The following is a 56195-nucleotide window of genomic DNA, read 5'->3' as shown; positions in this document are numbered from 1 at the left end:
CTCGCCCCGCCTCGCCGGCCGCCGGCCGGACCTGGTCAGGCCGGCGCCCCGGCCTGCCCTGGTGCCGACGCCCGGGATACGCCGACCCACCGGTCGGCCGGTCGCGGTCGGCACGGGGCACGGAGCACGGAGCACGGAGCACGGAGCACGGAGCACGGAGCACGGGCTGATCGGACGGAACCGGTCATCCTGCCACGCGACGTGAAAGCTTTCCGCAGGGACCCCCGATTAGTACGTGCATTCGCGGCACCTATCGGGGACTATTGGCGCACGGACGCCGGTGATCGGCCGGCGTCGGCCGCGATTCCGGCGGCCTGCCGGTCGATGCTGGCCGGAAACGGGCACCGGAGCGGGGTCGGCACCGCCGGGCGACAGGGAGTGGACGGGAACACAACCGAGAGGGTGAGCGCGATGCCTGACATACGACCCATGGTGGGCTCCGGAGCGTTGGTGCTCAATGCCACCTACGAGCCGCTGTGTGTCGTTTCAGTGCGTCGGGCCGCGATCCTGGTCCTCTCCGCCAAAGCCGTCTGTGTGGCCGACGGGGAGGGGATGCTGCACAGCGCCCGGAATGCCCTTCCCGTGCCTTCGGTGGTGCGACTCACCCGGTTCGTCCGGGTGCCCTACCGGACCCATGTCGGTCTCTCCCGGCGGGCCATCTTCGCCCGGGACAACTGGCGCTGCGTCTACTGCCGGGGCCCGGCCGAAACCATCGACCACGTGTTCCCGCGCAGCCGGGGCGGCCGGCACGCCTGGGAGAACGTGGTGGCGGCCTGCGCCAAGTGCAACCACACCAAGGGCGACAAGACCCCCGCCGAGCTGGGTTGGCGGCTGCACACCCTGCCCACCGCCCCGAAGGGGATGGCCTGGCGGGTGCTCGGGCACCGGGCGCCCGACCCGCGTTGGGCGGACTGGCTGGACCTGCGCGAGGCCGAGGCCGCCTGACCGGCGGCTGCTTCCGGCACGACGGCGGACGCCGGTTCACGGTCGGCGGGCGGAGACCAGGGACGCGAAGACGATGACGTTGTCGGCGTACCCGGTGGACCCGCCCACCCACCGACCGCCGCAGGTGATCAGGCGCAGCGCCGGGCGGCTGAAGTCGCCGTAGACCCGGTCCACCGGCAGTTGCGACTTGTCGAACCGCCTGACCGAGTTGACCTCGAAGATCGCCACCGACTGGTCCTCCCGGGCAATCTCGATCTTCGTACCCGGTCGTAGTCCGCTCAGGCCGTGGAAGACCGCCGGTCCGGTGGCGGTGTCGACGTGCCCGACGATCACCGAGGGTCCGTACTGGCCCGGCGTGGGGCTCTGGTCGTACCAGCCGGCCTCGTCCCGACGGTCCGACGCGGGCACCTCGATCGTGCCGTCCCTCGCCACCCCCACCGGATGCACCGGCGCGTCCAGGCCCAGCGCCCGGATGCCGATCTCCACCGGTGGGCTCGATTCGAGTACGGGGAACTTTCGCGGCGGCGCCTGGGCACCGAAGATCAACCCGCTCGGCAGCAGGGTGATGCCGGTGACGTGCTGGACGCCGAACGCGGTGACGAGGAGGCCGATCAACAGCATGACGATCGGCACCGGGCCGGGCCGGCGTCGTCCTCGCCCGACCGGTACGCCCCGGCGGGGCCGACCGGCCGGCACCACGTCCAGGGTGCCGGGCGGAACACGGTCCTGCGGATCCGGGCTGGTGACGCTCGCCGCGGTGGCCTGGCGGGCGGTGTGGGCCACGACCCGGCCCACCCGACGCCGCCACCGGGCGGCCCGGCCCCGCCACGTGCCGTCGGCCGTGGAAGAGCGGGTCATCTTCGCTCCGAGTCAGTCAGCTGCTCCGGGTCGACGCCGGGCTCCGGAGTCGGTCGTCCGGTCCCGGGTCGACGCTGGGTTCCAGGGGCGGATTGCCCGGTCCCGGTCAGCCACCCAGTTCGGTACGCCGACGCTGCCGGCCGAGCAGGCCGAATCCCACCCCGAGCGCGACGATGCCGAGCCCACCCGCGAGGATCATCGGACCGGCCATGCCGCCGGCCGTGCCGCCGCCACCGGTGGCCGGACCCTGGCTGCCCTGACTCATGTTGACCACGTTGAGCGTGGTGGTCGCCCGGTCGTTGTTCGGGCAGTGCAGGTTCACCGCGTACGGGCCGGGTGCCTTGTTGCCCGGAATCGTCACCGAACCGGTGAGAAAGCCGTTGTCGGGCCGGACGATGACCCGGCCGAAGGCGTCCGACTGGACGGTCGCCTGCTGGTTGTTGGCGTTGTCGCAACTCGCCCGGATGTTGACCCGGCTGCCCACCTGGGCGGTGTTCGGCGTGACCTCCACGAAGGTGTTCGGTCCGGCCCAGGCCGGCGCGGCGTTCCCGCCGATCGGCCCCGGCAGCAGAGCGGTGGCGAACACGCCGGCGGCGATCGTGCGGCCGACGATCCTGGCAGCGTTCATGACTCCCCCTTCCGGCCCTCCCGGCGGGCCGTGCCGCCGGTGCCCGCCGCACGCCGTCTGCGGCGGGTCGGCGGCAGCCGTCCGTCCTGACCGGTGTTCCCAGCCGTCCCGAGGACACACGCCGCCGGGCCCGCCGAGCGGGAACGGCATGCCCGGAAAGGGCGGACGCGGGCGGGAGAGGTGGTGACGGCCCTGGTGGGCGGTTCTCAGGGCGTGCCGGCCGGGGCCGGTGGCGCGGCGTCGACCGGGGCCGGGCCGTCGGCGGCCGGCACGGCGGGCGGGTCGGGGCGGATCGGCACCACCGGATCCCAGGCGAGCGGGCTGGAGAGCACCATCGTGCTGGAGGGCTGCCCGTACGGGGCGAGTCGGTCGATGACCCGCTCGAACGCCTCGATCGAGCTGGCCGCGACCTTCAGCAGGCTGCACGCGTCACCGGTGATCCGGTGGACCTCCAGGATCTCCGGCCAACCGGGCAGACCCGGATCACGGAGGATGCACCGGGGTCCGTAACAGGACATCCGGATCATCGCGACCACCTTGCGTCCGGCCCGGGCCAGGTCGACGTGCGCGTGGTAGCCGGTGATCACGCCGGACTCCTCGAGCCGACGTACCCGTTCGGCGACCGCCGGCGGGGAGAGGTGGACCCGCCGGGAGAGTTCGCTGTACGAGAGCCGGGCATCGGCCTGCAACTCCCTGAGCAGGGACCAATCCATGTCGTCCACGATCTGACCACCCTCCGTACCGCCGGCTCACGGTCCACCGGGCCACCTTATGAACGTTAAGTGATCCGGCGGAATGACCGAACGACCCGTAACCCCGGCGCGTCAATCGCCGTTGGTCCGGCATTCCGTTCACCGGCCCGACGGAGAGATCATGACCTTGTCCGGGCCGGGTCACCCCAGGCCCGGGGTGAGCGAGGGAGGCGAGGGCGATGAAAACGACGCCGCGACAACGGCTGGTCGAGCGGTCCCGGATCCGGCCGACGAGCGCCGAGCAACGCCTCGCCCGTGCGGTGGCCAACCACGGCGAGCCGACCCTCGAGTTCGCCGAACTGCTCCCGTACGACGCCTACGTGCACGCCAGTACTTTGCACAGCCTGCAGCAGACCCTGAGCCGGGATCCCGGCGAGATGTCGTTCCTGATGGTCAGCCAGATCATGGAACTCTACTTCGGACTGACCTGCTTCGAACTGCGCGAGGCGCGGGAGCGGCTGCGTACCGACGACGTCCGGGGGGCCCTCGCGCCGCTGCGCCGGGCCGGGCTGCACCTGGAAGGACTCAACGCGGCCTGGCGGGGACTGCGCTGGATGACCCCGGCCGACTTCAACAAATTCCGCAACCTGCTCGGCGAGGGCTCCGGGTTCCAGTCCGCGATGTACCGCCACCTGGAGTTCCTGCTCGGCCTCAAGTCCGAGTCGCTGGTCCGGCCGTTCCGCCGTCAGCCGCAGGTCCACGCCGAGCTGGTCGAGGCGCTGCGCGCGCCGAGCCTGTGGGACGAGGTGACCGCCCTGCTGGCCCGGCTCGGCCGGGACATCCCGGCCGAACTGCTCGACCGGGACTTCGCCGCCGAGGTGGAGCCGTGCCCCGAGGTGACCTCGGCCTGGGTGGAGATCTACGCCGACGCCGGCCCGGACAACCACCTCCGCCTGCTGGGCGAGGCGTTGACCGAGATCGCCGACCGGTTCGACGACTGGCGTCACCAGCATCTCAAGGCGGTACGCCGGACGATGGGCGCCAAGGTCGGTACGGGAGGCTCGGCCGGCGCGGCCTGGCTGCGGCGCAGCATGGACCGGGAGGTCTTCCCGGAGTTGTGGGCGGCACGTACCGAGATGTGACCGGGGCCGGCCGTGGGAGACCGGCGCTGGCCGGACGAGGGAGAAAGGGGAGCGAGGACAGCATGACCATTCCGGGTGAGGAGACCGCCCGTCGGCTCGACGAGGACGACAGTGGCCACCGGGACCTGTTCCACGTACCGCCGGCCGAGGGGGGCCGGTACGCCGAGGCGGCGTACCTGGTCGGGAACTCCCTCGGGCTGCAGCCCCGGGGCGCCCGGGCGGACCTGCTGGCCGAACTGGACGCCTGGGCCACCCGGGCGGTGACCGGCCACTTCTCCGGACCCCGGCCGTGGGTGCCGTACTACCGGCTGCTCACCGCGCCGAGCGCGAGGCTGGTCGGGGCGCTACCCGTCGAGACCGTGGTGATGAACTCGCTCACCGTCAACCTGCACCTGCTGATGGTCTCGTTCTACCGCCCGACCCCGGGGCGGGACCGGATCCTGATCGAGGACGGCGCCTTCCCCTCGGACAGTTACGCCGTGCGCAGCCAGGCCCGGCACCACGGCCTCGACCCCGACGAGGTGGTGGTACGACTGCGTCCGCGCCCGGGCGAGGAGACGCTGCGTACCGAGGACGTGGTCGACCACCTGGCGCGGGAGGGTCACCGGGTGGCCCTGGTCCTGCTCGGCGGGGTCAACTACCTCACCGGTGAGCTGCTGGACATTCCGGCGATCACCGAGGCCGGCCACCGGGCCGGCGCGCTGGTCGGGTGGGATCTCGCGCACGCGGTCGGGAACGTGCCGCTCGCCCTGCACGACTGGGACGTCGACTTCGCGGCCTGGTGCACGTACAAGTACCTCAACTCCGGGCCGGGTTCGCTGGCCGGCGCGTTCGTCCACGAGCGACACCTCGGTGACCCGGCGGTGAGCCGGTTCGAGGGCTGGTGGGGCACTGACGAGGCGACCCGGTTCGAGATGGCCCCGGTCTCCCGGCCGCCGGCCACCGCCGACGCCTGGGTGATCTCCAATCCGCCGGTCCTGGCGATGGCGCCGATGCGTACCTCGTTGGCGATCTTCGACGAGGTCGGGATGTCCGCACTGCGGGCGCGCAGCCTCCGGCTGACCAGCTATCTCGAACAGCTGCTCGACACGATCACCCCGACCCGGCCGATCAGCGTGATCACACCCCGGGACCCGGCACGGCGCGGCTGCCAGCTCTCCGTCCGGGTCGGCCGGGGAGGTGCGGCGGAGCTGACGAAACGGCTCGCCCACGAGTACGGCGTACTGGTCGACGACCGGGAGCCGGACATCATCCGGTTGGCGCCGGTGCCGCTGTACTCGTCCTACCACGACTGCTGGCGGGCGGCCGACGCGTTGGCGCACCTCGTGGAGGGGACCACCGCGGCCTGAGGTGAGCCCATCCCGGGTGTGACCTGGGCTCGGGACTCGCCGAAGAAATCGACGTGTATCCGACGCAACCTTCACTGGCTACAGACTGTCCTCTATATGTTCCGGAAACGCCAAAACCCGGCACAGGAGGACAGATGACAGCAAGATCGACAAGGTGGGGTGGCGGTCTCGTGATCGCCGCCCTCGTCGTATCGATGGGTGGGGTGGCCGGACCGGCGAGCGCCGTACCCGGGGCCGGTGTCGACGACCCGACCCGTGGCACACCGTCCCGGCAGGCCGCCGAGGCACCCCGCTCGGTCACCCTGATCACCGGTGACCGGATCAGCGTGGGCCGGGACGGCAACCCCGCGGTACTGCCCGGCCCCGGCCGGACCGGCATCCCGATGCAGGCGTACCGGCGGGACGGACACCTGCACGTGGTCCCGGCGGACGCCGCGCCGCTGGTACGGGCCGGTCGGGTCGACGCCCGACTCTTCGACGTCACCACCCTGCTCGATTTCGGCTACGACGACCGCCGTGCCGACCTGCCACTGATCCTCACCGGCGGAGCCGGCGGAGCAGCCCGGGGTGCGGAGCTGGCCCGGCGACAGGGCGCCGAGGTGGTGCGGGAGTTGCCGGCCGTCAACGGGACCGCGGTCCGGGCCGCCAAGCCGAGGCTGTCCGACCTCTGGCGGGACATCGCCGGCGGGGCGGAGGGCGCCGGTCTGCGCGGAGGACTCTCCACCGTCTGGCTCGACGGGCTGCGCAAGCCCAACCTGGAACACAGCGTGCCGCAGATCGGCGCACCCGCCGCATGGGAGGCCGGACTGGACGGCACCGGGGTCACCGTCGCCGTACTGGACAGCGGGATCGACGCCGACCACCCGGACCTCGCCGGTCAGGTGGTCGGGCAGGCGAACTTCACCGAGGGCGAGGAGACCGACCCGGACCGGGTCGGGCACGGCACGCACGTGGCCTCGACCATCGCCGGCACCGGCGCCGCCTCCGAGGGACGGAACCGGGGCGTGGCCCCCGGCGCGAAACTGCTGGACGCCAAGGTCTGCGCCGAGTTCGGCTGTGCCGACTCGTGGATCCTCGCCGGCATGCAGTGGGCCGCCGAGCAGGGGGCCTCGGTGGTCAACCTGAGCCTGGGCGGCCAGGACGGCCCCGAGGTGGACCCGATCGAGGAGGCCGTCAACACCCTCACCGCCGAATACGGCACCCTCTTCGTGATCAGCGCCGGGAACGCCGGCGCCGAGGGCACCGTCGGCTCCCCGGCCAGCGCGGACGCCGCGCTCGCGGTCGGCGCCGTCGACCGTGAGGACAACCTCGCCGGCTTCTCCAGCCAGGGGCCCCGGGTCGGCGACGGCGGGCTCAAGCCGGAGATCACGGCCCCGGGGGTGGAGATCGTCGCCGCCCGGAGCTCGGACGCCTTCCCCGGCGAGGAACCGGAGTCGTACATCGCCGGCTCCGGCACCTCGATGTCCGCCCCGCACGTCGCCGGCGCGGCGGCGATCGTGGCGCAGCGGTACCCGCAGTTGCGGGGGCCGGCGCTGAAGGCGACCCTGATGGCCGCCGCCGTGCCCAATCCCGAACTGAGTGCGTACGCGCAGGGCGCCGGACGGGTGGACGTGGCCCGGGCGGTCAACCAGACCGTGGTCACCGATCCGCCGAGTGTCGGCTTCGACCGGCAACTCTGGCCGCACGGCGATGACACCCCGGCGGTCGAGACCGTCACGTACACCAACAACGGGACCGCCCCGAGGACCCTCGACCTCGCCGTCACGGCGACCGGGCCGCAGGGCGCACCGGCTCCGGCCGGGATGTTCACGGTGAGCCCGTCGACGGTGACCGTGCCGGCCGGCGGCACCGCCGAGGTGACGGTCACCGCCGACACCCGGGTCGCCGGCCCCGACGGCCACTACACCGGCCGGCTGGTCGGCAGTGCCGACGGCGCCGCCGTCGTGCAGACGCCGTTCGCCATCGACCGCGAGGTGGAGAGTTACGACGTCACGCTGACGCACCGCAACCGGGCCGGCGCCGAGACGGCCAACTTCCGGACCGCGCTCTTCGCCGACGCCGACCTGCGGGCGTACGACGTCTTCTCCGACGAGGGCACGACGACCGTACGGCTGCCGAAGGGCCGCTACACACTGCTCAGCTTCGTCGGCGAGGACGAGCCGGAGAACCCGGACCCGGAACGTCCCAGCTACCACACCAGCCTGCTGTCCCAACCCGTCCTGGAGGTGACCGGGCCGACGACCGTGGCGGTCGACGCGGCCAAGGCCGGCGAGATCTCGGTGACCGTGCCCCGGGCGGACGCCGAGCGGTACTTCGCCGAGGTCAGCGCCGAGGTGCTGCGTTCCGACGCGCTCGTCGGCTTCAGCCTGCTCGGCTTCCCCGGCGACGTGTTGTACAGCGGGCAGCTCGGCGACGCCGGCCCGGTGGAGGGTTTCGCCAGCCGGGTCTCCGGCGTCTGGGCGCAGGTGGACGAGGAGGGTTTGGCCGCCGGGAGCCCGTACCTCTACCAGCTGGCCTGGTTCCGGGACGGCGGACTGTTCACCGGCCTCACCCGGACGGTCCGGGAGTCGGACCTCGCCACCGTGAAGTCGCGGTACGCCCAGCACGTCAAGGTGCCCGGCAGCGGGGCCTCGACCGGAGACCTGGCGACCCTGCCGGGTGTCGTGGACGGCGGCTGGTCGGCGCTGATGCCGTTCACCACGCCGTTCGAACGGACCGAGTACTTCAACACCGAGGACGGCATCCAGTGGGACCGCACGTTCGAGGAGTGGGTCCCCGGCGAGGACGACTGGGAGGAGACGCTCACGTTCCAGGAGGAGAGCGGGCGACGCTACCAAGCCGGTACGGTCACCCGTGCCCAGTGGAACCAGGGGGTCTTCGGACCGTCCGTGGCCGAACCGCGCTGGCCGGAGTACTGGGCCACCCGGACAGGTGACGAGATGTTGCTGGCGTTGCCGATGTTCGGCGACGGTGCCGGCCACCCCGGCGGCTCCCGGGTCGACTCGGCGACGTTCAACCTGTACCGCGACGGGGTCAAGATCGGCGAGTCCGCCGAACTCGGCGGCATCTTCGAGGTCCCGGCCGCCGAGGCCGACTACCGGGTCGAGGTCGTGGCGACCCGGGGTGCCCCGTTCACCCACTCCACCCGGGTCGAGGCGGCCTGGACCTTCCGGTCCGGGCACGTGTCCGGGGACGAGCCGGCGCGCCTGCCGCTCTCCAGCGTGCGGCTCAGCCCGCCACTCGACCAGGTGAGCGCCGCCCCGGCCGGCCGGTGGTTCGCCATTCCGGTCTCCGTCGTGCGCCAGCCGGGATCCGAGGCCGCCCGCACCCGGTCACTGACGGTGGACGTCTCGTACGACGATGGCCGTACCTGGCGCAAGGCCACCGTGTTGGCGATCGGCGGCAGTGGGGTCGCCCTGGTCCAGCACCCGGACCGGGCCGGCTTCGTCTCGCTCCGGGCGGCCGCGACCGACCGGGCGGGCAACACCGTGCGGCAGACCGTGATCCGGGCGTACGCGCTCACACCGTGACCGGATGACCCGGTTCGCTCCGCGGGACCGGTGGGGCCGGCGTGCTGGGCACGTCGGTCCCACCGGGCGGTTCGTCCCTGACCCGGCGGGGTCGGGACGGTCGGCCGTGGTCCCCGGACGGGTGATCCGGCCCCCCGAGATCTGGCGGGCGTCGCTTTCCGATACCGTGAACGACGACTGGACCGGGCGGGATTGACATGGTCGTCGGCTCTGCCGGCCGGTCACGATGATCCCGTTGTCGCCTGGGGGCGTTGAGGTTGTCTGTTTCCGAGACGTTGCTGATCTTCGTCGCCATCCCGCTCGCCGCCGTACTGGTCATCACGGTGCTGTCGCGGATCGGTCGCACCGGTGGCACCGGCTCCAAGCGGTACCGGCCGGGACGACCGTTCGATTTCACCCCGGTCTGGTTCCTCTCCTCGCCCGAGCACCTGACCGAGTCCGCCCGGACGGCGCTGCCGGAGGGTGCGGAGGCCCGGGAGCTCACCAGTGGCGAGATCGAGACCATCAGCGCGCCGGCGCGCGCTGGCGTGACAGGGGGCGCAAGTGACCGCTGGTAAGAGCGTGGCGACGACCGACCTGCCGGAGTCGCGGACCGCGCACCCGGCGGCCCGTCCCGACGTACTCAACGGTCCGTTCACCACTCGTCAACTGCTGCGCATCGACGACGCACTGCGGGTCGCCGACCAGTCGACCGGTCTGATCTTCACGGTGTACGTCGGTCCGCTGGACGAGCCGATCCGCGAGCACGCCCAGCGGCTGCACGCCGGGCTGGTCGACCCGGCCCGTGCCGTACTGATCGCACTGTCGCCGAACCAACGGGTGCTGGAGGTGGTCACCGGCTCGGAGGCGCGCAAGCGGATCCCGGACCGGGACGCCAAGCTCGCCGCGCTCTCCATGGTGGCCGCCTTCGGCGGCGGCGACCTGGCCGGCGGCATTGTCACCGGTCTCGACCAGCTCGCCACCCGGGCCGGCCGGGCCGCCTGACCTCGTACCTGAAACAGCCGGGCGACGGAAGTCGCCCGGCTGTTCGGTGTCGGTGACCGCGCCCTGTCCAGGTTCGCCACCCGGAGGACGGCGCACCCGCTCGCACGTCGTCGCGGGAACTCGCTCGGCGGTCAGGCGGACCAGTCGGTGGGGGCGACCCGGACCGGGAAGGGCAGCTCCACCGTCTCGGCCGATCCGGCCGGGACCGAGTGCCGCAGCTCGTAGTGCCCGGCCTCGGCGAGCTGATAGAGGTGGGCGACCGCACCGGACTTGGCCCGCTCGATTCGCCAGTACCAGTCGATCTCCGCCTCGGCGTACAGGCTGAGCTTGGTGAACCGGTCGTGCCGGCGGCTGCTCGGCGACTCCACCTCGACCACCAGGAGCACGTCCGCCGGTTCGGCCCACATCGCGTCGCCCGGGGCGGTGGGTCGGAGCACGGTGAGGTCCGGAATGGCGTTGCCGCCCGGTACCCGGACCCCGATCTCCCGGATCACCCGCCAACGGGGGGGAAGCTGCGACCGGAGCGCGGCTCGGATCTCGTCGGCCAGTTCGTGGTGCTTGAAGTCGGCCGGAGGGGTCACGTGCAGGCTCCCGTCGACGATCTCGTAACGGTGGCCGTCCGCAGGGAGGCTCAGCAGGTCCTTTTCGGTCCAGCCCTGCTCGGGCGGGCGCCACTCGTAGCGCGGTTGGGCCATCGGATCCACCTCCGTCGAGAAGCCTACCGGCCGGAAGTCACCCGGCAGCGCCGGTGCGTGACACGCCTCGGGGCCGGCGGGTCGGGTCTGTCCCCGACCGGCCGGCCCCGACGTACGACGTGCCGGTCAGACGGTGGCCGCGGCGGCGTCCCGGGCCCGGGCCTTCAGCGCCCGCAGCACCCCGTCCCGGCCCTCGGCGACCAGCCGGCGCAGCGGTGCCGGGTGTCCCGACTCCGCCAGCCACACGTCGGTGGCCTGGATGATCTCCTCGCTGATCTGGTACGCCGGGTAGGCGAGGATGACGAACTCCTGGGCCGGCTCGCTGTCCCGGCTGGCCCAGACGCGGCCGGCCTCGGCGAAGAACCGCTCGGCGTACGGGGCGGTCAGCTCGATCTGGGCCGGGTGCTGGAAGCCCTGCAGCAGGGCCCGGTGCCGCCAGTTCGGGAGCGGCTCGTCCCCGGTCAGGGTGGCCCACACCTCAGCCTTGTTCTCGGCGGTCGGCACCAGCGCGTGGGCCAGCGCCGCCTCCCGTTCACCGCTCGACGTCCGGTCGGAGGCCAGCTCGGCGTCGATCTCCTCCCGGGTCGCCGCACCACCGGCGACCAGGGCCCGGAGCACCGTCCAGCGCAGCTCGGTGTCGATGGTCAGCCCGGCCGGCACCTCGCCGCCGTCCAGCCAGCCACGGAGCACGGCCAGTTCGTCGTCGGAGCGGGCCGCCGAGGCGTACGTCCGGGCCCAGGCGAGCTGCAGGCCGCTGCCCGGCTCGGCGGTGGCCACCGCGTCCCGGGCGGTACGCGCCAGCCCGGCCCAGCCGGTCGGCGCCCAGGCCGGGTCGGCGTACGAGACGAGGGTCGCGGTGACCTGCCGCAGCGTCGCGGTGACCAGGTTGATGTCGGTCTCGGCGGGCAACCCGGCCAGGGCCAGCGCCACGTAGTCCCGGGCCGCCAGCTCGGCGTCCCGGACCATGTCCCAGGCGGCCGCCCAGCACAGACCACGGGCCAGCGACGACTCGAAACCGGCGATGTGCTGCACCACGGTCGCCATCGAGCGCTCGTCCAGCCGCAGCTTGGCGTAGGTCAGGTCGTCGTCGTTGAGCAGCAGTACGTCGGCCGCGGCCACCCCGGCGAGCTGCGGAAGTGCGGTCCGCTCCCCGGTGACGTCGACCTCGATCCGGTCCCGCCGCACCAGCCGGCCGTCGGTCAGGTCGTAGAGGCCCACCCCGATCCGGTGCGTACGCAGCGTCGGGTGCTCGCTCGGCGCCTCCTGGCGCACCACCACCGACTGGTAGCTGCCGTCCGGGCCGATCTCCACCTCCGGGCGCAGCGTGTTGACCTGCGCGGTCTCCAGCCACTCCGCGGCGAACTTGCGCAGTTCCCGGCCGGAGGCCGCCTCCAGCTCGGTGAGCAGGTCGTCGAAGGTGGCGTTGCCCCACGCGTGCTTGCCGAAGTAGCTGCGCAGCCCCTCGACGAACGGCTCCTCGCCGACGTACGCGACGAGCTGCTTGAGCACACTGGCGCCCTTGGCGTACGTGATGCCGTCGAAGTTGACCTCGACTGCCTCCAGGTCCGGCATCTCGCAGTAGACCGGGTGGGTGGAGGAGAGCTGGTCCTGCCGGTAGCCCCAGTTCTTCCGGACCGAGAGGAAGGTGGTCCAGGCGTCGGTGAACCGGGTGGCGTTGGTGTTGGCCCAGTGGCTGGCCCACTCGGCGAACGACTCGTTCAGCCAGAGGTCGTTCCACCAGCGCATCGTGACCAGGTCGCCGAACCACATGTGGGCCAGCTCGTGCAGGATCGTGTTGGCCCGCTGCTCGTACTCGAAGTCGGTGACCTGGGAGCGGAACAGGTAGTGGGCCTCGGCGTGGGTGACGCAGCCGAAGTTCTCCATCGCGCCGGCGTTGAAGTCGGGGACCCAGACCTGGTCGTACTTGGGCAGCGGGTAGCGGACGCCGAACCGCTCCTGGAAGAAGTCGAAGCCCTGCCGGGTGATCAGGTGCAGGTCGTCGGCGTCGAGGTACGGCGTCATGCTCGCCCGGCAGAAGTAGCCCATGTCGATGCCGTCGTGGGTGTGCCGGACCTCGTGGTACGGACCGGCGCAGAGCGCCGTGATGTAGGTGCTCATCCGCATCGACTCGACGAAGTGGACCGTCTTGGTGTCCTCACCGGCCGGCTCCTCGGCGCGTACCGGCATGTTGGAGATCACCCGCCAGTGCGCCGGCACGGTGGCGTGCCAGGTGTAGACGCTCTTCAGGTCGGGCTGGTCGAAGCAGGCGAAGACCCGCTGCGCGTCGGCGGTCTCGAACTGGCTGTAGAGATAGGTCTCGCCGTCCACCGGGTCGACGCTGCGGTGCAGGCCCTGACCGCTGGAGGAGTAGAGGAAGTCGGCATCCACCACCAGGACGTTCTCGGCGGCCAGGCCGGTCAGGGTCAGGCCCGCCTCGGCCGACCAGCCGCTCAGGTCGACCGGCTCCCCGTTCAGGGTGGCCGTCCGGACGCTGTCGGCGGCCACCTCGATGAAGGTGCCGGCGCCGGGCTCGGCACAGCGGAACCGGACCTCGGTGACCGAGCGGAAGGTGCGGTTCGCCGCGGCCTGTCCGGCGGACGAGAGGTCCAGGCGGATGTCGTACCCGGTGACGTCGAGCAGCCGCCCCCGCTCCGTCGCCTCGACCTGGGTCAGGTTGCGCACTCCTGGCACGTCAATCTCCATCCGAATCTCACCGCTGCTGTCCTCGTTGACAGCATTCGAGCCCATCCCCACGGCCCACCGATGAGTCTGTCATGACCCGGCGGTGCTCCGGGTGCCGCAGGTCACGCTCTCATCCCGATGTCGGCGGCGCCATCGGGGGGTGAAGATTCATAACCGGGTCGCCGACTCCGGCGGCTGAGGAGGAAGGAGAGCCACGGTGTCCGAGCGCGCGGCTGTTGACATGTTCTTCGACCCGGCCTGTCCGTGGGCGTGGATCACCTCCCGCTGGCTGCTGGAGGTGGAGCGGGTCCGCCCGGTTGATGTCCGGTTCCGGGTGATGAGTCTGTCGGTGCTCAATGAGGGACGGGACGAGCTGCCCGAGGAGTACCGGACGTTCCTCAGTACGGCCTGGGGCCCGGTACGGATCTGTATCGCCGTCGAGCAGCAGCACGGCCGGCAGGCGGTGCGCGACCTCTACACCGCCCTGGGCAACCGGATCCACCTGGCCGGCGAGGAGCGTGGCCCGGAGCTGTACCGGGCGGCACTCGCCGAGGTCGGCCTGGACCCGGAGCTGGCCGAGGTCGCCGACTCCACCGAGTACGACGAGGCGCTGCGGACCAGCCACAACGCGGGGATGAAGCCGGTCGGCCAGGACGTCGGCACACCGGTGATCCACGCCCCGGGACCGGTGCCCGGCGAGACGGTGGCGTTCTTCGGTCCGGTCGTCACGCCGGCGCCGAAGGGCGAGGCGGCCGGTCGGCTCTGGGACGGCGTGCTCCTGGTCGCCGGCACGCCCGGCTTCTACGAGCTGAAGCGGACCCGTACCGAACGGCCCCGCTTCGACTGAGCCGGGGTGGGTGTCCACCGGGTGACGCGGCGGTGCCGGGCGGCGGATGATCGCCCGGCACCGCTCGCCGGTACCCGCCGCCCAGGGCCGCCGACGGGCTCAGCCGCCGACGGCCCCGGTGCCGACGATCACGCCCGCTGACGATCACGCCCGCCGCCCGGGCCCGTCCGGGGCGCTGTCCGGCCGGGGGCGCTCGCCAGGGGGTTCCGGCTGCCCACGGGGTGGACACCGGTGGGGTGTGCGCGCGGGGGACCGGGCCCGCCGGTAGCGTCACCGGACATGACGGTCGTACATCCGATCAGCCGGGCCTGGATCACCACTGGCGGCACCGGCGCGCAGAACTACGACGAGTTCGCCGACGACGCCGAGATCACGGAGATCATCCGGGCGAACCCGCACAGTGCCTTGGCGATCGAGATGCCACACCGGGCGCCGGAGAGTCTGGGACGGTCCTTCACGGACTCCCTGCCCGACGCGGTCACCCGGCTCACCGAGGCGAAGGCCGACGGCAGCTACACCCCGGCCGAACAGGTGGTGGTGCTCTACCGGATCACCTCGCCGCTCGACGAGCCCGGCTACGGCCTCTTCGCGACGGTCGACACCGACCAGATCTCCACCAGCGCCGACGAGCCGGGCCTCGTGATCCGCAACGAGGAGGTCTTCATCGCGAAGGTGCGGGAGCGGGTCGCACTGGCCGAGGCGACCGGTCACCTGCTCTCCCCGGTGCTGCTGCTGCAGACCGGCAACCGGGCTCCGGACGGCGAGAACCCGGCCGAGGCGCTGCACCGGGCACTCGCCGAGGCCACCGAGGCGGCCGGGGCACCCGCCGCCACCGACGTCGACCAGGCCGGCCGTACCCACGCGATCTGGCTGGTCGGGCCGGGCGAACGGCAGGACGAACTGCTGCGGCTCGCCGGTGCCGGGGAACTGGTCGTCGCCGACGGCAACCACCGCAGCCTCGCCGCGCAGATCGGTGAGCTGCCGCGTTTCCTCGCGGTGATCACCACACCCGCCTCGGTCGCGATCCAGCCGTACAACCGCCTGGTGAGCGAGCTGACCAGCACCCCCGAGGAACTGCTGGGCCGGCTGCGGGCGGTCGGGGCGCGGGTCGAGCCGCTGACCGGGTCACCGGCCGTCCCCGACAGCGGCGGCAGCGTCGTGCTGTATCTCGCCGGGCAGGGCTACACGGTCACCCTGCCGACCGGCGACGGCGGTGCGGTCGAGAACCTCGACCACACGCTGGTCGAGCGGATCCTGCTGCGCGACGCGCTCGGGCTCGACCCGGGCGACAAGCGCGTCACGTACGTCGGTGGGGACTACCCGGCGGGTTGGCTGGTGGGCGAGGTCGACGCGGGCCGGGCCGAGCTGGCGATCCTGATCGCCCCGGTGACCGTGGACGACTTCGTCGCGGTCAACCTCGCGCGACAGAAGATGCCCCGCAAGAGCACCTGGTTCACTCCGAAGGCCCGGGGTGGCCTGGTCCTGGCCGAGCTGGGACGCGACGGCACGGACTCCTGACCAGGTCGGGGCCGGCGCGCTGATCCGGCGCGCCGGCCCCGACCTGTGATCTGTCCGGCTGTCGCCGTGCCTGCCGACGGGACCGCGCGCCGGGCTGACAGACTGCGCGGTATGCGCGTCTATCTGGGATCCGACCATGCCGGTTACGAACTCAAGGTGCACCTGGCCAACCACCTGGCGAAGCAGGGCTACGAGCTGGTGGACGTCGGGCCGGCGGTGTTCGACCCGGACGACGACTATCCGGCCTTCTGCCTGCACACCGGCGCCCGGGTGGTCGCCGACCACGGCAGCCTCGGCGTGGTGATCGGGGGCTCCGGCAACGGCGAGCAGATCGCCGCCAACAAGGTCGCCGGGGTCCGGGCGGCGCTCGCCTGGAACCTCGAGACCGCCCAGCTGGCCCGCGAGCACAACGACGCGAACGTGGTGGCGATCGGCGCCCGGCAGCACACCCTGGACGAGGCGAGCGCGATCGTGGAGGTGTTCCTCACCACGCCGTTCTCCGGCAACGAGCGGCACGCGCGGCGGATCGCGCAGGTCGCCGACTACGAGCGCGGCGGCGAACTGCCCCCGCTGCCGACCAACTCCTGATCCAGCCCCCGGGGCCGCCGCACCCCGGCGCTGCCGTCCCGGCTCCGCCGGGCCCGGCGAGGGTCGCCCGGGGTGCGGTCAGCGGGTGTTGCGGGGCAATTCCTCGCGGGGCACCCAGTTGCGTCGGACCAGGACCAGTCGTTCGGCGGCCTCGGCCAGGTCGGCCTCGGTGGGCCGGGCCGCGTCCCGGGCCCGCATCGCGGCCGTCACGCTGACCTGGGAGGCGCCCGAGCCGATCAGGCCGCGCAGGCCGCGTTCGGTGTCCCGGTCGTCGGCGGCGGCAGCGGGGCCGGGGGCGGGCTCCGCCCCCCGTCGGCTCTCGCCTCCGCTCGCCTCCGCCGGATCGTGTCGCAGCCGCCGACGTCGACGCTCGGAGTCGGTCATGCCGCGACCCTACCGCCCGCCGCCGGCCCGTGCCCGGCGTCGACCGCCCCGTCGGCCGCCGTCGGACCGGGTCCCGGTGCCGACCGGCGGCCTCCGTCGCCGGACCGACCGGGCCCGTGCCGGCGGTGCGGCGGGTCAGAAGATGCCCATCCCGGTCGGCGCGCGGTGCCAGCCGAACGCGGTGGAGGCCCGGGCCAGGGTGCCGGTGCGGACCTCCCGGACCCGGCCGGCCGCCGCCAACGCGGCCAGCGCCGGCCCGCCGAGGTAGGCGGCACCGAGATCGCGTACGTCGCAGGCGAGGTCGGCGGGGGCGTCGGTCCGTACGCACACGGCCGGCCCGGCCGCGTCGGCGGTCAACCGCCACCGGCCCGCGTTCTCCGGCAACAGCGCGTCGGTGACCTCGATCACCACGTCGACGTCGGCGGCGTACCGTCGACCGGTCAGCGCCCCGGCCACGTCGACGATCCGTACCCAGAGTCCGTGGCCCAGCTGGGCACCGAGCTGACGCGGTTCGTCGACAAGGTGCTGCAGCGGCTCGTCTGTCGACGCGTTCAGGTAACTGACGGTCCGGGTCAGGTCGATGGAGAGCAGGAACCGCCACAGTGCGTACGAGGTGCCGGGGTCGGCCGCGACCAACTCCTCGACGAGTACGGTGCCCTGCGGCCCGCGCTCGTCCCAGTGGCTGCGGCCGCGCCAGAGGGCGTACCCGGAGATCCCGGCCGAGGTCTCGGCGACGGCGAGCCGGCGTTCGGTGCCGCCGGACCGGCGGTTGGGGGAGTCGGCCAGCAGGTAACGCCACCAGGTCTCGGTCCGGTCGGACCAGCCGGGCCGTTCGGCACGGAGCCGGTCGTGCAGCGGTGCCAGCTCGGCATGCCGCGCCACCAGGTCGTCGGTGTGCAGTCGGATCGCCGGCGTGGCGGCCGGCGCGGGTGCGGTCAGTCGCAGCCCGGGCGTCCGGATCTCCAGGTGCAGCTGCCGGGTCGCCTGTCCGTAGCCGAAACGCGGGTAGATCGGACCCTCGCTGGCCCAGAGCACCGCGAGCGGCTCCCGTCCGGCGGCCCGGATCTGGCGCAGTTGCCGGTGCATGAGCCGGGTCAGCAGGCCCTGCCTGCGGTGCGTCGGCGCCACCCCGACCAGGGTGACGTGGGCCGCCGGCAGCACCGCGCCGGGCACCGTCAGGTCCCGGGTGTACGCCCCGGCGTGCGCCACCACGGCCGGACCGGACCGGGCGACCAACGACCGGTCCGGTTCGAAGACGCTCTGCTCGGCTTCGGCCAGCGTCTCGTCCGGGGGAAGGTTGTGGAAGAGGGTGTTCAGCAAGCCGTAGATGGCGGCCCAGTCGGCTGGCGTCGCGGGCTCGATCGGTAGCTCCGGGTACGACATCGTCCATGTCTAGTCGACCGGATGCTGCCTCGGCGACCGTTTTACCGCGTGGCTACCCTCGGAGACGGGGACGGGTCGGTGCCCGGGCCGATCCTCGGTGACCCGGGGCCGATCGCCGACCGATGGGGAGGACCAGATGTCAGACCAGACGCAGCCGTGGGCGGAGCGGACCGTCGAGATGCCGCCGGAGGCGCCGGGTTTCCGACGTGGGGTGGCGCCGGTGGGCGTGCCGGGGCCGCGTACCGGGTCGGGGTCGGGGACGCCGCACGAGCCGACCGGCACCGGGTGGCCGCAGATCGAGGACGACCGGCCGCAGTTGCCCCCGGGCTACCACTGGCGGCAGTTGCGCCTCGGCGCGCACTGGAGTCTGATCGGCGGTCTCTTCGCCTTCGTCTGCTGGGGGATCTGGGCCATCTCGGGGCGGGGCGACCTGACCAGCCCGGTGGTCACGTTCGTGCTCACCCTCTTCATCGCGGTCGGGCTCTTCGCGCTCGCCCGACTGATCGGCCGGGTCGTGCTGGAGCGTCAGCTCGGCCGGGTCCGGCGTACGGCCCGGGGCGCGCACCTGGTGACCGGTGCCTTCCTGGTCGCGGTGGGAGTGGCGTACCTGGGGCAGACCGGCTGGGTGGTGGATGTGTGGAACTGGGTCGCCGGCCGGTGAGCCGTCGCCGTCACCGGGACGGGTGATGATCCAAGGGACAAATCACAATTTGGTCACTCGATAGTTACTGTCCGCCTGCCGTCTGATCACGCGACGCTACGATTCGGTCTCCGTCCTCCTTCGGAGGTTGTCGGTCCTCCGCTGGAGGTTGTCGACGGTGACCCTGCTCAGCGTGATCGTTCCGGTCCATCAGGTGAAGGACTACCTGGCGGAGTGTCTGGACTCGATCCTCGACCCGCCCTTCCCCGACCTCGAACTGGTGGCGGTGGACGACGCCTCCTCCGACGGATGCGCGGAGATCCTGGCCGGGTACGCCGCCCGCGATCCCCGGGTCGTGGTGCTGACCTTCCCGGTCAACCGGGGGCTCGGCGCGGCCCGCAACGCCGGGCTGGCCCACGCGACCGGCGAGTACGTGTGGTTCGTGGACAGCGACGACTGGCTGCCGGAGGGTGCGCTGACCGCGGTCGCCGACCGGCTCACCCGGACCCGGCCGGACCTGCTGGTCACCGCGTACACCCGGTACTTCCCCGGCGGCGGCCGGCGCACCTGTCCACTGGTCCGGCTCAACGGTGACCGGCCGGTGCCGGAGGTCTTCACCCTCCGCGAGGTCCCCGGGCTGCTCTCGGTACTCCACATCACCTGCAACAAGGTGATCCGCCGACGGTTCCTCACCGAACTCGGGCTGACCTTCGGGCCCGGCTGGTACGAGGACGTGTCGTTCAGTTTCCCGCTGATGCTGGCCGCGCCCCGGATCAGCCTGCTGGACCGGTGCTGCTACGCGTACCGGCAGCGACCCGGCGGGGCGATCACCTCGACCGTCAGCGACCGGCACTTCGAGGTTTTCGCGCACTGGGACCGGGTGCTGGCGGCTCTGGAGCGTCCCGACCCGGGAACCGCGGAGCGCGACCCGAGCGCCGAGGTGCCGGCCGAGCTGCGTCAGCTGATCTTCCAGCGGATGATCTGGCACCTGCTGCAGGTCCTCGGCCACCCCCGGCGGGTACCGCCGCACCGGCGCCGGGAGTTCTTCGCCGAGATCGTCCTCCGGTACCGCCGACACCTGCCGGACCCCGGATACCGGCCACCTGGCGGCCTGCTCGGGCTCAAGCACCGGCTGATCGGCCGGGGGGCGTACGGCCTCTTCTCGGCGTTACGGGTCGCCCGCCGGGCACACCTCGGGGTGGTCGCCCGGGTCCGGCGCCCACTGTCGCCCGCCACGGTGCGCGGCGGGGTACCGACCGGTACGCCCGCGACGGTTGTCGAGGCGGTCGCCGCGTCGGCGGCCGCCGAGGCCACCTCCGCCCTGGCCGCGACCGAACCGGGACCCGTGCCAACCGGGACCGATCCGGAGCAGGCGGCAGGCGTCCGGAAGGGGCCCTTCCTCGACAGGAAGCGGTGACCGGGCCCTGCCGCGCGCCGCGTCAGCGGTGTTCGGCGAGGGGGCCGACCCGCCAGCCCTGGCGCAGGCACTCGTCGAGCAGGTGGGGCAGTGCGCCGAGGCTGGCCCGCCAGGCCCCGGGCGCGGAGGTGCAGTCGGAGTCGTGCAGCAGCACGGTACCGCCGCCGGACAGGCCGGTCCGCAGGGTGCGCAGGACCGAGGAGTGGGTCGCCGACCGGGTCCAGTCCCGGCCCCAGCAGGTCCAGAGCACCGGGGTCAGGTCCAGCCGGCGGGCGGCCATCAGCGCGGCGGTGCTGAACACCCCGTACGGGGGACGGAAGTAGCGGGGTGACCGGCCGGTCACCGCCCGGATCAGTTCACGGGTCCGGGTCAGGTCCCGGTACGTGGCGTGCGGACCGCGGAGCAGCAGGTTCTGGTGGGACCAGCCGTGCACCGCCACCTCGTGACCGGCGGCGGTGAGGTCGAGGCCGAGTTCCGGGGCCCGGGCCAGCATCGAACCGAGCAGGAAGAAGGTCGCCCGGGTGCGGTACGCGGCCAGCGTCTCGAGGAAGTACGGGGTGGACGCCGGGTCCGGCCCGTCGTCGAACGTCAACGCCACGTGGCCGGGTGCGCCCCGGCCGCTCAGCCGGGGAAAGAACCGCAGTCGTACGCCGGGCAGCACGGTCACCGCCGGGACAGCCTGCGCGGCCAGCGCGGCACCGAGGGTTGTCGCCGGTACCGCGCGTGCCCGCACTCGTTCCTCCACCTGCCACCGCATCGCCGACGCGGTTACCCGGTCCGTCCCCGTTCATCCTCACCCGGACGGGTGGCGTGTCGACTCGCCCCGACTGGGCGGATCACCGGGCGGGGTGCCCGGAGGCGGAACCGTCCGATGCCGACGTTTGGCGGTCCGCCGACCGGGTAGCCGGCGGCCCGGACAGCGGAACCTCGCCAGTTGACAGCGGAACTTCGCCAGTTGGGGTCGGGACGCGGTGGCCGGAATCCGATGGCCGGGACGCGGTGGTCGGGACCTGGTGGTCGGGACCTGGTGGTCGGGACCTGGTGGTCGGGACGCGGTGGCGCCGGGACAGCGGGCCCTCCAGCCGGTGCCCGGTGCCGGTGCGTTGATCGCGAGGCCCCGGCTGAGGCGCTGGGCGACCGGCGTGGACCGAAGGAGCGCCAGATGCGGGGCCGACCTGCGCCACGGGTGGCGGTGATCACCGGGGCGAGTGCCGGGGTGGGCCGGGCGACGGCCCGCCTACTGGCCCGCCGGGGGATGCGGATCGCGCTGCTGGCCCGGGGCGGGACCGGGCTGCGGGGTGCCGCCGAGGACGTACGGGCCGCCGGGGGCGTGCCGCTGCCGATGGAGACGGATGTGTCGGATCACCGTCAGGTCGACGCGGCGGCGGACCGGACCGGTGCCGAACTGGGCCCGATCGACCTGTGGGTGAATGCCGCGTTCAGTTCGGTGTTCGCGCCGTTCACCGAGATCGGGCCGGACGAGTTCCGGCGGGTGACGGAGGTGACCTATCTCGGTTACGTGTACGGCACCAGAGCGGCCCTGGACCGGATGCTGCCGCGTGGGTCCGGAACCATCGTGCAGGTGGGCTCGGCACTGGCGTACCGTTCGGTGCCCCTGCAGTCCGCGTACTGCGGCGCTAAGCACGCGATCGCCGGATTCACCGAGTCGCTCCGTTGTGAACTGCTGCACGACCGCAGCGGCGTACGGGTCACCATGGTGCACCTGCCGGCGTTGAACACGCCGCAGTTCGACTGGGTGCTGTCCCGGTTGCGCAACCGTCCCCAACCGGTGCCCCCGATCTACCAGCCTGAGGTGGCCGCCCGGGCCGTGGTGTACGCGGCCGACCGGCCGGGTCGGCGGGAGTACTGGGTCGGCGGTTCCACCGTCGGCACCATCCTCGGCAACCGGCTCTTTCCCGGCCTGCTCGACCGGTATCTGGCCCGGTCCGGCTACGGTGCCCAGCAGACCGACGAGCCGGCCGATCCGGATCGGCCGGTCAACCTGTGGCGGCCGGTCGACGACGGCGGCGGACTGGACCCGGGCGCGCACGGTGCGTTCGACGACCGGTCCCGGGCACACAGCGCACAACTCTGGCTGTCCCGACACCGGGAACTGCTGGCCACCGGGCTTGTCGCGGCCGGGGCGACGGTGCTGGCCCGGCGGCTCGTCGCCCGTCGCCAGCGGTGACCGAGCGTGATGGTCGTGGCGGCTCCGCCCCCCGTCGCCGGTGTGACCGAGCGTGTTGGCCATCGGACGTGCCCGGGCGATCGCGGTCGACCCTGGCGGACAGTCGGGACGAACTTCTCCCGTCGTCCCTACGCTGGTGCTGAGCGGTTGGTGAATATCTGACAGCGGATCGTGAATGGCGCGTGCGTGAGGGATATCTGTCGATGCTCGTCATGCGCCGTGATTACTGATAGTTGTTACGCGGCAACACTTTTCGGGGCAATCGGGTATTGCCATCACGGAAGTGAAACCGGGTATGCTGTCTGCCGTTCATCACCGCCGGGTACCAATTGGTGCCGGCGCTGATCGCCGCCTAATCGCCACCCGGCGAGCCGGGGACCCAGGTACCCGGGGTGAATCCGCGACAGCGGTAGGGACCTCTTCCATCCCGAACCCGTCAGCTAACCCGGTCGGCGGCCGACGGAAGGGATACATGTGAGGGCACCCCTACGCCGAAGGTTGGCGCTTGCCCTGGCACTGCTCACCGCAGCATCGCTGATCGTGGCTCCGTCCGTGGCGTCGGCGGCACCCAAGCCGGCCCCCGACGGGGAGGTCGAGACACCGCTGCTCGGTGACGTACTCGCCACGACGGGGAAGCGGTACGCCGAGGCCAACGCCGCGCTCAAGAAGTCCCAGAAGCGGCAGAAGGAACTCACCAAGCAGCTCGAGGAGGCGCAGGACAGGCTGGACGCGCTCGCGCCGGAGGCGAGCCAGATCGCGGCGGAGTCCTACCGGGCGGGCAAACTCAGTGCCGTGTCGATGATGCTGAACAGCTCGTCGTCGGAGTCCTTCCTGGACCGGGCCGCGGCCCTGAACGAGTTGAACCTGCTCAACAACCAGAAGCTGCGGCGGTTGAACGAGGCGCGCGAGCAGGTCAACGCCGCCAAGGACGCGGTCGACGCCGAGGTTGAGAAGCAGAAGGACGCCCGGAAGGTCATCGACAAGCAGAAGACCGAGGCGGAGAAGGCGCTCGCCCTGGTCGGCGGCATCACCCGGCCGAACAAGGGCCTGGTCGACGCCGAGTCGAAGGTCGCCCGGCCCGGGCCCGGGATGGACGACGGCTTCCCGCCGCTGTCCTGCAACCAGGACGACCCGACCACGGGTGGCTGCATCACGGCCCGTACGTTGCACATGTACAAGGAGGTCAAGCGGGCCGGCTTCAACCGGTTCGTCGGCTGTTACCGTCCCGGTGGGCCGTACGAGCACCCGAAGGGGCGGGCCTGCGACTGGTCGCTGCTCAACCGTGGCTTCAGCCCGGCGGCGAACAACGACCAGATGAAGTACGGCAACAACCTGGCCGCCTTCCTGGTCCGCAACGCCGATCGGCTCGGCATCCTGTACGTGATCTGGTACCGGGAGATCTGGTCTCCGGCCGTCGGCTGGCGGTCCTACAGCGGTGCGAGTGACCACACGGACCATGTGCACGTGTCGATGTTGTAACGACCGTCACACGATATTCGCGCGGTAGCGACCGCCCCGCCATCCGATCGTTGGATGGCGGGGCGGTCGGCGTTTTGACACCCACTTCCAACTTGCATATATAGCGATGTCCGCATACGTTGGCGGTGGCAGGGGCGGACGTACGCCGGAGGTGGGCAATGGGCGCCGGGCACGACCACGCGAACCCGCTGAGCTGGGCCGGGCAGCGGCATCGCCGGCCGCTCTGGCTGGCCTTCGGGCTGCTGGCCCTCTACATGGTGGTCCAGGCGGTCGCCGCCTGGCTGACCGGCTCGCTCGCCCTGCTCTCCGACGCCGGGCACATGTTCACCGACGTACTCGGCATCGGGATGGCGCTGGCGGCGATCACCGCCGCCAGCCGTGCGTCCAAGGACCCCCAGCGCACCTTCGGCCTCTACCGGCTGGAGGTGCTCGCCGCGCTGGCGAACGCGGTGCTCCTCTCCGGCGTCGCGCTCTACGTCCTGGTCGAGTCGGTCCGTCGGATCGGTGATCCGCCCGAGGTCGCGGCCGGCCCGATGCTGGTGGTCGCGCTCGGCGGCCTGGCCGTGAACGTGGTCGCCTTCCTGCTGCTCCGCAGCGGCGCCAAGGAGAGCCTCAACCTGCGGGGCGCCTACCTGGAGGTGCTCGGCGACCTGTTCGGCTCGGTGGGTGTCATCGTCGCCGCCCTGGTCATCGCGACGACCGGCTGGCGGTACGCCGACCCGCTGGTCGCCGTCGCGGTCGGCCTGCTCATCCTGCCCCGCACCTGGCGACTGGCGGTGGCCGCCGGCCGGGTGCTGGTCCAGGCGGCACCGCCGCACGTCGACGTCGCGCGGGTCAGGGAGACCCTGGCCGGGCTCGACGGGGTGACCGCCGTGCACGACCTGCACGTCTGGACGCTCACCTCCGGCATGGACGTCGCCTCCGCGCACCTCAACGTGACCGAGGCGGTGGACGTGGCGGACGTACTGGTGACAGCCCGGCGACGGCTGCACGACGAGTTCGGGATCGACCACACCACCCTGCAGATCGAACCGCCCACCCGCGAGCGGCTCTGCCACGGTGGTCCGTCCTGCGCGTGGAGCCCGGCCGGCGATGCGGCGGGAGGCGGCGCGACCGGGTCGACGGCGGTCGAGCCGACCGCCGCGCCCAGCGGCTCGACGGCTGGCATCATCAGCGGATGACCGTGATCGAAGTGGTATCGGGTGACATCACCCGGGAGCGGGTCGACGCGATCGTGACCGCCGCCAACGAGTCACTGCTGGGCGGCGGCGGGGTGGACGGCGCCATCCACCGGGCCGCCGGGCCGAGACTGGCCGAGGCCGGGGGAGCGATCGGACCCTGCCCGCCCGGCGAGGCGGTGGCGACGCCGGCCTTCGACCTTGATCCGCCGGTCCGGCACGTCATCCACACCGTCGGACCGGTCTGGGAGGGCGGGAACCACGGCGAGGCCGAGGTGCTCGCCTCGTGCTACCGCCGCTGTCTGGAGATCGCCGACCAGATCGGCGCCCGCAGCCTCGCCTTTCCCGCCATCGCCACCGGCGTCTACGGTTTCCCGCCCGATCAGGCGGCCCGGATCGCGGTCTCGACGCTGCGGTCCACCCCGTCCGAGGTGGAACGGATCCGGCTGGTCGCCTTCGACGAACAGACCCGGGACCTCCTGAACGCCGCCCTGTGAGCGGGCGCGGGGTGGCGACCTCGGTGCTTCGCCCGACCGTCGCCGGCTCAGGGCTGGAGGATGCGCTGGTGGCGGTCGGCCCGGTCCCGGGCAACCGCCGGATGTCAGCTCGCCGGGTGTAGCCCTGTCCAGGAGCGGTCGTCAGGACGCTCGGCGTGCCACCGGTCGAGCAGTTCGGCGGCCCGTTGCTCCGGAGCGGCGAGCAGCATCGACTTCCGGCCGGCCTCCACCGTCCGTTCCTGGGTCACCGAACCCTCGCTGCAGCAGCTGCAGAGCGGCTTCACCGTGTCGGACGGTTCGGCGCCGAGGTTGTCGCGGGCGAACGCCTCGAGCAGCGCCTCGATGTCGTCCGGTGCCGACGCGGTCACGGTGACCGAGAGGGTGGGCAGCTCGGAGGGGGTGAAGAGGAGGATCTCGTCGAACACCGGCACCGCCTGGCCCTGGAAGACCCGTTCGCCGTTGGGTACGCCGTCGTGCAGCACGACCTCGCCGAACCGGCGGCCGGGATCAAGTGGCACGTTGAGGACCCGGGCCCGGGTCGGGCAGAGCCGCTGGGCCCACACCACCTCCTGGCCGGTCGCGGTGTTGATCCGTACACAGGTGGGTCCGAAATCCTCCAGGATCTCGCCCTCGCCGGGCGGGATGGGCAGGCCGTACCCCTGCCAGCAGTCCCGGGCGGTCGCCCAGTCCCGCAGCACGGTGGCCACGATCCCGAGGTTCCAGAAGGCGGGGTCCTCCTTGCCCCGGCGCGCCCGGGCCGCCGCCTCCAGACCCAGCTCGTACGCCTTCGGCCAGTCGCGGAGGAACTTGTACGCCAACGCCGCGTCGAACCAGAGCTTGTCGCTGCCCCGGGCGTCCGGTGCCTGTCGGACCGCCCGCTCCAGCAGCTCGCCGGCGCGCGGCCAGTCCTCGGCGTCCCACGCCTGGTAGGCCTGGTTGACGAGGTCGGTGTCGAAGGATCCGCGATGGGAACGCATTCCGGGGAGCTTAGATCATCACCACAGGTCGTGGCCGTCCCCCAACGCCCGCCACCACAGCTCCCGGATCTGCGCCGCACCCCAGGCGTTCGGTTCGACCGTGCCGCAGTACCAGAGTTCCCGGTTGGCCGGTCGGGGTTGGGGCTGACTCGGGTCACCCACCGTCACGCCATGCCCGAGAAAGTGACCGTGTACGTCGGCGAGCGCCGCGCCGTGCCGCTCCGCGAGCCCGGTCAGCGCGGCGTTGAGCAGCTGGATCATCGCCGGTCCGTCCGGCCACGGCGGTAGGCCGGAGGTGGGGACCGCCCCGGTGCCGTCGCTCGGGTCGTACACCGTGCTGAGCACGATCCGGCAGCCGCCGCCGGCGGCGGCGCGCAGCCGGGTCAGAACCGCCTCCCCCTGGGCCGCCACCCTTCCGACGGCGGCCCGGGCAGCGTCGGTGTCGCCGTACGCGGCCAGCAGGTCGTTACCGCCCATGGTGATGGTGACCAGCGTCGGCGGCCGGTCGATGGCCGGTACCTGGCGGTCGAGGACGTCGATGGTGGTGGCCCCGTCCCGGGCCAGCAGCCGTGCGTCGTAGCCGGCCTCGGCGAGGTCCCCGCCCCGCCACTGCGGAAGGTCCGGGTTCCGGTACCGCAACAGCAGGCTCGCCGCACCCCGCCCCGGGCCACCGGCGTAGTCGTCAATGGACATCGAGTCGCCGAGCGCGACGTAGTAGCCGGACATGACGCTGATGATCCTTTCGCCGCCACCGGCGCCGCCAGTGAATTCGCCGTGCCCGGCCCGGCATCGCCGGGATCGGGACCACCGCCGAACTCGACCGACTGCGCGCGGCCGTACCGCAGGGTTGACCAGGGTGGAAACGTGGTCCATCGGGCGGTCCTTACAGCAACATACTTATCGCTATCATTCCGCAATGAAGAATGAGGCGGCCGTTCCGCCCTATCACATCGCCTCGGTCGACCACGCTCTACGGCTCCTGCTGCTGCTGAAGACCAGGCCGAGCGTGCGGGTCGCCGAGGCGGCCGACGAGTTGGGCGTGGCGCGGTCGACGGCGCACCGGCTGCTCGCCATGCTCGTCTTCCGGGGCTTCGCCGCGCAGAACCCGACGACCCGAGCGTACCACCCGGGGCCGGTGCTGATCGAGGTCGGGATGGGCGCCCTCAGCCGGCTGGACGTCCGGCGCAAGGCCCGGCCGTATCTGGAGCGGCTGGTGGCGGCGACCGGGGAGACGGCGAGCCTGCAGATCCTGGAGGGGGACAAGGTCCGGTTCCTCGACTCGGTCGAGTCCCGCAACGCCGTCCGGGTCGCGTCCCGGGCCGGGGTGACCCTGCCGGCGCACGCCTGCGCCGGTGGCAGGGTGCTGCTGGCCGGGCTGGCCCCGGAGGCGGTACACCGGCTCTATCCGACGGAGCGGTTGGACCGGGTCACCGAGGCGACCAACACCGATCGGGCCACCCTGTTCGAGGAGTTGGCCGATGCCCGGACGCTGGGACACTCGGTCAACCGGGGCGAGAGCGAGCCGGGCCTGGTCGCGGTCGCCGTACCGCTGCCGGACCGCGTCGGTACGCCGGTCGCCGCGCTGATCGTCGCCGGCCCGACCGCCCGGATGGGGCCGGAGGGAGTGAACCGGGCGGTGGCGGCCCTGCACGAGGCGGCGAAGGAGCTGGCCGAGACCCTCTACCGCTGAACACGTCTCCCCGCTGTCGTACGCCGCGTCGTTCCCGGGTCGGAACGGGCCGCTCGGCATACCCGGCACCGGCCCGGCGGACGTACCCTCCGTCCGCTCCGCCGACCTGCGGAGCGGACCCGCCCATGCGGATGCCGGCTCGGCCGGTCCATCCTGCGGTTTCGCCGCCGGTGGCCGCGTCTGCCGACCGGCCCGGCGGTCTGGTCGAACGGCGATGGTCGGTGGCTCGAGGGTGGAAATAGCGCTTCCGAACGCGCACCGGAGCCGGTACAGTCGTCATGATCCGAGCACGGTCCACTCCGGACCGTGCCGCCCTGACGAGTGAGGGGAGACAGCCGTGCACTACCGCACCGCTGTGGTCATTCCTCCGTCACGGCACGAGGTGATTCTGGCGTCTTCGTCGGCGTCCGAGGCCAGCCCGCGCGGCTGACCCCGGCCTTCGCGACGAAGCACGCCGATCCGTCCCAGCGGCGGATCCACCCGGTCGGGGCCGTCAATCCCGACTGATCCCTGCGCGGTACCACTCCCGCACCCTCTCGACCGGTCGGTCGGCTGACCCGCCGCGTCCGACCAGGGGTGCGGTACCGGAACCGTCGTCGGGCCGCCCGGCCGAAAGGTTCTCCCGTCAGGGATGACCCCGGCGCGCGGTGACCCGGCCGACGGGTCGACCGCTGTCAGGGACAACCGGCCGGGACCGGCTCAGCTTCGTCGCCAATCGCGCGCCGTCCGTTCTCCCGACGAATCTGACCAGGAAAGGCCACCGGCCGTGCGTACCCCACTGAACCGTAACGTCGTCGACCACCTGACCCGAACCCGCAACCTCGGCATCCTCGCCCACGTCGACGCCGGCAAGACCACCACCACCGAACGGATCCTGTATGTCACCGGCGCCACCTACAAGCGGGGCGAGGTGCACGACGGTACGACCGTCACCGACTTCGACCCCCAGGAGCGCAAGCGTGGCATCACCATCTTCGCCGCCGCCGTCAGCTGCACCTGGGCCGACCACCGGATCAACCTGATCGACACCCCGGGCCACGTCGACTTCGCGGACGAGGTCGAACGGGCGCTGCGGGTACTCGACGGGGCGGTCGCGGTCTTCGACGGGGTCGCCGGCGTGGAGCCGCAGAGCGAGTCGGTGTGGCGACAGGCCGACCGGCACGGCGTACCCCGGATCGCCTTTGTCAACAAGCTGGACCGGGCCGGCGCCGACCTCGACGCCGCGGTCCGGTCGATCCGTGACCGGCTCGGGGTCGTCCCGCTGGTGGTACAGCTGCCGATCGGTCAGGAGGACGGGTTCACCGGCCTGGTCGACCTGGTCGGGATGCGGTCGCTGGTCTGGGTCGACGGGCAGGAGACCTACCGGGAGGGTCCGGTGCCGGAGGAGTCGCGTGCGGAGGCGCTGCGGCGACGCCGGATGCTGGAGGAAACCGTCGCCGAGCTGCATCCGGGCGCGTTGGAGGAGTTCTGCGACCGGGGCGAGGTCAGCACGCCGACGCTGGTCGCGGCGCTGCGCGAGGTGACCCGTACCGGTGCCGGCGTGGTGGTGCTCGGCGGCTCGGCGTACCGCAACCGGGGCATCGAGCCGCTGCTCGACGCGGTGGTCGCGTACCTGCCGTCGCCGCTGGACGTGCCGGCGGTGCGGGGCACCTGGCAGGGCGCCGAACTCCGGCGCGACGCGGATCCGGAGGCGCCGTTCGCCGGTCTGGTGTTCAAGGTCAACTCGACCGCGACCGGGCGGTTGACGTACGTACGGGTGTATTCGGGAACGATTCGGAAGGGGGACACGGTGCGGGACGCCGGCACGGGACGTACCGAACGGATCGCCCGGATCCTGCACGTCCAGGCCGACCGGCACACCGAGCTGGACCGGGCGGTGGCCGGGGACATCGTCGCGGTGGTCGGGCCGAAGGTCGCCCGGACCGGAGCGACGCTCTGCGCCCCGGACGCGCCGCTGGTGCTCGAACCACCGACCGTCGCCGAGCCGGTGGTGTCGGTGGCGGTCGAGGCCCGACGCAACTCCGACACCGAACGGCTGGCCTCGGCGCTGGCCCGGCTGGTGGAGGAGGACCCGTCGCTGGTCTCGCGGACCGACCGGGAGACCGGGCAGACCGTGCTCTCCGGCCTCGGTGAGCTGCATCTGGAGGTGGCGGTGGAGAAGCTCCGCCGGGACCACGGACTGGAGGTGACCGTCGGGCGACCGCAGGTGGCGTACCGGGAGACCGTGGTACGCGGGGTCTCCGGCCTGCTGTACCGGCACGTCAAGCAGGAGGGCGGCGCCGGCCAGTACGCGCACGTCGTCCTCGACGTGGCGCCGCTGGCGGCTGACGCCGACGGTGCCGGCGACGGTCCGGAACTCGACGGCGCGGCCGGTTCGGGCTTCGTGTTCGACTCGACCGTCGTCGGCGGCCGGGTGCCGAAGGAGTACGTCCGGGCGGTGGAGGCCGGATGCCGGGACGCGTTGGCCGAGGGGCCGCTCGGTGGTCATCCGGTGATCGGTCTGCGGGTCACCCTGACCGACGGGGCCACCCACTCCAAGGACTCCTCGGAGCTGGCGTTCCGGACGGCGGGTCGACTCGCGCTGCGGGAGGCGCTGCGGGCCGGCGAACTGGCGCTGCTGGAGCCGGTTGTCGAGGTCACGGTCACCGTGCCGGAGGACGCGGTCGGCGCCGTACTCGGTGATCTGTCCGCGCGGCGCGGTCGGGTGGTCGGTTCGACCACCCGGTCCGGCACCGTGGTGGTCACCGCGAGTGTGCCGCTGGCCGAGCTCTTCGGTTACGCGACCCGGCTGCGCAGCCGAACCCAGGGTCGGGGGACCTTCACCACCCGGCCCACCGGGTACGCCCCGGTTCCGGTGGCGCTCGCCGCCGGGCTCACCGCCCGGTAGCGCGAGCAGGGCGGCGGCGTGAGCCGGCCGCCGCACGCTGACCCCGCCCACCCCCGGTGGGCGGGGTCAGCCCTGCGTCACGTCGCCGACAGCCGGTCGGTGTCGGACAACCGGACTCGGGGCCGGTCGGCTGTTCGCCGGCTGTGGTCAGCGCAGGTCGGCTCTGGACGGGGCCGGTCGGCTGTTCGCCGGTCGTGGTCAGGGTCGGTCGGGGCGCGTGGCGGGCACCCCGGACACCGGGAGAGCCATCGCGAGCCGTACCCGCACCCCGTCGAGGTCGCTGTCGACCTCCATCGAGTCGGCGAGTTGCCTGGCGAGCCAGAGGCCCATGCCGCCGTTGGCCGAGGGCTGGGGGCGGGCGTGCGGGATCGGCGGCGCGGCGGAGAGACCCGGTCCGTTGTCGCGGACCTCGCACACCAGCTCCCGGTCGCGCCACAGCCGCAGCTCACCCCGGCCGCCGCCGTGCCGGACAGCGTTGGTCATCGCTTCGTTGATCGCGGTGACGAAGTCGTCGAGCCGGTCGCCGTGCAGCCCGTGGCCGTCGAGGCATCGGGTCAGCTGCTGTCGGACAGGGGTGATCTGGTCCGCGTCGAACTGGATGTGGAGCAGCGTGGGACCGGGCTGGGCGTCCGTCCGTTGATCTTCCAACGGACCGTCCGACATGGCGCCTCCAAGGGTCGCCGGGGCGAGGTATCCCGGACGGTACCCAGCGCTGGCCTCGCCAACCATAATCGGACCGCTCAAGGACCCGCGGGCTGTCCGACGCGACCGCCGACCTGGATGAATTGAGAATGAATAATCAGTTTTCAGATGGTAGATCCGTTCGTGCCGGGCCGCGATGTGCCGGCGGTCACACCGTACACAACGCGTTGAGCAGTGCGTACCCGACCTGGGGGCTGCTCACGTCGCTGTGGGAACGGATGAAGGTGTCCGCCCGGAGGTTGTGGACCCGGCCGGGTCGGAAGGCGTACCCCCCGCCGACCTCCTGGAGATCACCTGCGGGCTGGAAGACCTCCGGCGTCTTGAGCGCGCCGTTGCGGCCCAGTCCGCCGTACGGGTCGTTCGCGTCACCCACCCCGGCCCCGGCCTGCCGGGCCAGCCGGGAGGCGAGGGCGTACGCCAGGCCGACCGCCCGGTCGTTGACCGTGTGCGTGATCACCAGTGGGCCGGTCATCCGACCGCTGGTCAGAAGGGGACGGAACAGCCCGTGGTGGCCCCGCCCGTCGAAGTCGACCGCGAAACCGTGATGGCTGAACGCCGCCTGCAGCAGGGTGACGGAGTGCACCGCCAGGTGCTTCGCCCCGGCCGCGGCGAGCGCCCGGGCGCCGAAGGAGTGCCCGGCCAGGTGCAGCCGGGCGCCGGGCGCGACCCCGGCCAACCCGGCCAACAGGGTGGCGACGCCGCCGGCGCCCACCTTCCCGGCCCGGTCCTTCATCGTGTAGTACGAGGTCACGTTCAGCAGGTCACGGGCGCGCCGCACCGCCCCGTCAAGATCGAGTCCAACGGCTCCGCCGAGGTCCGACGCCGCCACCGCGCCGGGGGTGAACCCGGCCGTCGCTCCGCCGAGGTCCGGCTCCGCCGGTCGCCCGACGCCGGGCCGGGCGGAGCTGGACGGTGCCGGACCGCCGAGGTCGGAGACCGCCGCGCCACCGGGGCGCTCCGGCAGGCCGGGGTCGAACTCCGGGCCGCCCGCCTCGGCGAAGACCCGGTCCGGTTCGCCGTGACGCAGGGCCGCCGGCGGCGGGTCCTCGTCCACGGTCATGATCCCCGGGTCCGGCGCGGCGGGCGGGGGCGGCAACTGTTCGCGGAGCGTGTCGAGGAACTCGCGCCGGGCCTCGGACGAGTCGGCCAACCTTGGCACGAGGCGGATGAGCCGGGCGGCCCGTCCCGGGTCCTCGATCCGCGTCCCGATCTCCTCGGCCAGCGCGGCGGCCTCGGCACCGAACCCGGTCCCGTCGCCGAAACCGGCGCCGCCCCCGGCAACCGGATCGTCGTCGGTCCAGCGGATCGACGGCCAGAGCACGCCGATCACCGCCAGCGACCGGGTGGCCGCGGCGGGTACCGCCGGCCGTACCGCCGCCAGGTGGTCGGTGAGTCGCGCGTAGAGCCTGCGCGCCTGCGGAATGTCGTTGTTCCAGCCGTGGCAGAGCACGAGCAGGTCGGTGGTACCCGGCCGGGCGGCCAGCTCCAGTGCGGCCCGCCGTTGGCCGTCGTCGTGGATCGCCCCGGTGGACTCCAGCTCCACCTCGACGTACGGGAACTGCATCCGTCTCCCCCCGTCCCGCTCAGACGGACTGGAGGGCGCGCATCGCGTCCACCAGCCCGTGTCCCTGGAAGGCCCGGTCCCGGCCGAGGCAGGTCGCCGACTCCAGCAGCGCCCGCTTGACCCGGTCCGGGCGTCCGACGAACTCCTGGTGCACCGACATGAACGCGGCGGCGACCCCGGAAACGTGCGGCGCCGCCATCGACGTGCCGGAGTTCTCCACGTACGTCGCCCCGGGAACCCCGGCGAGTGCCCGCTCCAGCAGTTGACCGGCGCCGGCGCTGACCACCCGTTCGCCCGGTGCCACCAGGTCCGGCTTGGCCCGACCGTCCCCGGTGGGTCCCTTCGAGGAGAAGTACGAGACACCCGAGGCGTGTGGCCGGCAGGAGGTGGCGCCGACGGTGATGGCCAGTTCCGCGTTGCCCGGGTCGTTGATCGTCAGGTCGAAGGCGGTACGCATCCGCCGACCGCCGGCGTCGATGACGTAGCCGTAACCGGTGTTGCCGGCCGCTGCCACGACCACCACCCCGGACTGCACCAGCCGGTCCACCTCGCGGCAGATCGGACTGAGCCCGGTGGCGAACCAGGTCGGATCGAACGGATAGCCGACCGACAGGTTGACCCCGTGGACCAGCAGCTCCCGGCCGTTGTCGTTGAGTTCCTGGATGTACTCCAGGGCGGCCAGCACCGCGGCCATGTCCCCGGAGCCGTCGTCCCGCAGCACCTTGCAGGAGAGGAGTCGGCAGCGGGGTGCCATCCCGCTGATCTCGCGGAGTGAGAGCCGTTCGCAGCGGGTGTCGTCGGCGTCCGGCTGATACCAGGTGGCGGCGGTCAGCGGCGGCTCGGAGTCGGCCACCGCCTGCTCGCCGGCCAGGATCCCGGCCACGTGGGTGCCGTGGCCGGCCCGGTCGGCGAGCGCGTCGGCGTCACTGTCGCCGACGAAGCTCCGGTGGGCCAGCGGCGCGGCCAGGTCCAGGTTGCCGTGCCGGGCGAAATGCGCGTGGTCGGCGTTGACGCCGGAGTCGAGCACCGCCCAGACGATGTTCTGGCCGTACGCGTTGAAGGCGCGGTGCACCGCCTGACACTTGGTGGTCACCACGGTGCGGTGGATCAGGGGCTGGACCTCGAAGTTCGGCCAGATCCGGTGGATCGCCGACCTCGGCGCCCGGCCACTCTCCACCGACAGGGGCGGCGTCGCGGCGGCCCCGTCGACCGACTGCCCGCCGGTGCCCGGGTCGGCCACCTCGGCCTCCACCAGGGCCTGCTCCCGGGCGGTCTCCTCGGCGTCCGCGATGTCGGCGGCCACCAGGGCACGGATCTGCGCGGCGGTGAGCGCGCTGCTCAGGTACGAGCCGATCGGCCAGACCGGTGGCTGGGGGCCGGCGACCCGGGTGATCAGCTCGCGGATCCGGGCCTGCGCGCCGGACACACCCCCGGGGTACCGGATCCGCAGTTCGACCACCACGCCGATCGGCTCGTCCCCGGATTCGGCCATCCGGTCCTGCAGCGGTCGGGCGATGACCGAGTCGGTGACCAGGCTGGGCGAGGTGGGTACCGGGGAGAGCGGATCGGGCCGGTCGCCGCCGTACGCGTTCCGTCGGGCCGACCCGAACTCGGCCGGCAGCGGTCCCGCCGGCCGGGCCGGGTCGGTGCTGTCGTCGTTCATCGATTCCTCCGCTGACATCATGGCCATCGTTGCGCCGTGGTGGGGGGCAGGGAAGCGGTGGACGTGGATCTGACAGTCACCGGTCGGAGCGGGTAGCCTGCGTCCCCGGGCAGGTCAGGCACAGGGAGCGAAGCCGATGAGTGTCGACGAGCGGGTGGGTCCGCCGAGTTTCGGTAGCGAACGTGAGACGCTCCGTGCCTTCCTCGACTACCACCGCGCCACCCTGGCGATGAAGTGCGCCGGGCTCAGTGACGAGGAGCTGCGGCGGACGTCGATGCCGCCCTCCACGCTCTCCCTGCTCGGTCTGGTCCGACACATGGCCGAGGTGGAGCGCGCCTGGTTCCGTCGGACCTTCGAGGACCACGAGGCGCCGATGGTCTGGTCGGACACGATCGACTTCCAGGCCGCGTACGACGCGAGCGGGTCGACCCGGGCGGAGGCGTTCGCCGCCTGGGAGGCGGAGGTCGAGAACTCGCGTCGGATCGAGCGGGCGGCGGAGTCGCTGGATGTCGCCGGCTACCAGCCCCGATGGGGCGAGCAGGTGTCACTGCGGATGGTGCTGGTGCACGTCCTGCTGGAGTACGGCCGGCACAACGGCCACGCGGACCTCCTGCGGGAGGGTGTCGACGGCAGCGTCGGCGCCTGACCCCCCGGCGGCCGGTTCGAGGCCACCGCGTCGAGCGGTGCGGGTACGGCCGGTCGCCGGCCAGGGGTACGCCGGGCGGGCGGCACCCCTGGCCGGCGCCGGATCAGCCGAGTACGCGGCGCAGCAGTTCGACCTGGCGGGGGAACTGCCACCCCGCGCCACCCTCGTGCCCGTTGTACGGCCACACCGTGATGTCCTTGTCCGTTGCCGCGTAGTGGTTGTACGCGGCGAAGACGGTCGACGGCGGGCAGACGGCGTCCATCAGCGCGACGGAGAAGAGCGTCGGGGCGGTGGCCCGGGTGGCGAAGTTGACCCCGTCGAAGTAGCCCAGCGTGCGGAACGCCGCGTCGACGTCGCCCCGGTGCGTCTTCAGGTACGTCACCAGCTCCTGGTACGGCATCGCGTCGGTGATCTCGGTGGCCCGCCGGTAGTGGCAGAGGAACGGCACGTCGGGCAGTACGGCGGCGAGTCCGTCGACCAGCCCGGCGACCGCGAGGGTGATCCCGCCGCCCTGGCTGGCGCCGGTCACCACCACCCGGTCGGGGTCCACCCTCGGATGTTCCCGGGCGGCGTCGACGGCCCGGACCGCGTCGGTGAAGACCCGCCGGTAGTAGTAGCTCTGCGGGTCGGTGAGCCCCCGGGTCATGAAGCCGGGGGTGTGCGGCAGACCGACCGGGTCGGGGTCGGGGGTGTCGCCGACGAAGTAGCCGTTGCTGCCCTGGCCCCGGGTGTCCATCACCAGGTGGGCGTAGCCGGCCGCGCCCCAGGTCAGCCACTCGTGGGGCAGGCCGCGGCCACCGCCGTACCCGATGTAGGTGACCACGCAGGGCAGCCGGCCGTCCAGGTGCGCCGGGATCAGGAACCAGCCGCGTACCGGCTGGCCGGCGAAGCCGGAGAAGGTGACGTCGTACACCTCCATTGTGGAGAGCCGGGCGTCGTACGGCTCGAACAGGGCCGGCGTGCCGACCTCACGCGCCTGTTGCACCGTGTCGGCCCAGAATTCGTCGAAGTCAGCCGGTTCGTCCCGGTCCGGCAGGTAGTCGCGCAACCGTTCCAGTGGCCAGTCGACAAGCATGTCCATTCCCTTTCCCTGGCAGCCCGGCGTTGCCACCCGGCGCTGCCCCTCGATATCGCCGACAGACGTCACCGGACGGGGGTCGGTGCCGGCCAACACCCTTCCGGTGCGTTAGTTGATCAACCTACGACGTCGACTGCCCAGCGTACGGTGTCGGGCGGACGCCGGAACCCCTGCTTTCCGGCCGATCGGTGGGGCAGGAACACCCAACGGCACTGGCAGCGGCACCGGCAGCACCCGGCCGAGCCGCCGCCCCTGACGGTGCGGACGGCGTGGGTGCCGCCCCCGACGGTGCGGACGGCGAGGTGCCGCCCTGGTCGGGCCGGCCCACCGTCCGCACCCGGGGCGCGACCGGGCGGAGCGCCGGCCACCCCGGGCCCCGCCGGGCGAGCGCGATCAGATCAGTCCGGCGTCGTGGGCGAGCATCGCGACCTGCGTACGGTTGCCGAGGTCGAGTTTGCTCAGGATGTGCGTGAGGTGCGCCTTCACCGTCGCCACGGTCATCGTCAACTCGGCGGCGATCTCCGCGTTCGTCCGCCCCCGCGCCACCGCCAGCACGACGTCACGTTCCCGGGGGCTCAACGCCGCCAGCGACGACCGGGCCCGTTCGTACGCGTCGGTGCTGGTGGTCACCCGCTCCATGAGCCGTCGGGTGATCGCCGGCGAGAGGATCGGTTCGCCGGCCGCGACCCGGTGGACCGCGTCGACGATCCGGTCCGGTGGGGTGTCCTTGAGCAGGAAGCCGCTCGCCCCGGCACGCAGCGCACGGACCACGTGGTCGTCGGTGTCGAAGGTCGTCAGCACCACGACCTCGGGCGGGTGGGGCCGGGCGCGCAGCCGCCGGGTCGCCACGATCCCGTTGACCCGGGGCATCCGGATGTCCATCAGCACCACGTCCACCCCGTACCGGTCGATGGCCGCCGGCACCTCGTCGCCGTCGGCCAGCGCCGCGACCAGGGAGATTCCCGGGGCTCCGTCCAGCATCATGGTCAGCGCCGCCCGGACGAGCGGATCGTCGTCGACGAGGAGGACGCGTACCGGCCGGCTCAGGTCCGCCACGGCAACTCCACGTGCAGGTGGAACGCACCGGTCGCGTCGACCGCGTGGTCGAGCCGGCCGCCGGCCAGGCTCACCCGCTCGGTCAACCCGAGCAGTCCGAGCCCGGCGCCGGGCAGGTCGGCGTCCGACGGCTCGGCGTCCGGTGGATCGGGCGTGAGCGGATTGCGTACGTCGACGGTCAGCGTTCCGTCCGGCTCCCCGGCCAACGTCACCGCCACCGGCTGTCCCACGGCGTGCTTGCGGGCGTTGGTGAGGGCCTCCTGGACGACCCGGTACGCCGTCCGCCCGGTCACCGCGGTCATCTCGACCGGCAGCCCGATCCGGTCCTCGAGGTCGACCACCAGACCGGCCCCGCGCGCCTCTCCGACCAGCCGCGGTACGTCGTCCAGCGTCGGGCCGGGACCGTCCGGCCCGGTGTCGGCGGGATCCTGTCGGAGCAGCGTTATCACCTCGCGGAGTTCGTCCAGCGCCTGGTGTACGCCGGTGCGGATGACCCCGGCCGCCGCCGAGAGCCGCTCCGGCGCCGAGTCGGGGCGGTACTCCAGGGCGCCCGCGTAGACGGCGAGCAGCGACAGCCGGTGCGCCAGCACGTCGTGCATCTCCCGGGCGAGCCGGGTCCGCTCGGCCAGCCGGGCCTCGATGACCCGGCGCCCCTGCTCGGCCTCGGCCCGGCGGGCCCGTTCGCGCAGCGAGATCACCAGCGCCGCGCGGGCCTGGCCCCAGGTGCCCCAACCGAGCAGCGCGGCGTAGGCCAGCAACGTCAGCAGCAGCAGCCAGCCGTACGGCAGACCGGGAGCCGGCTGCCACCAGCCCTGTACGGCGTGCCCGACCACCCCGGCGACGGAGACCGCGACGGCCGGGACGAACGGTCGTCGCCGGGCCACGTGGAACGCCGCGAACGTGGCCGCCGGCGTCGCCACCGGTGACACCGCCGCCAGCACGCTCAGCGCGAGCCCGCCGACGACCGGTCGGATCAGCGCCACGGGAACCAGCGCGCAGCCGGCCACCGCGGTCACCACGTCCAGCCAGACGGGGCCGGCCGCTCCCGAGGCGAGCCGGCCCCAGGTGGAGGCGCCGACGAGCAGACCGATCGTGCCGGTGGCGGCGACCGCGATCGACCACGACGGTCCTCGGGCCGCCTGCCGAGGCGGACAGTCCACGCCGGTCAGGGCCATGTGACCAGGCTAGATGTGGCTGTGGACCTTGACCACCGACCAAAGTCGTACGGCCGGGGGCGTCCGGTCCGATGTGCCAGGCGGGGTCCGCTGCCGAGACTCGACGGCATGACAGAGATCAGTGTTTCCCGCACAGGGGCCGCCACCGGGGTACGCCGGACCGGGGTGGTCGTCGCGACGGTGGTCGCGGCCGAGGCCGTCTTCTTCACGCTGGACGGGCTGGCCGGTGTCGACCTGGCGGTACGTACCGGTGACACGGTCGCCGCCGTCGGCGCCGGTGCGGTGGCGGCGGCCGCCGGGGTCGCGGCGCTGGTCGGCTGGGGCCTGCTGGCGCTCCTGGAGCGGATCACCGCGCGGGCCCGGCGGATTTGGACCGTCGTCGCGGTGGTGGTGCTGGTCGGATCGCTGCTCGGCCCGCTCGGCGGCGTCGACCCGGCCGCCCGCCTCGGACTGGTCGCGTTGCACCTGGTCTGTGCCGGCGTGCTCATCGTCGGCCTGCCCCGGGCCGGTCGGCGGGGGCGACGATGACAACGTCGACGCTGACCGTACGGAAGCGGCGCGGCGCCTACGTCCTGGCCGGTCATCCGTCCGCCCTGCGGACCGGTGTCTCGATGTGGCGTGGCGAGATCAGTACCGCCGCCGGCAGTTTCGAGGTGACCAGCACCGACCGCCACCGGCTCGGCGCGGTGGCCCGGGTCGCCGGTCGTCCGGTCGTCCAACTGCATCCGGGCGAGTCCCGGGTGCCCGGCCCCGGGGGACCCGCCCACTGGTCACCGGGTCGCTGTTCCGGCGTCCTCACCCGTGGGGCGAACCGGATCGGGGTGTCCCAGGCCGGGTGGCCGGGCGCACCGGTCCGGGTCGAGGTCACCGGTACCTGGGCGGAACTGGACCTGGTCGTGCTGAGTGCCTGTTTCGCGGTGCTGAGCCGCCGCCGCAGGCGGACCTTCACCATCATGGCGATCGTCGGCGCCATCGGACACCACTGACCGGCGGCCCTTCCGACCGGCAGCCCAGGCGGAGGAGGTCGGCACCACCGGGCATGGACAGCCGTGTCTACCGTCGATTCCGTGGGCACCTTCTGGATCGTGCTGGCGATGGTGACGGTGGTGGTGCTGGGGACCGGCGCGGCGGCCATCGTGGCCGTCCGTCGGCGGGATTCCCGGCTGACCCCGAGGGAACGCGCCCAGCGTGCGGCGCGGCAACTGCGCCGGGAGCAGCGGAACCGTCGTGGACAACGGGCGCGCGGCACCGGCGACCACTTCGGGAAAACAAAGATCAAAAAGTACGGCGACGAGCACCGTCACGCGGACGGCGGCGCCGACGACGGCAGCCCGTCCTATTCGGACAGCGGCGGTGGTGGCTCGTCCTCCGACTGACCGGCCTGCTGTCGTCGTCGGCCCGGGGCTGATCCGGGTCCTCGTCCTCAGGTGCACACGACGGGTGCGGACATCGCTACGCTCGGAGCCTGACGCAGCACATCGACGACTCGTGATCGAGGTGGTCGGCCCGTGACGGAGCAGCGGCGCTACGGCATCGTCCTGGGACGCTTCCAGCCGGTGCATCTCGGCCACCTCGAATACCTGCAGGCGGCGAAGCGGCGGTGCGGCCGACTTGTCATCGGCATCACCAATCCGGACCTGTCCGAACTCGGCACCACCGCCGAGGACCCGGGGCGGTCCGCCGGCCGCAACAACCCGTTCACCTACCACCAACGGACGACGATGCTGGAGGTCACCTGCCTCGACGCCGGCTGGGCATACGACGACCTGCGCATCGTTCCGGCACCGATCAACCAGCTGGACCGGCTGTCCCAGTACCTTCCCCCGCCCGACGAGGCGACCTTCTTCGTCACGATCTACGACGAGTGGGGAGAGAGCAAGAAGCGTGGTCTGGCGGCGCTCGGATATCCGGTCGAGACGCTGTGGCGGCGCACCATGGACGAGCGGCTGACCACCGGCACCGAGATCAGAGCCGCGTTGCGGGCCGGCTCGTCCGAGTGGAAGCGGTACGTCTCACCCGGCGTCGTCCCGCTGCTCGAAACCTACCGTCGGGACATCTGAGCCCCCCGTCCGGAGAACGGTCGTGTGCCGGTGCCGCACCGACCAGGGTTGTTACGGTGACACGATGCCCGAACTCCGGCGGCTCGACGCCCGGTACGCCTCCGCGTTGCTCGACTTCGAGCGGCAGAACCGCGGCTACTTCGCGCGCTCGGTGCCGGACCGGGGTGACGACTACTTCACCGGATTCGCCGCCCGGCACGCCGCGCTGCTCGCCGAACAGGCCGCCGGCGGCTGCCACTTCCACGTACTGGTGGACGACGACGGCAGTGTGCTCGCCCGGTTCAACCTGGTCGACGTCGTCGACGGCAGCGCCGAGCTGGGCTACCGGGTGGCCGAACGGGCGTCCGGGCGGGGCGTGGCGAAGGACGGCGTACGACGCGTCTGCGAGCTGGCCCGGGACGCGTACGGACTGCACCGGCTCTTCGCCTCGGTCACGCTCGACAATCCGGCGTCGCTCGCGGTGCTCCGGCACACCGGGTTCACCCCGCTCGACGAGGTGGTGCTCGACGGACGTGCCGGCCTGCGACACGTCCGCGAGCTGACCGCCGGGGAGGTGCCGGTCGGTCCCGCCTGTTGACCGGGACCCGCACGGCGGATGGTGGGCCGAGATTGTCATGGTGTGCCCCTACGCTGGCCCGGTGCAGTCGATCAACTGGCCTGAGATCCGGGAACGTCTGCTCCGGATGACACCGCCGGAGGACCACACCTGGGGGGATCCTGAGGCACCGCTGACCTCGGCGGAGCTGGACGAGCTGCAGCATCAGATCGGTGTCGAACTGCCGACCGACTACCAGCGGTTCCTCCGCCATGTCGGACGCGGGGGGCCCGGGCCGTTCTTCGGGATCCTCCCGGTCCGCAAGGTGGAGGGCCGCTGGGTCTGGTGCGGTGACCGGTACCAGTACAGTCCGGTCCACCTGGCCGAGCCGTTCCCGTTGCGGGTTTCGGACTGGCGCGTCCAGGCGGACCTGGAGACCGAATATCCCGACTGGTTCTCGTTCGCCCGGCAGGCCAACTACGAGGACGCGGTGCAGGCGTGGCATGACCGGGAGCTCGACGTGGTGTTCGACCCCCGGCGCACGTACGGCGCGATCCCGATCTGCGACGAAGGCTGTGGTCTGCGGGAATGGCTCGTCGTCACCGGCCCTGAACGTGGGCACATCTGGCTCGACCACCGGGTCGACGGGCGCGGCCTGACACCGGCCTGGCTGCCGCACCACCGGCGGGTCACCTTCGGACAGTGGTACCTCGACTGGCTCGAAACGTGCGAGGCAGCGCAGCGCTGACCCACGATCCGGCGGCGCGTACCCGCCGGCAACCACCACGGTGCCACCCCGCCGCGCCCGTCCGCGCCGCGGTGTTGGGTGGGCGAAACGCGTGGCCCCTGCCAGCCTCGACAGCCGGTTAGCCTGCCAGACATGACCGTGACCCTGCGCGAGATCACCGCCGAGAACCGTCAAGCCGTCCTCGGCCTGCGGGTCGCACCGGGGCAGGAACGTTTTGTCAGCTCGGTGCCGGACTCACTGGCCGAGGCCGCCCAGTATCCACAGGCCCGGCCCTGGTACCGCGCCGTCTACGCCGGGGAGGAACCGGTCGGCTTCGTCATGCTGAGCTGGAACGTGGAACCGCAGCCGCCCGAGATCCTCGGCCCGTGGTTCCTGTGGAAACTGCTGATCGACGAACGGCACCAGGGACGCGGCTACGGGCAGCAGGCGGTACGGCAGGTTGTCGACCTCGTCCGGGCGGAGGGGGCGACGGAACTGCTGACGAGTTACGTACCGGAGGAGGGCGGGCCGGCCGACTTCTACCGGCGTCTCGGGTTCACCCCGTCCGGCGGATACGACGACCACGGCGAGCTTGTCGTGCGTCTCGTACTCGGCTGAGCTGTCCGCCACGTCCACCCGTCGCCCGGCGGAAACGCTCGCCGGCCGGTCCGGTACCGGCAGACCAACGTACGAGGGAAGGGCACCTTGTCCGCCATCGCGTCGCTGACCCTGCTCCACCGGAGCAGCATCCCTGAACTGGCCCGGCTGGCGCGCACGTCACCGTCGTTGTTCCACGGGTACCTCGCCGAGCACGGACGCGAGCCACAGGAGCGCTACGACTGGTCCGGCTACTGCATGCTGCGCGTCGTGACCTATCTCGACGAGCGCGGGGTGAACCTGGAGTCGTCGGAGTTCACCGCCGAGTCAGCGGCGATCAGCGAGGCGTACGGGCTGAGCATCCTGATCACGTCGGCGGACGAGGAACTCGTGCACCGGCTCGATCCGGCCGGCCATGCCGCGGCGGAACTGGCGGCCCACTTCGCGGAGCTGGGGCTCGAGTTCGAGGAGAGCGGCCAGGCCGGGCTGGACGGGCTCACACTGCTGCGGGACAGCATCGCCCAACTCCGCGACGACGAGGTGCTGTTGCTGCACATCGGCTAGTCACGCCAGCAGATGACCGCGTGACCGTCCCGCGCGGCGGCGGCGAAGAACTCCTGCGCGCGGGGCAGGTGACCGGTGACCCAGTCCAGCTCGCCGGGTCGGTCCCAGACGGCCGGATAGATGTCCGCCCGGTCCAGATCCGCCTGCTCGACGCCCCGGACGAGGTCCTCCTCGGTGAGCTGTGCGAGTTCGGACGCGGCGACGGCCACCTGCTTCGGCGGAAGGACGAGGGGCGGCCCGTAACCCCAGTCGACGTCCAGCCCGGCGGGCAGGTCGACGAGCAGTTCGGCGCCGTACACGAGGGGAACGCCGAAGCCCCGTCGACTGAGCAGGAAGTCGAGGGCGTGCCAGGCCTTGTCGGTGCTGCACAGCCGCCAGGCCTCGTCCTCCCAGGCCGACCTGGCCAGGGTGAACGCCCAGTCCGGATCCTCCCTGGCCTTGGCCCACTCCGTCGGTGTCACCCGCAGCCAGTGTCCGTTCATGCTCACGCCGGCAGCCTATCGGCGTTGGCGAGACAGGCCGGGGCACCGGCCGACCGGCTCCGACGGGTCCGAGCGGGCTGTCGCGCGCGGCGTCGATGTGGTGACGAGCGCCGGAATTCGATCGAATTCCGTCCGGGTCGCCGCGAGAATCGTCGGCATGGCCATGGTCACGGTGATCGAAGCCGAGGCAGGCACGTGGTACGGGCCGGACGCGGCGGTCGGCTGGTGACGGACGACCTGACGCGGATGCTGTGGGTGTACGGACCGCCCGGAGTCGGCAAGACCACGGTCGCCTGGGAGATCTACGCCGCACTGGCGACCTCGGGTGACGACGTCGGCTACGTCGACATCGACCAGTTGGGGATGTGTTTTCCCGAGCCGGCGGGCGATCCGGGACGCTACCGGTTGGCGGCGGAGAACCTCGGCGCGGTGGTTGCCGGCTACCGGGCGGCCGGCGCCCGTGCCGTCGTGGTGTCCGGGGTGGTCGATCCGGCCCGCGGTGCACCCGTCGACCTGATTCCGGATGTCGTGGTGACCATGTGCCGGCTGCGCGCGGACGCCGACGTGCTGACCGGGCGGCTCGTCGCCCGCCTCGGCAACCACGACACGGTACCGCAGGCGTTGGCCGAGGCCGAGGCCCTGGACGCCAACAACGTCGGTGACCTGTGCGTCGACACCACCGGCCTGCCGGTGGACCAGGTCGTCCGGTTGGTGGAGGAGCGGACGGCGGGCTGGACGGACAGGGCACCTTCGGCGGCTCCAGGCACCGCGGCCGAGCCGCGCACCGGGGCCGATGCCACCGAGGGGCCGATCCTGTGGCTGTGCGGGGCGTCTGGCGTCGGAAAGTCCACCGTCGGCTTCCATCTCTATCTGCGGCACGTGCTGGGCAGGGGAATCCCCGGCGCCTTCGTCGACCTCGACCAGATCGGTTTCTACCGGCCGGCATCGTCCGACATCCGCGTCGACCACGGGATGAGGGCACGGATCCTGGCGGCCCTGTGGCGAAACTTCCGCGCGGCCGGTGCGCGGTGCCTCACCGTGGTCGGCCCGGCCGAGAGCAGTGCGGCGATCAGCACGTACGCCCAGGCGATGCCGGCGGCCACCGTCACGGCGTGTCGGCTGCATGCCGAACCTGACGAACTGACCCGCCGGATCATGCTGCGCGGAGAGGGCGGCAGTTGGGCACAGCCGGGCGATCCGCTCAAGGGGCAGCCCGCCGTACACCTGTCGTCCGTCGCCGAGCGGGCCGTGGCGGACGCGGCCCTGCTGGACCGCGCCGCCGTCGGCGACGTACGCGTCGACGCCGGTCAGCGTACGGTCGAAGAGGTCGCCGCCGCGGTCATCGCCGAGACGGGCTGGCCGACCGTACGGCCGGCGCAAGGCCGGCCGGGCGGCGGAGATCGCCGCCAAGGTGCGTAAGGTCGGCGGTGGGTGATGGTCTCCGGGATGTCCGAGAGCCGCTGACGCGGCCGCGTTGATCTGAGGTTCGTGGTCGCCGCGACGGACGGTGGCATGTCGGCGGGCCACGGGCCGGAGCCACCGGGGAAATGCCAGCGACACCGTCTCCGGCCTCCCACTACCGTCACCAGGGTGGAGCCAGACCACCGGCACGAGCAGGCATCTCCGCCTCGTCCCAGGGGCGTCCGTCGCCGCTGCCCGGAGTGCCGTGGCGCGGCCCGGCTGCCCGGCATGGTGAAGACCACCGGCATGGGCAAGGGCATGGGAAGTGTTTACGGACCGTGCCCGACCTGCGACGGCGTGGGCTACCTTGCTGACGACGACGTGGCAGACTGACCATGCCCAGCAGCGCTGACGTGAGCGTCCCGCATCGCCCTTCGGGGCTAGCTAGCGGTCATCGGGGTATCACCGTGGCAGGGTCCGGCGACACCACACCGGACGCGACCCAGGCGAACAGGGGTACCGCATGTTTCTGATCTTCGGTCTGCGCACCAAGTCGGAGCGGCTGGGGCTGGTCCCGATGGCCTGCCAGGTCTGCGGGCAGCCCGGCAGCATGTTACTGGTCCGCGAGACCACCCGGTTCAGTCTCTTCTTCGTACCGCTGTTCCGGGTCCGGACGAAGCACCGGCTCTACTGCACCAACCCACTCTGCGGTGCCCGTACCGACATCGGAGCGGGCGAGGCGCGCCGGCTGCTCGCCGGAGCGCCACGCTGACCGGTTGACCGCCGACGCTTACGACCTCGGCACCTTTTTCCGGCTCGTCGGTCGTCGCTGCGGCGGTTGGGTGACACGGGGGCCACGGCTCGCCGCGACGGTCAGCGACGCGACGAGTAGGCCGGCACCGACCGCGCACAGCAGGCGTACCCCGGTGGTGTGCGCGAGCGACGCCGCAGGCAGGAAGGGGGTCGCCGCTGCCAACGGCAGTGTCACGCCGCCAGCGACGGCCCAGAACAGGACGGGCCGCGTCGGCCGCGACGGCGGCTCGCCGTGGTACTGGCGCAGCAACCGCCGCCGGCCGATCCGCACGGCGATGGCCAGCAAGCCGGCGCCGCCCAGTACGTGCATGACGTACTCGGTCGCGGGAAGGCCGACTTCGACCCGGTCCAGGGCGAGGTGGCTGGCGGCGCCGAGCAGCGCCGAACACACGGTGATCGGCCACCGATGTCGACTCTGCCCGAGCGCGCCGTAGTCGGGAAGGGCGAGCGGGCCTCCGCCCGGGAGGTGGCTCGCGAGTACCGGCGCCGCGCGACGGATCAGCCAGGTCCCGACCAGCGTGACTGGCAGGCACCATCCCACGAGTCCCGGCACTTGGTGGGAAAACGGCCAGACCGGCAGGCCGGAGCCGTCGAACAGGTATGCCAGGTCCGGCGCCATCGATCCGACAACCAGTGCGACACCGTCGAACCAGCGCGGCCGCCACAACTTCAGCGGCAACACGGCGGCGGGGTGGGACGGGAAGGTCAGGGGCACCCCGGAACCGTAGCGACCACCTGTGAAGACCGGGTGCTGTCGTTGTGGAGGTGCTGGGACGGGCGCGGCCGTCGTGGCGGCTCCGGCTGTGGGTGGCGCGTACGGGCGGCGGCAGGGCCTCAGGTGGAACCGGGCACGACTGCCGGCGGTCCAACCTGACATGCGCGTGGTCGTCTTCCTCGGTTCTGTCCTGTTGGGGCTGCTCGTCGGCGCCCTCATACTGCGTTCCGGCTGGGAGCTGCCGGTGCGCGCCTCCTGCTCAGGCGACATGTGCACGTCGCGGTCGTGGGGCGAGGTCGACTGGGAACGCGTCAACTGGGAACTGAAGCCGACCAGGATCGCCTGCTTCGAGGCCAACCCGACCGACCACGACGTCCTGATCGGGCCCGGCGACGAATGCGTACGGTCCCGTGGCGACGTCATCGAACATCAGGCCACCTACGAAGAACTACGTGACGAGATCCAGCAACGGCGCATCCGGGCACTCGCGTTCGCCGGCGCCGCGATCGCGCTGCCACCGATCCTCGTCGCGGTGTGGTGGCGGGTTCGCCGTAGGCCGGCACCCAGCGCACGCTGACTCCAGGCTTCCCCACCCTGATCGCGGCAGGACCGGTCACGCGGTAGAGGGCGACCAGCGGCGGCATGACGGTCCGCTCGCGCCGCGACCGTAGCGCCACGCCAACCTCGCTGACTCGGGGGAGTGGTGGGCGCGAAAAGGCTGGCGGGCATAGGGTCGGCTCGACCCGGTGACCTTCGCGAGACCAGGACGGGGCAGAACATGGGCCACAGCACCCGCGACGAGGTGCTCGGCCGCCTGGCTGAGGCAGTCGGGTCCGTCACAGTCGCACACCCGACGCGGGTCGCCATCGACGGACCGCCCGCCGCCGGCAAGACCACGCTCGCCGACGAACTGGCCGTCGTCTTGCGCACACAGGGCCGCGACGTCATCCGCGCGACGGTCGACGATTTCCTCTTTCCCCGGGCGCGGCGCTACCCACGCGGCGAGTACTCGGCCGAAGGCTGCTACTTCGACACCCACGACCACGAGGCGCTGAACCGGGTCCTGCTCGATCCGCTCGGCCCGGGCGGGCATCGACGCTTCCAACACGCGGTCTACGACCGGACCGCGGACACCGTGCTGTCCCCGCCGGTCGCGACCGCCCCCGCCGAGGCCGTGCTGGTCTTCGACGGTGTCTTCCTGATGCGCCCGGAACTGATTGATCGGTGGGATCTGCGTGTCTTCGTGTCGACCACGCTCGAGAAGACCGTGGATCGAGCCGTGATCCGGGAGCGCCGGGTGTCATCTCGAACCGAAATCGAACGGCGCTGGCGCGAGCGTTACATCCCCTCCCAACAGTTCTACTTCGATAAGGTCCGCCCGACCGACCACGTCGACATCATCGTGCACAACGACGAGCCCCAGCAGCCGGTCTGGGAGGCCCGAACACACTGAGGAATTCCGCCCAACGGGTTGACCACTGACCGTCGTCATGTGGGTGTGGGTAAGAAACGGGCCGGTCGCAGGCTTGATCCGGCCTCCTGACTGGCCCTCATGCAGTGGACGGGGGCTGGGTTTTGACGATGACTCCTGTGGTGCGGGTCTGGCTACGGTGTTGGCTTCCGGGGTGTCGGGTTGGGGTCGGCCGGTGCAGGCGCGGGGGTGCCCGCGCTGGTGACGACAGGTAGGAGGCTGCGGTGGAGATGGTCGAGCAGCTTGTTTCCCGGACGGATGCCGCCTTCCAGCGGTGGTTGGCGTCGGTCACCGACGACGTCGTCGCCGACGGGGTGGTCATGTACTGCCGGGAATCCCTGCTGGAGCGCAACACGACCTACGGGATCGGTGAGTGGCTCCCGGGCTACCTCATGATCGGCCAAGAAGGCGATCGGGGGATTCTTTATCAGGTGCGACGGTGGCGGGGGCCCGGTGTTTTGGGCCGACCTGGGCGGTCTCGGCGAAGTCGACCTCGCTGTCGTCGCCCCCGGGTTCGAGGTGTGGCTGCGTTCCGGTTTCGCCCTGCCCCCCGACCCGCAGCCGGACCTGCCGCCAACCGCCGACGTCTATGTGGACAAGCTTCCGGTCGATGCGGTTCAGCTGCTGGCACGGGCAAGGAAGCTGCTGGGTGTGGATTGGCGGTTCGGGGATCTCAAGGGCCTGCTCGCCGTCCAACCGTTCCTGGCGGCGAGGTCAGCTCGGCTGTGCGCGCTGCGTCGCGACCTGGAACACGCCCCCGAGTTGCGGCCGTACCTGTTCTACGCCACCGACCACGGCCTGGAAGCGGTATGGCCGACCGACAGCCCAGAAAGCCGGTGACCTCGGCACAGGTTCAGGTATCGAACGTTGCTGTGCCTACCAGTGACGGCACGTCCACTGGGCCCGCCGCGCTGGCCGGAGGCCACCAGCAGGCCGAGTGCGGGCGGGCCTGCGGCGCTTGCGCGGCGCACTGAGAGCCCCGGACATCCGATCATGACGTCTGTGCATGTTGCGCCGGGCACCCGGCACGAGATCCAGGGCCAGCTGCGTACCGGCCCGCGTCGGCTAATGGCCCGTGAATGGCACGCAAGATCGATCAGGGCCGGAAACAGAACGGCCCAGGTTCGGCGAGTGTGCCGCTGACCTGGGCCGGAACAGTTGGAGCGGGCGACGGGAATCGAACCCGCACCGTCAGTTTGGAAGACTGAAGCTCTGCCATTGAGCTACGCCCGCGCTCGTCCCGGTCGCCCGGGACGCGACCGATAGCCTAACCGGTCACCCCGGCAGGTGGGTACCGGGCATGCCGGTACCGACGCCGAGCGGCCCTCCCGGCGACCGTCGGACCGGCTCGCCGCCGCCCCGGACGGTCCGCGACCAGCCAAGATCAGATTTCCGGTACGGCGACTCGCGCGTCCCCCGTACGGCAGGATCTAGCTGGATCGGGACGACACGGAGGGGCCGGGCGGAGACCGGGCGGGCGCGACCCGGACGTGGAGGCATACACTCTTCCACGCCACGGGGTGTGGCGCAGCTTGGTAGCGCACTCGCTTTGGGAGCGAGGGGCCGTGGGTTCAAATCCCGCCACCCCGACTGTCGTCCGCTGGCGCGGCGTGAGCATGCCCACCCCGTGCCTCCGGGCAGCCACGCCGGCTCGCCTACACTCGATGGGCTGAATCCGGCCCAGAATCAAGATCGAGATCCGTCAAGGAGTACGCCTGTGAAGAGCACCGTCGAGACTTTGAGCCCGACGCGCGTGCGGCTCGCCATCGAGGTGCCGTTCGTCGAGCTCGAGCCGAGCCTCAAGAAGGCGTACCGGGAGATCGCCTCGCAGGTCAACGTGCCCGGCTTCCGGCGCGGCAAGGTGCCGTCGGCGGTCATCGACCAGCGGGTCGGCCGTGGCACGGTGCTGAACGAGGCCGTTCAGGACGCCATTCCGGAGAACATTCTCGCCGCGGTCCGCGAGCACGACGTGAAGACGCTGGGCCGGCCCGAGGTGGAGATCACCGAGTTCACCGACGGCGACGCGCTGAAGTTCACCGCCGAGGTCGACGTACGCCCCGAACTGACCCTGCCCGACCTCGCCACCATCGAGGTGACCGTCGACGAGCTGCAGATCGACGACAGCGAGATCGACGCCCAGGTCAGCAACCTGCGGGAGCGGTTCGCCACGCTGAAGACGGTCGAGCGGGCCGCCCAGGAGGGCGACTACGTGCAGATCGACCTGGCGGCGACGGTCGACGGCGAGGAGGTGCCGGGCGGCTCGGCCACCAACATCTCCCACGAGGTCGGCAGCAAGCAGCTCCTGCCCGGGCTGGACGAGGTCCTGGTCGGTCTCTCCGCCGGCGAGTCGAAGACCTTCGTGACCCAGCTGGTCGGCGGGGACTTCGCCGGCCGGGACGCCGACGTGGCGGTGACGGTGCGGACCGTCAAGGAGAAGGAACTGCCCGCGCTCGACGACGAGTTCGCCCAGCTGGCGAGCGAGTTCGACACCCTCGACGAGCTCCGTGGCGACGTGCGGGAGCGGATCACCCGGTCGAAGAAGGTCGAGCAGATCTACGCCGCCCGTGACCGCGTCCTGGAGCAGCTGGTCGCGGCCGCCGACGTCCCGGCGCCGGAGGGTGTCGTCCGCGAGGAGGTCGAGCACCGCAAGCAGGCGATGGTCGACCAGCTGGAGCGGATCGGCGCCTCCCTCGAGGAGTACCTCGCGGCCGAGGAGAAGACCGAGGAGCAGATCGACACCGAGCTGACCGAGGCGGCCACCCAGGGCGTCAGGATCCAGCTGCTGCTCGACACCCTGGCGGACGCCGAGGAGGTGCAGGTCACCGACGACGAGTTCGGTCACGAGATCGTGCACCGGGCCCAGCACGCCGGGGTGGCCCCGCAGCAGTACTACGACCAGCTGGTCCGTTCCGGCACCGCCGGGGCGATCTTCGGTGACGTTCGCCGCGGCAAGGCCCTGGCGCTGGTGATGGAGCGGGTCAAGATCACCGACGCGGCCGGCGCCCAGATCAGCCTGGACGAGATCCGGGCGGCCAGCGCCGACGCCCACGATCACGCGCACTGACCCCGAGATCGACTCGGATGGTCGGGTACGGTCCCTGCCGGCCCGTACCCGACCACCGAGCCTCGCGGGCGTACCCCTGGCGCGGCAACTGCGCTGATAGCGAACAGTGCCCGGACCGGGGCGTTCCGGCCCCGGTCAGCGGTTAGTGTCGGGCCTAAGACGGCACGGAGAGCGAAGGGCTGCCATGACTGGTTCAGACTTCTCAGCTATGCCCATGCGGGTGCTCGAAGCCCGCGGTGGGGACGCGTTCGGTGGCAACCTCGACGACTCGGTCTACAACCGCCTGCTCAAGGAACGGATCATCTTCCTGGGCAGCGAGGTGACCGACCAGGTCGCCAACCGCATCTGCGCACAGCTGCTGCTGCTCGCGGCGGAGGACCCCGACCGCGACATCAACCTGTGGATCAACTCGCCGGGTGGCTCGGTCTACTCCGGCATGGCGATCTACGACACCATGCAGTTCATCGACAACGACGTTTCCACCGTCGCGATGGGCATGGCGGCCTCCATGGGCCAGCTGCTGCTCTGCGCCGGTACGAAGGGCAAGCGGTACGCGCTGCCGCACGCCCGGATCATGATGCACCAGCCCTCCGGCGGCATGGGTGGTACGGCGTCCGACATCGCCATCCAGGCGGAGCAGATGCTCTACACCAAGCGGATGTTCCAGGAGCGGGTGGCTCACCACACCGGCCAGGACCAGGCGCAGATCGAGGCCGACTCGGACCGTGACCGCTGGTTCACCGCGAACGAGGCCAAGGACTACGGCTTCATCGACAAGGTGATCACCGGAGCCGCTCAGGTTCCGGAAGGCGCCGGGACCCTGAACTGAGGAGCTTGACGATGACCGACCCGACCCTGCTGTCGTCCGGCTTCCAGCCGGTGCACAACCGGTACGTCCTCCCCTCCTTCGTCGAGCGCACGTCGTACGGCGTCAAGGAGTCGAACCCGTACAACAAGCTCTTCGAGGACCGGATCATCTTCCTCGGCGTGCAGGTGGACGACGCGTCGGCCAACGACGTGATGGCCCAGCTGCTGACGTTGGAGGGCACCGACCCGGACCGCGACATCATCATGTACATCAACTCGCCCGGTGGCTCGTTCACGGCCATGACGGCGATCTACGACACCATGCAGTACGTCCGGCCGGACATCCAGACCGTCTGCCTCGGACAGGCGGCCAGTGCCGCCGCGGTGCTCCTCGCCGCCGGCACGCCCGGCAAGCGGATGGCACTGCCGAACTCCCGGATCATCATCCACCAGCCGGCCACCGAGGGCGGCTACGGGCAGGGCTCGGACATCGAGATCCAGGCCCGGGAGATCCTCCGGATGCGGACCCAGCTGGAGGAGATGCTCTCGCGGCACTCCAACCAGCCGATCGAGCGGGTCCGTCGGGACATCGACCGTGACAAGTTCATGACGGCCGAGGAATCCCGCGAGTACGGGCTGGTCGACACCATCCTGACCAGCCGTAAGAAGGGCCTGCTCGCGGCCAACTCGGCGAGCTGATCTACCCGGGTCAGGGGCCGGTCGAGCGTCATCCACGACGGCCGGCCCCTGACACACCCGTTTTGGGGGTCGGAGAAACCTCGCGCAGCGGGTAACGTCGGTTCTGCACCGCCCACCGCCGGTCGGAACCGGCCGGCAAGGAACCGACGGGGCGTACCGTACGCAGGCCAGGGCCGTTCAGGGCTGGCCGATGAGCGCAGGGAGAACGTAGGTGGCACGGATCGGCGACGGCGGCGACCTACTCAAATGCTCGTTCTGCGGCAAGTCGCAGAAGCAGGTCAAGAAGCTCATCGCGGGCCCCGGGGTCTACATCTGTGACGAGTGCATAGACCTCTGCAACGAGATCATCGAAGAGGAGTTGGCCGAGTCCGGCGAGGTGAAGTGGGAAGAGCTTCCCAAGCCGATGGAGATCTGCCAGTTCCTCGACCAGTACGTCGTGGGGCAGGACCAGGCCAAGAAAGCTCTCTCGGTCGCGGTATACAACCACTACAAGCGGATCCAGGCGGAGTCCGCCGGCGGTCCCGGCTCCGGTGACGCGGTCGAGCTGGCCAAGTCCAACATTCTGCTGATCGGCCCCACCGGGTGCGGCAAGACACATCTCGCGCAGACCCTGGCCCGGATGCTCAACGTCCCGTTCGCCATCGCGGACGCGACCGCGTTGACCGAGGCCGGCTATGTCGGCGAGGACGTCGAGAACATCCTGCTGAAGCTGATCCAGGCCGCCGACTATGACATCAAGCGGGCCGAGACCGGGATCATCTACATCGACGAGGTCGACAAGATCGCCCGCAAGTCGGAGAACCCGTCGATCACCCGGGACGTTTCCGGCGAGGGTGTGCAGCAGGCACTGCTCAAGATCCTGGAAGGCACCGTGGCGAACGTGCCGCCGCAGGGCGGTCGTAAGCACCCGCACCAGGAGTTCATCCAGATCGACACCACCAACGTGCTGTTCATCTGTGGTGGGGCGTTCGCCGGGCTGGACCAGATCATCGAGGCCCGGACGGGGCAGGGTGGGCTCGGGTTCGGCGCCCACCTGCGTTCGATCTCGGAGCGGTCGACCGACGACATCTTCAGCCAGGTGATGCCGGAGGACATGCTGAAGTTCGGCCTGATCCCCGAGTTCATCGGCCGGCTCCCGGTGATCACCAACGTCCGGAGCCTCAACCGGGAAGCCCTGGTTCGGATCCTCACCGAGCCACGCAACGCCCTGGTCCGGCAGTACCAACGCCTCTTCGAACTCGACGGCGTCGAGCTGGAGTTCGAGCCGGCCGCGCTGGAGGCGATCGCCGACCAGGCGATGCTGCGGGGCACCGGTGCCCGAGGGCTTCGGGCCATCCTCGAGGAGGTCCTGCTCTCGGTCATGTACGAGGTCCCCAGCAACCCGAACGCGGCACGGGTCCTGATCACCCGGGGCGTGGTCCTGGAGAACGTCAACCCGACGATCGTGCCGCGTGAGTTCACCGGCCGCCGGGCCCGCCGCGACCGTGAGGAGAAGTCGGCCTGACCGGACGCCGCGCCGTCCAGAGGTCTGAACGGCCCGCCACCGGCTCTCCGGCGGCGGGCCGCGGTCATGGACAGCCTGGCCGGCTCCACGCCGTCGCCGTAGGCTCTGGGCATGCGTGTCGCCGTCTGTCAGCTCAACTCCCGCGACGATCGGAAGGCCAACTTGGCCGCCGCCGCCGAGCTGGTGGGCAGAGCCGCGGCCGCCGGCGCCGATCTGGCCATCCTTCCCGAGTACGTCGACTACCTCGGCCCCGGTCGAGGGATGCCGGAGCCCGAGTCGGTCGACGGCGAGTTCGCCGGCTTCTTCGCCGACCTCGCCCGTCAGCACGGGATGTGGGTGCTCGCCGGCTCGTTCCACGAGATCGGGCCGGACGCCTCGCACACGTACAACACCTCGCTGGTCTTCGACCGGTCTGGCGGCCTGGCCGGGGTGTACCGGAAGATCCACCTGTACGACGTGGAGATCCCCGGCCGGGTCTCGTACCTGGAGTCCCGTACCGTCGCCGCCGGTACCGAGCCGGTCGTGGTCGACGTCGACGGCGTACGCGTCGGCCTCTCCATCTGTTACGACCTGCGTTTCCCGGAGTTGTACCGCCAGCTGAGCGTGGCGGGTGGGGCGCAGTTGCTGGTGGTGCCCGCCGCCTTCATGCTGCACACCGGTCGGGACCACTGGGAGGTCCTGCTGCGGGCCAGGGCGATCGAGAACCAGTGCTTCGTGGCGGCTGCCGGCCAGATCGGCGACCACGACCCGGGCCGTACGTGTTTCGGCCGCAGCATGGTGATCGACCCCTGGGGTACGGTGCTCGGCCAGGCGCCGGACACGGTCGGCACGGTGGTGGTGGATCTGGATCTCGACCGGCTGCAGAGCATCCGCACGGAGCTGCCCAGCCTGGCCAACCGTCGACTCTGAACGACCGACCGAGCCGCCCCCGCCGACGACTTTCCAGGCCTGCCGGTGTCCAGGGCCCGGGTACGTCCGCGTCGGAGTCGTCTACTGCAGCAGTACTCCCACCACGGCCAGGCCGACGATCACCGAGGCGGTCACCAGGAGCCCCGTGGTCATCCGGGACCGTCCTCTGCGGGCCAACCGGTGCACCGACGTGACCAGCGCCAGCAGCACGAAGCCACCGATCACCAGTTGCCAGAAGGGCAGTAGGAGCGCGGAGAGGCTGTCCTGGGCGAGGACGTCGGACCCGCTCGGTAGCACCGCCATGCCTGACACTCTGGCACGGCGACGGGGGATGGCGTACCTCCTGTGGTCGGGAAGTGGTCAGGAAGGGCGGAACGTTCGCCCACGGCACTGAGAGACGTGTCGATTTGCGCCTGACGCGCCAGAGGCGTAACTTTCTCTCTGCAAGCGGGACACCGGACGGAAGGCCGGCCGCAAGCACCGGGCTTGGGCAGAGATGCCGAGCAAGACCGGGATCGGGTGGTGCGCTCGGTTGGCGGGAGTCAACTTGAGTTTGCGAGACCAACCGAGTAAGGTACTTGAGGCCGGCAGGAGCCGGGCGGGTGCGCTGAGATGCGACACCGGCCGGTCTGCAGGACTCCTCTCTGAAAGATCATGCGCCACCTGGTGGTGCTGATCAACGCGGAGAAAACCGGGCGAAGCGGACAAGGTTGGCAAGACCTTGACACTGCGAACTCGACCGGGTAGGTTAGAACAGTTGCCCCGGAGGCAATCCCACGAGGTGG

Annotated in this window: 55 protein-coding genes, 2 tRNA genes, 1 pseudogene and 1 riboswitch; of the genes and pseudogenes, 38 read left to right on the top strand and 20 right to left on the bottom strand. The window is 71.6% G+C overall.

All coding sequences use genetic code 11. The features are described 5' to 3' along the window. Positions 1-411 precede the first annotated feature (411 nt). Positions 412-945: an HNH endonuclease gene (locus tag V1633_RS29870; protein WP_331217621.1), complete on the top strand. Its 534-nt coding sequence runs from the start codon at positions 412-414 to the stop codon at positions 943-945. A 36-nt stretch (positions 946-981) separates the two neighbouring features. Here the strand turns inward: V1633_RS29870 and V1633_RS29865 are convergent, their stop codons facing one another. The 3 genes from V1633_RS29865 to V1633_RS29855 form a co-directional block, all read right to left on the bottom strand. Further along, entirely contained in the window at positions 982-1803 is an 822-nt protein-coding gene (locus V1633_RS29865; protein ID WP_331217620.1) for a class F sortase, read from the bottom strand. 106 nt (positions 1804-1909) lie between these two features. Beyond that, the gene (locus V1633_RS29860; protein WP_331217619.1) at positions 1910-2431 is read right to left on the bottom strand and encodes a hypothetical protein; all 522 of its coding nucleotides are present in this window, start codon (positions 2429-2431) and stop codon (positions 1910-1912) included. 206 nt (positions 2432-2637) lie between these two features. After that, positions 2638-3153 (bottom strand): Lrp/AsnC family transcriptional regulator, encoded by a 516-nt coding sequence (locus V1633_RS29855; protein WP_331217618.1) that lies wholly within the window; start codon positions 3151-3153, stop codon positions 2638-2640. 209 nt (positions 3154-3362) lie between these two features. On the opposite strand from V1633_RS29855, the gene V1633_RS29850 reads away from it, so the two are divergent. The 5 genes from V1633_RS29850 to V1633_RS29830 all read left to right on the top strand — a co-directional run bounded on the left by V1633_RS29850 (position 3363) and on the right by V1633_RS29830 (position 10128). Then, positions 3363-4265 (top strand): tryptophan 2,3-dioxygenase, encoded by a 903-nt coding sequence (locus V1633_RS29850; RefSeq protein ID WP_331217617.1) that lies wholly within the window; start codon positions 3363-3365, stop codon positions 4263-4265. 62 nt (positions 4266-4327) lie between these two features. Then, positions 4328-5614 carry a kynureninase gene (gene kynU, locus V1633_RS29845; protein ID WP_331217616.1) on the top strand — a complete coding sequence of 429 codons (1287 nt, stop codon included), beginning with the start codon at positions 4328-4330 and terminating at the stop codon, positions 5612-5614. Between the two features lie 134 nt (positions 5615-5748). Then, positions 5749-9144 (top strand): S8 family serine peptidase, encoded by a 3396-nt coding sequence (locus V1633_RS29840; RefSeq protein WP_331217615.1) that lies wholly within the window; start codon positions 5749-5751, stop codon positions 9142-9144. A gap of 251 nt (positions 9145-9395) precedes the next feature. Further along, positions 9396-9701 carry an aa3-type cytochrome oxidase subunit CtaJ gene (ctaJ, locus tag V1633_RS29835; RefSeq protein ID WP_456238650.1) on the top strand — a complete coding sequence of 102 codons (306 nt, stop codon included), beginning with the start codon at positions 9396-9398 and terminating at the stop codon, positions 9699-9701. Positions 9702-9705: 4 nt separating this feature from the next. Continuing rightward, on the top strand, positions 9706-10128 hold the full coding sequence (locus V1633_RS29830) for a DUF5130 family protein (RefSeq protein WP_331217650.1): 423 nt from the start codon (positions 9706-9708) through the stop codon (positions 10126-10128). 131 nt (positions 10129-10259) lie between these two features. On the opposite strand, the gene V1633_RS29825 is transcribed toward V1633_RS29830, so the two are convergent. Then, positions 10260-10823 (bottom strand): Uma2 family endonuclease, encoded by a 564-nt coding sequence (locus tag V1633_RS29825; protein WP_331217614.1) that lies wholly within the window; start codon positions 10821-10823, stop codon positions 10260-10262. Positions 10824-10949: 126 nt separating this feature from the next. Beyond that, a complete protein-coding gene (pepN, locus tag V1633_RS29820) occupies positions 10950-13505 on the bottom strand; it encodes an aminopeptidase N (protein ID WP_331217649.1) in 2556 nt (851 codons plus the stop codon). Between the two features lie 217 nt (positions 13506-13722). On the opposite strand from pepN, the gene V1633_RS29815 reads away from it, so the two are divergent. The 3 genes from V1633_RS29815 (at position 13723) to V1633_RS29805 (ending at position 16458) form a co-directional block, all read left to right on the top strand. Further along, positions 13723-14352 carry a mycothiol-dependent nitroreductase Rv2466c family protein gene (locus tag V1633_RS29815; RefSeq protein ID WP_331217613.1) on the top strand — a complete coding sequence of 210 codons (630 nt, stop codon included), beginning with the start codon at positions 13723-13725 and terminating at the stop codon, positions 14350-14352. Between the two features lie 279 nt (positions 14353-14631). Next, positions 14632-15870 carry a DUF1015 family protein gene (locus tag V1633_RS29810; protein ID WP_331217612.1) on the top strand — a complete coding sequence of 413 codons (1239 nt, stop codon included), beginning with the start codon at positions 14632-14634 and terminating at the stop codon, positions 15868-15870. A gap of 111 nt (positions 15871-15981) precedes the next feature. Continuing rightward, on the top strand, positions 15982-16458 hold the full coding sequence (locus V1633_RS29805; protein WP_331217611.1) for a ribose-5-phosphate isomerase: 477 nt from the start codon (positions 15982-15984) through the stop codon (positions 16456-16458). 78 nt (positions 16459-16536) lie between these two features. Here the strand turns inward: V1633_RS29805 and V1633_RS29800 are convergent, their stop codons facing one another. Continuing rightward, the gene (locus tag V1633_RS29800; protein WP_331217610.1) at positions 16537-16842 is read right to left on the bottom strand and encodes a hypothetical protein; all 306 of its coding nucleotides are present in this window, start codon (positions 16840-16842) and stop codon (positions 16537-16539) included. A 135-nt stretch (positions 16843-16977) separates the two neighbouring features. After that, positions 16978-18225 carry a GNAT family N-acetyltransferase gene (locus V1633_RS29795; protein WP_331217609.1) on the bottom strand — a complete coding sequence of 416 codons (1248 nt, stop codon included), beginning with the start codon at positions 18223-18225 and terminating at the stop codon, positions 16978-16980. A 136-nt stretch (positions 18226-18361) separates the two neighbouring features. On the opposite strand from V1633_RS29795, the gene V1633_RS29790 reads away from it, so the two are divergent. Further along, positions 18362-18886, top strand: a complete 525-nt coding sequence (locus tag V1633_RS29790) for a hypothetical protein (RefSeq protein ID WP_331217608.1) — start codon at positions 18362-18364, stop codon at positions 18884-18886. A 157-nt stretch (positions 18887-19043) separates the two neighbouring features. After that, a complete protein-coding gene (locus tag V1633_RS29785) occupies positions 19044-20282 on the top strand; it encodes a glycosyltransferase family 2 protein (RefSeq protein ID WP_331217607.1) in 1239 nt (412 codons plus the stop codon). A 22-nt stretch (positions 20283-20304) separates the two neighbouring features. Here V1633_RS29785 and V1633_RS29780 read toward each other — a convergent pair whose 3' ends face one another. Continuing rightward, positions 20305-21015 carry a polysaccharide deacetylase family protein gene (locus V1633_RS29780; protein WP_331217606.1) on the bottom strand — a complete coding sequence of 237 codons (711 nt, stop codon included), beginning with the start codon at positions 21013-21015 and terminating at the stop codon, positions 20305-20307. 429 nt (positions 21016-21444) lie between these two features. On the opposite strand from V1633_RS29780, the gene V1633_RS29775 reads away from it, so the two are divergent. From V1633_RS29775 to V1633_RS29760, 4 genes and pseudogenes are all read left to right on the top strand, one after another. After that, entirely contained in the window at positions 21445-22470 is a 1026-nt protein-coding gene (locus V1633_RS29775) for an SDR family oxidoreductase (protein WP_331217605.1), read from the top strand. 339 nt (positions 22471-22809) lie between these two features. Next, a riboswitch (cyclic di-AMP (ydaO/yuaA leader) is annotated at positions 22810-22941 on the top strand. A gap of 3 nt (positions 22942-22944) precedes the next feature. Beyond that, complete coding sequence (locus tag V1633_RS29770; protein ID WP_331217604.1) at positions 22945-23949, top strand: coiled-coil domain-containing protein; 1005 nt, start codon at positions 22945-22947, stop codon at positions 23947-23949. Between the two features lie 158 nt (positions 23950-24107). Then, positions 24108-25010: pseudogene (locus V1633_RS29765) on the top strand (cation diffusion facilitator family transporter); the annotation flags it as partial. Positions 25011-25126: 116 nt separating this feature from the next. Next, positions 25127-25624, top strand: a complete 498-nt coding sequence (locus tag V1633_RS29760; protein ID WP_331217603.1) for an O-acetyl-ADP-ribose deacetylase — start codon at positions 25127-25129, stop codon at positions 25622-25624. A gap of 104 nt (positions 25625-25728) precedes the next feature. On the opposite strand, the gene V1633_RS29755 is transcribed toward V1633_RS29760, so the two are convergent. Beyond that, positions 25729-26601, bottom strand: coding sequence for a tetratricopeptide repeat protein (locus V1633_RS29755; protein ID WP_331217602.1), 873 nt, complete (start codon positions 26599-26601; stop codon positions 25729-25731). A gap of 18 nt (positions 26602-26619) precedes the next feature. Then, positions 26620-27327: an SGNH/GDSL hydrolase family protein gene (locus V1633_RS29750; protein WP_331217601.1), complete on the bottom strand. Its 708-nt coding sequence runs from the start codon at positions 27325-27327 to the stop codon at positions 26620-26622. A gap of 190 nt (positions 27328-27517) precedes the next feature. Here V1633_RS29750 and V1633_RS29745 point away from each other — a divergent pair, with 190 nt between their 5' ends. Continuing rightward, entirely contained in the window at positions 27518-28291 is a 774-nt protein-coding gene (locus V1633_RS29745; RefSeq protein ID WP_331217600.1) for an IclR family transcriptional regulator, read from the top strand. A 766-nt stretch (positions 28292-29057) separates the two neighbouring features. Further along, positions 29058-31178, top strand: a complete 2121-nt coding sequence (fusA, locus tag V1633_RS29740) for an elongation factor G (RefSeq protein WP_331217599.1) — start codon at positions 29058-29060, stop codon at positions 31176-31178. Between the two features lie 198 nt (positions 31179-31376). Here fusA and V1633_RS29735 read toward each other — a convergent pair whose 3' ends face one another. The 3 genes from V1633_RS29735 to V1633_RS29725 form a co-directional block, all read right to left on the bottom strand. Further along, positions 31377-31841 (bottom strand): ATP-binding protein, encoded by a 465-nt coding sequence (locus V1633_RS29735; RefSeq protein WP_331217598.1) that lies wholly within the window; start codon positions 31839-31841, stop codon positions 31377-31379. Between the two features lie 187 nt (positions 31842-32028). Then, positions 32029-33444, bottom strand: coding sequence for a hypothetical protein (locus V1633_RS29730; RefSeq protein ID WP_331217597.1), 1416 nt, complete (start codon positions 33442-33444; stop codon positions 32029-32031). A gap of 19 nt (positions 33445-33463) precedes the next feature. Continuing rightward, positions 33464-35107, bottom strand: coding sequence for a S8 family peptidase (locus V1633_RS29725; RefSeq protein ID WP_331217596.1), 1644 nt, complete (start codon positions 35105-35107; stop codon positions 33464-33466). A gap of 136 nt (positions 35108-35243) precedes the next feature. On the opposite strand from V1633_RS29725, the gene V1633_RS29720 reads away from it, so the two are divergent. After that, positions 35244-35753 carry a DinB family protein gene (locus V1633_RS29720; protein WP_331217595.1) on the top strand — a complete coding sequence of 170 codons (510 nt, stop codon included), beginning with the start codon at positions 35244-35246 and terminating at the stop codon, positions 35751-35753. Between the two features lie 103 nt (positions 35754-35856). Here V1633_RS29720 and V1633_RS29715 read toward each other — a convergent pair whose 3' ends face one another. The 3 genes from V1633_RS29715 to V1633_RS29705 form a co-directional block, all read right to left on the bottom strand. Next, a complete protein-coding gene (locus V1633_RS29715) occupies positions 35857-36834 on the bottom strand; it encodes an acetylxylan esterase (RefSeq protein WP_331217594.1) in 978 nt (325 codons plus the stop codon). Between the two features lie 390 nt (positions 36835-37224). Then, a complete protein-coding gene (locus tag V1633_RS29710) occupies positions 37225-37878 on the bottom strand; it encodes a response regulator transcription factor (RefSeq protein ID WP_331217648.1) in 654 nt (217 codons plus the stop codon). Next, on the bottom strand, positions 37875-39062 hold the full coding sequence (locus V1633_RS29705) for a sensor histidine kinase (protein ID WP_331217593.1): 1188 nt from the start codon (positions 39060-39062) through the stop codon (positions 37875-37877). Before V1633_RS29705 ends, V1633_RS29710 begins: the two co-directional genes overlap by 4 nt. A gap of 108 nt (positions 39063-39170) precedes the next feature. On the opposite strand from V1633_RS29705, the gene V1633_RS29700 reads away from it, so the two are divergent. The 8 genes from V1633_RS29700 to V1633_RS29665 all read left to right on the top strand — a co-directional run bounded on the left by V1633_RS29700 (position 39171) and on the right by V1633_RS29665 (position 43545). Next, complete coding sequence (locus tag V1633_RS29700) at positions 39171-39590, top strand: DUF6069 family protein (protein WP_331217592.1); 420 nt, start codon at positions 39171-39173, stop codon at positions 39588-39590. Beyond that, the gene (locus V1633_RS29695) at positions 39587-40048 is read left to right on the top strand and encodes a hypothetical protein (RefSeq protein WP_331217591.1); all 462 of its coding nucleotides are present in this window, start codon (positions 39587-39589) and stop codon (positions 40046-40048) included. Before V1633_RS29700 ends, V1633_RS29695 begins: the two co-directional genes overlap by 4 nt. A gap of 81 nt (positions 40049-40129) precedes the next feature. Then, positions 40130-40438 (top strand): hypothetical protein, encoded by a 309-nt coding sequence (locus V1633_RS29690; RefSeq protein WP_331217590.1) that lies wholly within the window; start codon positions 40130-40132, stop codon positions 40436-40438. Between the two features lie 132 nt (positions 40439-40570). Then, positions 40571-41122 carry an adenylyltransferase/cytidyltransferase family protein gene (locus V1633_RS29685; RefSeq protein WP_331217589.1) on the top strand — a complete coding sequence of 184 codons (552 nt, stop codon included), beginning with the start codon at positions 40571-40573 and terminating at the stop codon, positions 41120-41122. A 64-nt stretch (positions 41123-41186) separates the two neighbouring features. Next, positions 41187-41699 carry a GNAT family N-acetyltransferase gene (locus V1633_RS29680; protein WP_331217588.1) on the top strand — a complete coding sequence of 171 codons (513 nt, stop codon included), beginning with the start codon at positions 41187-41189 and terminating at the stop codon, positions 41697-41699. Between the two features lie 61 nt (positions 41700-41760). Beyond that, complete coding sequence (locus V1633_RS29675; protein WP_331217587.1) at positions 41761-42405, top strand: SMI1/KNR4 family protein; 645 nt, start codon at positions 41761-41763, stop codon at positions 42403-42405. A 132-nt stretch (positions 42406-42537) separates the two neighbouring features. Then, on the top strand, positions 42538-43002 hold the full coding sequence (locus V1633_RS29670; RefSeq protein ID WP_331217586.1) for a GNAT family N-acetyltransferase: 465 nt from the start codon (positions 42538-42540) through the stop codon (positions 43000-43002). An 87-nt stretch (positions 43003-43089) separates the two neighbouring features. Further along, a complete protein-coding gene (locus tag V1633_RS29665; RefSeq protein WP_331217585.1) occupies positions 43090-43545 on the top strand; it encodes a hypothetical protein in 456 nt (151 codons plus the stop codon). Here V1633_RS29665 and V1633_RS29660 read toward each other — a convergent pair. Beyond that, positions 43542-44027, bottom strand: a complete 486-nt coding sequence (locus tag V1633_RS29660; RefSeq protein ID WP_331217647.1) for a YfbM family protein — start codon at positions 44025-44027, stop codon at positions 43542-43544. The two genes, V1633_RS29665 and V1633_RS29660, sit on opposite strands and share 4 nt — an antisense overlap. On the opposite strand from V1633_RS29660, the gene V1633_RS29655 reads away from it, so the two are divergent. From V1633_RS29655 to V1633_RS29645, 3 genes are all read left to right on the top strand, one after another. Then, on the top strand, positions 44026-44256 hold the full coding sequence (locus tag V1633_RS29655; RefSeq protein ID WP_331217584.1) for a hypothetical protein: 231 nt from the start codon (positions 44026-44028) through the stop codon (positions 44254-44256). The genes V1633_RS29660 and V1633_RS29655 overlap by 2 nt on opposite strands. Next, positions 44253-45446: an ATP-binding protein gene (locus V1633_RS29650; protein ID WP_331217583.1), complete on the top strand. Its 1194-nt coding sequence runs from the start codon at positions 44253-44255 to the stop codon at positions 45444-45446. The genes V1633_RS29655 and V1633_RS29650 overlap by 4 nt, the downstream gene beginning before the upstream one ends. A 505-nt stretch (positions 45447-45951) precedes the next feature. Then, entirely contained in the window at positions 45952-46200 is a 249-nt protein-coding gene (locus tag V1633_RS29645; RefSeq protein ID WP_331217582.1) for a zinc ribbon domain-containing protein, read from the top strand. An 18-nt stretch (positions 46201-46218) separates the two neighbouring features. Here V1633_RS29645 and V1633_RS29640 read toward each other — a convergent pair whose 3' ends face one another. Continuing rightward, the gene (locus V1633_RS29640) at positions 46219-47118 is read right to left on the bottom strand and encodes a DUF4184 family protein (RefSeq protein WP_331217581.1); all 900 of its coding nucleotides are present in this window, start codon (positions 47116-47118) and stop codon (positions 46219-46221) included. On the opposite strand from V1633_RS29640, the gene V1633_RS29635 reads away from it, so the two are divergent. The 3 genes from V1633_RS29635 (at position 47117) to V1633_RS29625 (ending at position 49267) form a co-directional block, all read left to right on the top strand. Further along, positions 47117-47533 carry a hypothetical protein gene (locus tag V1633_RS29635; protein ID WP_331217579.1) on the top strand — a complete coding sequence of 139 codons (417 nt, stop codon included), beginning with the start codon at positions 47117-47119 and terminating at the stop codon, positions 47531-47533. The two genes, V1633_RS29640 and V1633_RS29635, sit on opposite strands and share 2 nt — an antisense overlap. Positions 47534-47734: 201 nt before the next feature. Next, complete coding sequence (locus tag V1633_RS29630; protein WP_331217578.1) at positions 47735-48409, top strand: cytidylate kinase family protein; 675 nt, start codon at positions 47735-47737, stop codon at positions 48407-48409. Positions 48410-48880: 471 nt separating this feature from the next. Continuing rightward, positions 48881-49267 carry a hypothetical protein gene (locus V1633_RS29625; RefSeq protein ID WP_331217577.1) on the top strand — a complete coding sequence of 129 codons (387 nt, stop codon included), beginning with the start codon at positions 48881-48883 and terminating at the stop codon, positions 49265-49267. A 319-nt stretch (positions 49268-49586) separates the two neighbouring features. Here the strand turns inward: V1633_RS29625 and V1633_RS29620 are convergent. Next, positions 49587-49660: transfer RNA gene (locus tag V1633_RS29620), tRNA-Gly, on the bottom strand. A 283-nt stretch (positions 49661-49943) separates the two neighbouring features. Here V1633_RS29620 and V1633_RS29615 point away from each other — a divergent pair. The 6 genes from V1633_RS29615 to V1633_RS29590 all read left to right on the top strand — a co-directional run bounded on the left by V1633_RS29615 (position 49944) and on the right by V1633_RS29590 (position 55410). Next, positions 49944-50017: transfer RNA gene (locus tag V1633_RS29615), tRNA-Pro, on the top strand. 37 nt (positions 50018-50054) lie between these two features. Beyond that, on the top strand, positions 50055-51491 hold the full coding sequence (gene tig / locus V1633_RS29610; RefSeq protein ID WP_331217576.1) for a trigger factor: 1437 nt from the start codon (positions 50055-50057) through the stop codon (positions 51489-51491). A 208-nt stretch (positions 51492-51699) separates the two neighbouring features. Continuing rightward, positions 51700-52320: an ATP-dependent Clp protease proteolytic subunit gene (locus V1633_RS29605; RefSeq protein WP_331217575.1), complete on the top strand. Its 621-nt coding sequence runs from the start codon at positions 51700-51702 to the stop codon at positions 52318-52320. An 11-nt stretch (positions 52321-52331) separates the two neighbouring features. Beyond that, positions 52332-52997 (top strand): ATP-dependent Clp protease proteolytic subunit, encoded by a 666-nt coding sequence (locus V1633_RS29600; protein WP_331217574.1) that lies wholly within the window; start codon positions 52332-52334, stop codon positions 52995-52997. A gap of 211 nt (positions 52998-53208) precedes the next feature. Next, positions 53209-54501: an ATP-dependent Clp protease ATP-binding subunit ClpX gene (gene clpX / locus V1633_RS29595; RefSeq protein WP_331217573.1), complete on the top strand. Its 1293-nt coding sequence runs from the start codon at positions 53209-53211 to the stop codon at positions 54499-54501. A gap of 111 nt (positions 54502-54612) precedes the next feature. Then, on the top strand, positions 54613-55410 hold the full coding sequence (locus V1633_RS29590) for a carbon-nitrogen hydrolase family protein (RefSeq protein WP_331217572.1): 798 nt from the start codon (positions 54613-54615) through the stop codon (positions 55408-55410). A gap of 81 nt (positions 55411-55491) precedes the next feature. Here V1633_RS29590 and V1633_RS29585 read toward each other — a convergent pair whose 3' ends face one another. Next, positions 55492-55713 carry a hypothetical protein gene (locus tag V1633_RS29585; protein ID WP_331217571.1) on the bottom strand — a complete coding sequence of 74 codons (222 nt, stop codon included), beginning with the start codon at positions 55711-55713 and terminating at the stop codon, positions 55492-55494. Positions 55714-56195 lie beyond the last annotated feature (482 nt).

It is taken from the genome of Plantactinospora sonchi, assembly GCF_036422035.1.
GTDB lineage: Bacteria > Actinomycetota > Actinomycetes > Mycobacteriales > Micromonosporaceae > Plantactinospora > Plantactinospora sonchi.
The sequence above is the reverse complement of the archived record's forward strand: the minus strand, read 5'-3'. Positions and strand labels throughout refer to the sequence as shown.

Coding starts and splice junctions, on each gene's coding strand:
- V1633_RS29870 (WP_331217621.1), top strand. CDS start 412: ATGCCTGACATACGACCCATGGTGGGCTCCGGAGCGTTGGTGCTCAAT.
- V1633_RS29865 (WP_331217620.1), bottom strand. CDS start 1,803: ATGACCCGCTCTTCCACGGCCGACGGCACGTGGCGGGGCCGGGCCGCC.
- V1633_RS29860 (WP_331217619.1), bottom strand. CDS start 2,431: ATGAACGCTGCCAGGATCGTCGGCCGCACGATCGCCGCCGGCGTGTTC.
- V1633_RS29850 (WP_331217617.1), top strand. CDS start 3,363: ATGAAAACGACGCCGCGACAACGGCTGGTCGAGCGGTCCCGGATCCGG.
- kynU (WP_331217616.1), top strand. CDS start 4,328: ATGACCATTCCGGGTGAGGAGACCGCCCGTCGGCTCGACGAGGACGAC.
- V1633_RS29840 (WP_331217615.1), top strand. CDS start 5,749: ATGACAGCAAGATCGACAAGGTGGGGTGGCGGTCTCGTGATCGCCGCC.
- V1633_RS29825 (WP_331217614.1), bottom strand. CDS start 10,823: ATGGCCCAACCGCGCTACGAGTGGCGCCCGCCCGAGCAGGGCTGGACC.
- V1633_RS29810 (WP_331217612.1), top strand. CDS start 14,632: ATGACGGTCGTACATCCGATCAGCCGGGCCTGGATCACCACTGGCGGC.
- V1633_RS29805 (WP_331217611.1), top strand. CDS start 15,982: ATGCGCGTCTATCTGGGATCCGACCATGCCGGTTACGAACTCAAGGTG.
- V1633_RS29800 (WP_331217610.1), bottom strand. CDS start 16,842: ATGACCGACTCCGAGCGTCGACGTCGGCGGCTGCGACACGATCCGGCG.
- V1633_RS29795 (WP_331217609.1), bottom strand. CDS start 18,225: ATGTCGTACCCGGAGCTACCGATCGAGCCCGCGACGCCAGCCGACTGG.
- V1633_RS29790 (WP_331217608.1), top strand. CDS start 18,362: ATGTCAGACCAGACGCAGCCGTGGGCGGAGCGGACCGTCGAGATGCCG.
- V1633_RS29775 (WP_331217605.1), top strand. CDS start 21,445: ATGCGGGGCCGACCTGCGCCACGGGTGGCGGTGATCACCGGGGCGAGT.
- V1633_RS29760 (WP_331217603.1), top strand. CDS start 25,127: ATGACCGTGATCGAAGTGGTATCGGGTGACATCACCCGGGAGCGGGTC.
- V1633_RS29755 (WP_331217602.1), bottom strand. CDS start 26,601: ATGCGTTCCCATCGCGGATCCTTCGACACCGACCTCGTCAACCAGGCC.
- V1633_RS29750 (WP_331217601.1), bottom strand. CDS start 27,327: ATGTCCGGCTACTACGTCGCGCTCGGCGACTCGATGTCCATTGACGAC.
- V1633_RS29745 (WP_331217600.1), top strand. CDS start 27,518: ATGAAGAATGAGGCGGCCGTTCCGCCCTATCACATCGCCTCGGTCGAC.
- V1633_RS29735 (WP_331217598.1), bottom strand. CDS start 31,841: ATGTCGGACGGTCCGTTGGAAGATCAACGGACGGACGCCCAGCCCGGT.
- V1633_RS29730 (WP_331217597.1), bottom strand. CDS start 33,444: ATGCAGTTCCCGTACGTCGAGGTGGAGCTGGAGTCCACCGGGGCGATC.
- V1633_RS29725 (WP_331217596.1), bottom strand. CDS start 35,107: ATGAACGACGACAGCACCGACCCGGCCCGGCCGGCGGGACCGCTGCCG.
- V1633_RS29720 (WP_331217595.1), top strand. CDS start 35,244: ATGAGTGTCGACGAGCGGGTGGGTCCGCCGAGTTTCGGTAGCGAACGT.
- V1633_RS29715 (WP_331217594.1), bottom strand. CDS start 36,834: ATGGACATGCTTGTCGACTGGCCACTGGAACGGTTGCGCGACTACCTG.
- V1633_RS29705 (WP_331217593.1), bottom strand. CDS start 39,062: ATGGCCCTGACCGGCGTGGACTGTCCGCCTCGGCAGGCGGCCCGAGGA.
- V1633_RS29700 (WP_331217592.1), top strand. CDS start 39,171: ATGACAGAGATCAGTGTTTCCCGCACAGGGGCCGCCACCGGGGTACGC.
- V1633_RS29695 (WP_331217591.1), top strand. CDS start 39,587: ATGACAACGTCGACGCTGACCGTACGGAAGCGGCGCGGCGCCTACGTC.
- V1633_RS29680 (WP_331217588.1), top strand. CDS start 41,187: ATGCCCGAACTCCGGCGGCTCGACGCCCGGTACGCCTCCGCGTTGCTC.
- V1633_RS29670 (WP_331217586.1), top strand. CDS start 42,538: ATGACCGTGACCCTGCGCGAGATCACCGCCGAGAACCGTCAAGCCGTC.
- V1633_RS29655 (WP_331217584.1), top strand. CDS start 44,026: ATGCTCACGCCGGCAGCCTATCGGCGTTGGCGAGACAGGCCGGGGCAC.
- V1633_RS29660 (WP_331217647.1), bottom strand. CDS start 44,027: ATGAACGGACACTGGCTGCGGGTGACACCGACGGAGTGGGCCAAGGCC.
- V1633_RS29645 (WP_331217582.1), top strand. CDS start 45,952: ATGTTTCTGATCTTCGGTCTGCGCACCAAGTCGGAGCGGCTGGGGCTG.
- V1633_RS29635 (WP_331217579.1), top strand. CDS start 47,117: ATGCGCGTGGTCGTCTTCCTCGGTTCTGTCCTGTTGGGGCTGCTCGTC.
- V1633_RS29640 (WP_331217581.1), bottom strand. CDS start 47,118: ATGTCAGGTTGGACCGCCGGCAGTCGTGCCCGGTTCCACCTGAGGCCC.
- V1633_RS29630 (WP_331217578.1), top strand. CDS start 47,735: ATGGGCCACAGCACCCGCGACGAGGTGCTCGGCCGCCTGGCTGAGGCA.
- V1633_RS29605 (WP_331217575.1), top strand. CDS start 51,700: ATGCCCATGCGGGTGCTCGAAGCCCGCGGTGGGGACGCGTTCGGTGGC.
- V1633_RS29600 (WP_331217574.1), top strand. CDS start 52,332: ATGACCGACCCGACCCTGCTGTCGTCCGGCTTCCAGCCGGTGCACAAC.
- V1633_RS29590 (WP_331217572.1), top strand. CDS start 54,613: ATGCGTGTCGCCGTCTGTCAGCTCAACTCCCGCGACGATCGGAAGGCC.
- V1633_RS29585 (WP_331217571.1), bottom strand. CDS start 55,713: ATGGCGGTGCTACCGAGCGGGTCCGACGTCCTCGCCCAGGACAGCCTC.